We start from the raw sequence: 57,671 nt of genomic DNA, 5'->3' as shown, positions 1-57,671 counted from the left end.
GCACCCGGTCCTCCGCCGATGTCACCGCCGATGCCGCCCGGCACCGGGAGTGGTATGCGACCGACGGCTGTTTCCTCGACCGGGTGAGCGCCGCCGGGGACGCGCTGCCCGCCTACCGGAAGCTGGTGCGCTCGCTGCGCCGGCAGGGTGCGTCGCCCGTGGTCCTCAACCCGGGCGTGCACCCGGCTCCCGGCTACGCCGGCATCGCCGATCTCCTCGTCACGTTCGAGGGCCCTTGGACCACCTATGTGTCGGCGTTCAGCAGGCCCGACTGGACGACGCGCTGTCCGCCCGACCGCTTCTGCCACCTGGTGTACGACGTACCCGAGGCGCTGACCCCGCTGGCCGTGCGCACCGCCCACGAGCGTGGTGCCGCGGTGTCGGGCCCGGTGACCGGGAAGCCACCCAACCCGTGGGCCCGGCTCACGCCGGTGCTGTCCGGAGCAGGGCGGTGAGACGCGGAGCCCTGCCGTGGGCAGCCCTGCCAGCCGTGCTGGCGGTCGTGGTGAGCACCCTGCTGTCCGGCTGCTCCGATACGGGCAGCCGGGACCCGGCATCGGGCGGACCGAGCAAGGGCCGGTGGCAGCCTCGTCCGGGGCTGGCCTGGCAGTGGCAGCTCGACGGGAAGGTCGACGCCGAGGCGGCCGACGTGCCGGTCTATGACATCGACGGCTTCGAGAACGACGCCGAGGACGTCGCCCGGCTCCACCGCGCGGGCCGCAAGGTGATCTGCTACATCAACGTGGGCGCCTGGGAGGACTACCGGCCCGACAAGGATGCCTTCCCCCGCTCGGTGCTGGGCGGGCCGAACGGCTGGCGGGGTGAGCGCTGGCTCGACATCCGGCGGATCTCCCTGCTTCGGCCGATCATGGAACGGCGGTTCGACATGTGCCGGAAGAAGGGATTCGACGCGGTGGAGCCCGACCTCGTGGAGGGGTACGCCGACGACACGGGCTTCCCGCTCACCGCGCGGGACCAACTGCGATACAACCGCATGATCGCCGGCATCGCCCACGAACGCGGCCTGGCGGTGGGCCTGAAGAATGATCTCTCGCAGATCCCGCAGCTGGTGAGAGCCTTCGACTTCGCGGTCAACGAGCAGTGCGCGCAGTACGGCGAGTGCGCGAGGCTCACACCGTTCATCGAGGCGGGCAAGGCCGTCTTCCACGTGGAGTACACCGAGCCGACCGACCGCTTCTGCCCCGAGTCCCGCAGGCTGGGCCTCTCCTCCATGCGGAAGAAGTGGGAGCTGGGGACCTGGCGCAGTCCGTGCTGAGCAGCGAGGCCGGGCCCGGAGTGGTTCGGGCCACGTGGCCCCGCCTGGCCCGGCGCTCGCCGGGTCCCGCCACATCACCACCGGATCCGTCGGCAGCCCAGCACTGAGTATCGAGTCCAGCGCCTGGTGCCGCGTCCCAGACGGAACGCCTGCCACCGGACAGCGCGGAGGTGCGCCGTTACCAGTGGCTCGGCTTCCGGCGGCGGGAACCGGAAGCTCTTCACCGCCTGTTGGCGGAACTGAGGTCGCCGAGGGCGGTGGGAGAGCGCCGACCGCCGACGCCGATCGCGTCCAGCCGGTATGTGGCGCCCGCACGCGTGATCGGGTTCGTCGTCCTGTGCCGGAGCGGCGCCGCCGCCCTCGTCGGATTCGCACTGGTGGGGCTGGTGCTGCACCCGCTTGCGGGGCGGACCGTGGCGGTGGCCGCGGTCACGGTGCCGCGGGGGGCCGCTGTCGCGGTCGGGACAGCGGCGGGGATGGGGTTCGTGCCGGTGTCGGGTCCGTGCGGGGCGTTCATGGCTCTGGGGATCGAGTTCGCCACGACCTACGCGGTGAACCGATCATCGCGACGGCACATCACCGACCACTGGGCTGAAAGGGGCACACCCGCCCTCGTCGTTCCCAAGGTCTCCACTCGCCGGCCGGTCCGGCCAGTCCTCGGTGCCGGGCCTCGGCCGTGGGCGGAAGAGTCGGGCCGACCGGTGAGAAGTCCTCTCGCGGACCAATCCACCGCCCGTCCGGTGGCGAATAGCCTGTGCGCGGAGGCTTGGGAAGGAGCACCGCGCACTGCGGCGCCATCGACTATGGCCGCCGCACCCGTTCCTCGCGGTGACGGCCTGTGAGGAACAGCTGTCGTGGGGTGCCACTCCTGGGGTGCCCCACGACAGCCCGCCTCCCGGAACCCGTCGAGTTCCTCGCCGCATACGCGTGCGGGGCCCACTCACGAGGAGCGGGCCCCGCACGCGGTGCGTTCTAGCGGCCCTGGAGGTACTGGGCGTAGAAGTAGCCGCGCTCGGCCTCGAAGCCGGCCTTCTTCTCCTTGGCGTAGGTGATGCCGTACGGGCCGCCAAGGTTCAGGTAGTCCGCGCTCGCCTTGTGCCCTTCGACGTGCTGGTAGCCGCCGCCGGCCTTGCCGCCCTCCCAGTCGTTGGCGGCGGCGGGGGCGGCGGCGACGAAACCGGCGGCGGCGACAGTGGCCAGGGTGAACGCGATACGGCGGAGCATGAGTGGTCCTCTCGAAAGACGTAACGGCTGTCGGGCAACACGAACTCTTACGGATTTCCTGCCGCATGCCGAAGTGCCCCGCCTCGCCGGAGCGGTAATGCACCCTTCTGGAGCCTTGGTTGAAAGCTGACCGGTGGCCGGGGGACCGAGAGGGCTTACGGCCCCGGGCCAGGCGGCAGCCGAAGCACCGATAAGGTGAGATGTGTGAAGGAAGCGGAGACTGGGACACGGCAGCGGAATCAGGGTGTCGGTCACTCACCCAAGGCCGCGTGCGTGGTGCCTGGACGAGCAACGGCGCGGGCTGATGACCTGCTGGTGCTGATCGCCCACGGCAGCACGAAGGCCCTGGCCGAGCTGTACGACCTTGTCTCGCCGCTGCTTCTCGCCCTCCTGCGATCCAGACATTCCACCGCGGACCAGGCAAAGGACGCCCTGGTCGACGTCTTCGCCCAGATCTGGCGTACGGCCCCCACCTACAGCACGGGCCCCTACGCCCTGGACTGGATCATTGACCAGACGCAGAGAGATGCGCGTATCGGAGCCCCCGGGGGTCGGCGGCGTGACGGCGTGACCCGGGGACTGCTGTAAGACCTGGGCCTCGGCACAGCCACTGCCGCTCGTCGGCGCTCAGCACCACCATGACCATCACCGGAAGATCGGTGTCGTGCTGGATCACACCGGCGGTGAGAAACCGGCCGTCGAGGGTCCACTTCTTCAGCCTGATGAACTCGTCCCTGTCCGCCTCCGTCTGCTCGGCCTCGATGAGGTGGCCGGCGAGCCGGGACTCCTCGATCTCGGGGAGGAAGTCGGCCAGCACCTGCTCCCCCTGCTCGTAGACGGCATCCAGGTCGTCGAAGTAGCCCGATTCGTCTACGTCGCGGATCCAGACGAAGAACGAGACGCTGACCGCCCCACCATCGAACGTCCGGATCCAGCCCCCGACGCTGCCCTTGTCCCACGACGTCTCCACGCCGTCACGGGTCTTGCCCCCGGGCGTCCACCCATGAGCCAGGAACCGCGCCGCCGCGGCCTCGGCGGTCAGCGGGGCGATGCCCCTGAACTCCTCCAGCATCGCGATCACTTCAGCCATGAACCCGTTTCCCTCATGGCGAGCAGTTTGTCAGCTTGCGCGGTGAGCCACCCGTCGGGCCGGCCCGGCTACGCCTCGGCCTTCTTCATCAGCTCCACCAGGCTGGAGAAGCTGTCCGCGCTGCGTCCGGCGTCCATGCCGCGCCGGAAGAGGTCGGCGACCGCGGCCGGAAGGGTGGTGTCGACGCCCGCGTCGGCATTGGTGTGCAGAACGTGCTCGACGCTGGCCATCCCCATGGCCAGACGGTCCACGTCGCCGATGTGCTGGCCGGTGTCGACGCGCTCGGAGTAGAAGGAGAAGAACCCCGGCAGCGAGTTCGCGGTCTCCACGGCGTGCGGCAGGATGTCCTCCGCCGTCAGGCCGTTGGCGTCGGCGAGGGCCTGCCAGTAACTCAGCATGGAGGTCCAGAACATGACCATGCCGACCTGGTACAGGAGCGCGGCAAGCCCGGGGTCCTCTCCCCGGTGGTCGGTCCGCCCGGTGATGACTTCGAGCGCGAGCCGGTGCCGGTCGAAGACCTGGCGCGGGCCGCTGTAGAAGGTCGAGGACTCGGCCTGCCCGATCCCGGAGGGCGGTACGGTGACGCCGCCGGTCAACTGGACAGCGCCCCGTTCGGCTGCCCAGCGGGCCCCGGCGCGGGCCTTCTCCGGTGTGTCCGAGCTGAGGTTCACCAGGGTCCGATCGGCCAGCGTCTCCGCGGCGGGCTCAAGAGTGGCGTACATGGCGTCGTAGTCCGTGAGGCTGAGGATCACCAATTCGTTGGCGGCGAGGGCCTCCTTCACGTTCGGCGCGAGCACCGCCCCACGGGCTACCAGAGCGTCTGCGCGCGACGCCGTGCGGTTCCAGACGGTGACGTCGTATCCGCGGTCGAGGAAGGCGCCGACCATCGCCTGCCCCATGGGGCCGAGGCCGATGACGGTGACCGACTGCCTGGTGCTGGTGCTGGTGCTGGTGCTGGTGCTGGTGCTGGTCATGATGAGATCTCCGCTCCTTGCTAAAAGGATCGCTCTATTCGGTGCACGGCGAGAACGTACCATGCCCTAGAACGAGCGCTCTATTTAATAGCCGCTTCGGTGACCGCGTACAGACCGACCAGCGCAAGGAAATGAATCGCCGTCGCCGCTCAGGTCACCGCAGCACGGCGAACGTCACCGCCAGTCGGCCGTCCCGGCGACCTGACCTGCAAACGTTCGCGGAGGGGGCGGCGCGTGCTCCGCGTCCGCGCCCCGGTTCGCCGGTCGTCCTGCCCGCTCACTACGGGCAGAGCGGGCGGGGCTCGGGGCCCGGGGGCACGCTCTCGTGCCATCGGTCGGCGGTGAACGCGCCGCCCGCCCAGGCGCACAGTGACCGAACCGGGTCGGCCGCCGCTCCGACGTTCCACAGGCGTGCCGTGCCGTCCTCCGCCCAGCTGGCCAGCGTCGTACCGCCGGGGGTGAACGCGGCACCGATGACACGCGCGCCGTGTCCTTCCATCGGATCGCCGATCTGGCGCCCGCTGGCGATGTCCCAGAGCCGGACCGTGTGGTCGTTGCCCCCGGTGGCGAGGGTGCTGCCGTCCGGGCTGAACACCACGGACGTGACGCCGCCGCGGTGGCCCCGCAGTGGCGACCCGATCCGCTCCTGTGTGGCCGCGTCCCAGAGGCGCACGGTGTCGTCGCGGCTCGCGGTGGCGAGCGTCGTACCGTCCGGACTCCAGGCCACCCCCGCCAGCTGCGCGGTGTGATCGATCGGGGTCTCGCCGGTACGGCGGTGCGTGGCCATGTCCGAGAACGCCACCGTGCCGTCCTCCGTGGCGGTGGCGAGCGTGCGGCCGTCCGGGCTCACCGCGAGGCTGAAGGACCAGGCGCCGAGCGCTGAGCCGGCGGGAGGCCGTGCCGTCAGGTCCCATACGTGCACGGACTCCGGACCGCTGCTGACGAGGGTCCTGCCGTCCGGGCCGAACGTCAGCGCACCGACCTCGCCCGCGCCGACCAGCGGTTCGCCCACGGGGCGTCGGGTCGCGACATCCAGAAGTCGTAGCCCGTCGGACCCGATCGCGAGCACGGCGCCGTCGGGGCGGAACGCGAGGGTGGGGCTCAGCTCGTCGACGTCGCGCGCCAGCACACCGCCGACGCGGCGTCGTGCGGCGACGTCCCAGAGGCGCACGGTCCCCTCGGAGTCCACGACGGCCAGGGCCCGTCCGTCCGGGCTGAGTGCTGTCGCCTTCTGTGCCCCCGTGTCGATCGGCGCTCCGGTCTGCCGCAGTGTACGGATGTCCCAGAGGCGGACCGTGGTGTCGTCGCTCGAACTGGCGAGCACCGATCCGTCCGGGCTGAAGGCGACGGCGCGGGCCGTGGTGGTGTGGCCGATGAGCGGGCCGCCCACCCGGCCGCCCCGCCGGAGATCCCAGAGCCGCACACCACCGTCCTGGTACGCGGCGGCGAGTTTCGTACTGTCGGGGCTGAAGGTGATCGTCGTGATCCCCGTGGAGGGGGTAGGGATCTTCTCTCCGATCGGGGTCCTCGCCGCGGCGTCCCACAGCTGGAGGCCGCCGTCGATGTCGGCGGCGGCGAAGGTCTTGCCGTCGGGGCTGAAGGAGAGCGACGTGACGATGCTGCCCCGGTCCTTCAGCACCCCTCCGACCGGTGTGCGGGAGGCGATGTCCCAGAGCCGTACGCCGTCCTGGGCGGCCCAGGCGCCCTTGCTGCCGTCGGAGGCCAGGGCGAGGAACTGTCCCGGGCCGACGAGCGGCCGGCCGATCTGGCGGCGGGTCGCCAGGTCCCATACCCGTACGGTCCCCGAGAGGTCCTCGTCGGCGGTGACGAGTGTGCTGCCGTCGCGGCCGAAGACGACGGAATGGACCCTCCCGGCACCGCTGTTGAAGGGGGCGCCGATCTGCTTGCGGCGGGCCACGTCCCAGAGCCGGGCGGTGCCGTCGAAGCCCGAGGTCGCGAGGGTCCTGCCGTCCGGCGCGAAGGCGATCGAGGTGATGCTCCGGTGATGCCCGATGAGGGGACGCCCCACCGCCCGCTGTGTCCCGGTCCGCCAGAGTCTCACCACCCCGTCGCCACCACCGGAGGCGACGGTCCTGCCGTCGGGGCTGAACGCCACCGCCTCCACGGGCACCGAGTGGGAGAGCACTCCGGACGCCGGATTGGCCGAGGCGTCGAGAACGGCGAAACGGGTCTCCGGAGTGGGGCTGATCCGCCACGCGGCCAACGCCTTCACCCGGGCGGCGAACGGGTCCCGGTCGGCGAGCAACGAAGCCTGGGTGATGAGCTGTTGGACAACGGCATGGTCGCGCTCCCGCGTCGCCTCGGAACGTGAGAGGACCGCGACCACCGCCAGGGTGCTCGCGATCAGCAGCAGACAGCCCAGGGCGGCTGCGACGCCCCTGGCCGTCCGCAGGTTACGCCGGGTTTCGCGGAGTCCTTCCGAGCGGAGTGCGTCCTCGGAGAGGCCGCGCACCACGGAGGCGACGCCGAGGGCGACACCGTCGACGTCGGGAGAGAACCCCGCGTCCTCGTCCGGGAGCAGGTCCACGACCTTCCAGACGGGTTGCCGCGCGAACTTCCCTGCCAGCCGGGGCGGTAGCGCCGTCGACCGTTCCGGGTCCCAGTCGCCCCGCCGCTCGTCCCACACCAGCCGCCCGGCCGTGACGACGAGCAGGACGGTCTCCACCGACCTGTGCTCCAGCCACCACGCGATTTCCCGGTCGACCCACACCGAGGACCTCGCCTCCGGCGACGCCAGGACCACGAGCCAGTCGGAGCGGGCGAGACCGGCCTCGATCTTGCCCCACAGTTCCGGGCCGATCGACACACCCGTCCGGTCGAGGAAGACCCTGATACGCGGCGGCCGGTACCAGGGGCGGGACTGCTTCTCGATCACCTGCCGCAGGCCGGGCAGCCATCGCCGGTCGCGCTCACCGCTGTAGGACAGGAAGACGCCGTACCCCAGCTCGGTCCTGACCCGACCGCGGGCGGGCGCGAGGGACCGCAGCCGTGCGGACGCCGAACCCAGCCCGCGCCCGCGCGGCCACCAACGCGTCCGCATCAACCGGTCGGCAGGTAGTCGCGACCGTCCCACCGCAAGGTCACCTTGGCGGTGGCGCCTTCGGCGCAGGAGGGATCACACCCCTTGATGGACTGGACGATCGCATACGCGCCGTCCTTGCCGGGACCGGCGGTCCTCGCGTAGTAGTAGGCGAATCTGCCGCCGCTGTAATGGTCGTCCGCGCTCCGCCAGCCGATGTCGGCGAATCCGTCCGCGGTGGGGACGAGCACCAGGACCCCGTCGTAGCGCCCGGGGTTGTAGATCACGAAGGTGTTTCCGGTCGAGTCGGTCGCCGGAGCGGCGAAGCGCAACGGGTCCTCCATGCTCCAGTTGGCGTCCACCTCGACAGGGTCCAGCGCACGCCCGTTTCCGGTGACGGCCGCGACACAGCCGGTCGGCCGGCTGACGGACACGGGCCGCTGGACCAGGAACACGCGGACCGGCCCGAGGTCCGGATGCTGGATGTCCCGGTGGTCGAGCGGCTTTCCGGCGCACCCGGCCGCCGGCGGCGGGGTCGGCGGGAACGAGGCGGCCGGGCCCGCCGACGCGGTTGGCCTGCTCCCGGCCGATCCGCTTCGGTCCGGCCCGTCGGCATCGGAGCACCCGACGACGAGCACCGCCGCCAGGGCCGGCATCAGCAGGGAGGTGCGAGCGACGGCCGAGCCACGCCGGAGGAACGGTCGCCGGAGGAACGGCCGCCGTAAGAAAGGCAAGGAGCTGGGAGACATGTCGTTCCCTCTGCTTCGGGGTCGAGACCGATCAGGTGGAAGGACCTCGCATGCTATCGCGCGACCGACACGCGGTGGAGGGCCGTGGACCCGAGCGCAGGTGTGCACCCGTACCGCCTTCCGCATAGTCGCCAGTTCGTTCGATGTCGTGTCCACCGGCCGGGCGTTCCCGGCCCCGGCCTCCGCACCTCCGGCCGTCTCCGCGCCACCCGGCCTGCGGGCGTGGAGGTGTCAACCCAGCTACGGCGAGAGCCCTTTGGGCCCGTGGCGAAGCCGTTTGGCGATATGTTCGTTCCCACCGGTCACGTCGCCGGTACGTACAGCGCACAGGGGCACGAGGGGTCGGTGGGAGCGGATGAGCACAGCGCAGCCCGGAGGGGTACCGAACCAGAGGTGGAGGATCCTGAGGGGCACGACGCTCCGGCTGCTGAGCGCGGCGGTCATCGGGGCGGTCATCGGGCTCGCCGTCTTCAGCCTGACCCAGGTGACGAGCCGCAGCCTGTTCGCCATCACCGGCGGCATCGCCGGCGCGGCTGCCGTGGTCGCGGTCCAGTGGTACCAGCGCACCGCCCGCCTCACCGAGGTGAAGGTGACGGTCCCGCAGTTGAGCGAGCTCACTTTCGCCGTCAACAACGATTCCCGGCAGGTGGCCTGGCAGTTGTTCGTGGAGACCGTGACGAGGGTGTCCACCCAGCCGCTCGCCAGCGACCAGGGGGTGGTCCGGGAGGCGCTCAGCTCCATGTACGGGCTCTTCGCGACGACGCGCGAGACGCTGAAGGCCAGCCGCCCGTCCGCCGCCGTGCCGAGCGGGCAGACGGTGGAGTACCTCGCGATCACGATGCTCAACCAGGCGCTGCGCCCGTTCCTCTCCCACTGGCACCCGCTTCTGCAGGATTTCGAGAGGGCGCACCCGGACAGCCCGGAATCGGCGTGGTCGCGGAACGCGGCCTGCCGGGCCGCGTTGCGGGAGGTCCAGCGCGACATCTACGACTACGCGGTCGGCTTCGCCCGCCTCGCCGGTGTACGTGAGGCCGAGGCGCTGATCGGTGTCGTCCCCGCGCCCCGCTCACCCGAGGGCGGGACGGACGGCGACCACAGGCCCTCGACGGACGGCGCCGCGCGCACCCGGGGCTGAGCGGGCGTCGCGCCCCGGACGTCGCCGGACCGCGGGTCCGGCGCCCGCGGCACAGGTGGGGTGGGACATCTACGCGCGGCAGGGGGCGTCGACGGCCAGACCGCTCAGGTACCGGTCGTAGTCCGCCTTGCTCAGCGGGTCGTCCACGATGCGGCACAGCTTCGCGCGCCAGCCGGAGATGTCGAGGGACCGGCTCAGGAGAGTCCCCGCGGAGTCGAGGGTGAGGACCTCGCTGTCGGAGCCGGGCACGACCTGCAGGGAGGGTTCTTCCGCGGAGGACGGGGCGGGTGCTCCCAGCACCCACTCACCCCTGTGCTCGCCGCTTCCGGCGTCCCAGAACTCCAGGCCGCTCCGGGTATCGGTGCTGAAGGCGTGCGCCAGGGTGCGGGCGTCGCGGCTGAAGACCACTTCCGGGAGTCCCGGCTCCTCGACCACGGAGCTGAGGACGGCCCGGCCGGAACCGACGTCGAAGAGCGAGATGCGCCCGTCGGAGTCCACGGAGGCCAGCTTCTCGCCCCTGTGGCTGACGGCGACCCGCAGGTTCCGTGACGAGGGGGGCGTCCCGCCCGTCATCACCTCCTCGAAACGCTCCTCGCCCGACCACCGCCACACCTGGACAGCGCCCACGGCCGACTCGACGGCCGCCAGGGTCCTGCGGTCGCCGGACATGGCCAGGAGCTGGTACGGGCCTTCCTCGGGGAGGAGGGTCTGCTTCACGCTCCAGGTCCGGGTGTCGATCAGGTGGATGCCGCTGTCCCAGGCACTCACCACGTGGATGTCGTCCGCCAGGTAGAACAGACGCAGCCCCTGGTCGGGTCCGAACCGGTAGTCGAAGGACTTCTCCTCCCCCACCGGCTTCCCGGTGCGGGGGTCCCAGGTGGAGAACACGCCCTCGTCGACCACGGTGACCCGGCTGCCGTCGCTCGTGGCGGCGACGGCCGTGTCGTGCGCGCGCATCGGGCGGGGTATCCGGCCCAGTCTCCGGAGGCCGCTTTCGCGGTCGGAGACGGCCCAGAGCTCCGTACCCTCCGGCCCGGGCCGGTAGGCGATCCGTCCGTCCGCGGCGAGTTCACCCGCCTTCAGCCGGCCCTCGTTCGGCAGGGTCCGCTGAAAGCCCGCTCCGTCCGCGGCGAAGAGCGAGACGGCTCCGTCCCCGGACCCGGCGGCCACCCACCGGCCGTCGTTCGAGACCGCGACGCTCTTGACGGGCCACGCGAAGGAGCCCAGTGTGCGCGGTCGGCGCAGCGTGGAGTCGAAGAGGGCGACCTGCTTGCCCCGGGCGGCCACAACCGAACCGGAGGCGTCCGCCGGAAGCGCGGCGTGTCCTAGCGAACCCGTGGCCGTGGCGAGCCGCTTGCCCGCGCGGAGGTCCCAGAGCTCGGCCGCCGCCCGGTCCGTCGAGCCGAACAGGACCGTACCGGTAGCGCCTGCCGAGAGGGTGACGGAGCGGTCGGCGATCGGGATGTCCGGCAGTGGGCCGGCGTTCTTCCACTGCCGGGTCCTCGGATCCCATGTGCTGAGGCCGGCTCCGGAGGTGTCGAGCGCCCTCAGGAGACGGGAGTCCGCCGTGAAGGAGAGCCGGAGGTCCCCTCCGGCCCGCCGGTGGTCGACGCGTTCGCCGGTGTGCGCGTTCCAGACGGTGAGCCACAGGGTGTCCTCGTCTCCGGGCGTCCGGTAGGTGGCGGCGATCCACCGGGCGTCGCCGGACATCGCGTACGCGTGCAGGCGTCTGTGCGCCTGCGCCAGCTCCCTGCCCTCGCTCGCGGTGATCGTGCGGAGCAGTTTCGCCCGCCGGACGTCCCAGACCTCCATCCTGTTGTACGAGGTTTCCAGCATCAGGGTCCGGCCGTCCGCGCTCAGTTCCAGCGCGCCTCCGCCCAGGGGCCACTGGGTCCTGAGGTCCTTCATCTCGCGGCCCTCGCGGATGTCGTAGACATGCACCTCCCGGTCCCGTCCCGCATCTCCGCCCAGGTCGGAGAAGTAGGCGAGTGTGCTGCCGTCACCGCTGACGGCGACCTGGGTGGCGGCGTCGCCCCCCGAGCCGCTGTAGCTGGCGGCGGCGCCCAGTCCGCCCTGGAGATGGCGTGCGACGCCGCTGTTGGCGTCCATGGCCCGGGTCAGCGCCCGCGCCGACTCGCCCGTCGGCTCGACCTCGTCCGCGTACAGGGCGAACTGGGCGGCCCTGCGCGGATCGGTGTCGGCCAGCTCCATGGAGTGGGCCGCGAGCGCCTGTGACGCGGAGACGAGAGCACGGTCCAGGGCCTCGCCGCGCATCTTCCAGGCATAGCCGCCCACGGCGAGGGAGGTGGCGAGGAGGAGCGAGAGGACCGTGACGGCGCCTCGGAGCAGGCGGAGCGCGATACGGCGCTGCCGGATGTCCTCACTGTCCAGTTCGTCCTTGTCCCGGCCGTGCAGGGGTGCGGCAAGGGCCGCGACGGCGCTGCGGAACTCCGGCTGCCGCAGGGAGTACTTCTGGCTCGTGCGCACCTCCACCAGGTCCACCCAGAGCGGCTCGGCGCGGAACACCCCTTCGAGCATCCGCGGCAGCGCGGTCGTCCGGGACCAGTCGAAGTCGCCCGCCGAGGGGTCCCAGTGGACGGTCCCGGAGCCGACCGCGATGAGGATGCGCTCCGGCGAGCGGTTGTCCAGCCAGAACTGGATCTCCTTCTGGACCCAGCGCGAGGCCGCCGCCTCGGGTGAGGCGAGGTAGATGAAGTAGCGGGACCGCTCCAGCTCACCGAGGATGGACGACCACAGGTCGTGGTTGGCGGAGAGGCTCGTGGTGTCGCGGAAGACGCTGATCTGCTGACGTCGCGTCCATGGCCGCGCGAGTTCGTGCATGCCCCGCTGCAGGGCCTGCGCGAGCTCCCTGTCGCGCAGATGGCTGTACGAGATGAATCCGTCCCGGTCCATCGACGCTCCCCCGACGTGCCCACTGGCCAACTGACCCACTGAACCTACTGACCCACTGACCTACTGACCTACTGACCTACTGACCTACTGACCTACTGGCCCACTGAACCTACTCACCCACTGACACACTGACCCACGGTCCGGCAACTCGTAGGATCGCACGTGGTGTTCGACGCCCATCGGCGTTCACTCCGCCGAGGTTCACATGACACCCTCAGTGGCCCGAACAGTCAAAAACCCTTGTTACACGCTCACTTGTGAGCGAAGTCGGAATGCCTCTGTGCGATCGGTGCGCAGATTTTTCAAGGATTCACCCATCCGGAGGTGCGCACTACGGCATAGGATCATGCCGCGCGCCGCTGGGGCCTCTCCTGCCCCACGGGCACCGCTCCCCCCACCGCAAACCTCGTCCCCCCACACACCAGCACGCCCTCACCGACACCCCCACGATCCGTAAACAGGTACAGGTATCCGCGTGTCACCGATACTCGAGCCCGGTTCCGGCGACGGAGCCGCGCAGTGAAAATCAACCGTCGCCTCGTCCTCCTCGTCACGGCACCGCTCACCGTGGCCGTCGCCTTCTCGGTGCTGGCACTCGCACCCGCGACCAGCCAGGCACTCCAGGCCGACCGGCTGACCTCGATGGTCGAAGCAGCCGCCGGGGCAAGCGAGTTGGCCAACCGATTACAGAGCGAGCGGGCGGCGGCCACCGCCCTGGTCTCCGAGCAGACAGACGCCGAAGCCTTCCGGCTGCGCACGAACGCGACCGACGAGAGCGTCGCCGGATTCCTCGGCCGGACCAAGAGCCTCTCCTCCGTACCCGGCAGCGCACAGGGCGCCCTGGACCGCATCGAGCGCTTCATCGAGGAGATGCCCGGCCTGCGCGCCCAGGTGCGCTCGGGAAGCAGCACCGTCTCCGCCCTCGCCTTCGGCTATCGCATCGTGATCGCCGACCTCAACAGCTACCGCGACGGCATCGCGCAGGCGGACGGCGTGGACGCCGATATCGCGGACCGGATCCGCGCCGCCGCCGCCCTGTCCGAGGCCGCCGAACACACGGCCCAGCAGCAGGTCACCGTCATGAGGGCGCAGGCCGCGGGCGGCTTCACCACCGCCTCGCAGCGCACGTTCGACGCCGGCCGGATGGGCTACACCGAGTCGACCGGCGCCATGTTCGACCTCGGGCCCGGCGCATGGCGGGCCTGGCTGGAGCGCACCCTCTCCGGTACGAAGGCGCTGGAGGCCCGGCGCCTTGAGGACGAGATCGGACGGACGGGCGCCGGCAAGGACATCACGGTCACCCCGAAGGAGTGGCAGCAGGCCGCCGACGACCGTCAGGAGCTGCTGCGTTCGGTGGAGAAGCGGGTCGACGCGGCCGTCCTCGCCCAGGTCTCCGACGTACGCACCACCCTCATCTGGACGGCGGGCGCGGAGGTCGCGCTGGTGGTGCTGACCCTGGTCGGCGTCGTCGTCGTCGCGATCCGGCTGGGCCGCGCCATGGTCCGGCGGCTGCGCGATCTGCGCAACGCCGCGCATGAGGTCGCCCATTCCGGGCTGCCCGCCGTGATGAGCGAGCTGTCCCAGCCCGGCGCACTGCGCGGCGCGACGCCCGAGGAGGTGGCCCGGCGGACCGGCGACCCGGTCGGGACCACGGGCGAGGACGAGATCGGCGAGGTCGGTGAGGCGTTCAACGCCGTCCACCACGAGGCCGTCCGCCTCGCGGCCCAACAGGCATTCGTGCACGATCAGTTGGCGGAGACACTGGTCGGGGTCGCACGTCGGGGCGCACGGTTGACCGCGGTCATGGTGTCGGAGCTGGACACCGTGCAGCGCGATGAGGCCGACCCCGTGCGGATGAAGACCCTCTTCGCTCTCGACCACCTCGCCGTCCGCATGGAGCGCAACACCAACAACCTCCTGGTGCTGGGTGGTTACGGCAACGCCCGGGTGCGCTCGGCGGATGTGGGCTGCTCCACCGTCATCGTGGCCGCCGCCCAGCAGATCGAGCGGTTCGACCGTGTCTCCCTGGGCGTGATCGAGTCGGGGATCGGGATCACCGCCCGCGCCGTGCACGACGTGGCGCACATCCTGGCGGAGCTGCTCGACAACGCGACCCGGTACTCGCCCCCGGACAAGCAGGTCGGGGTCGCCGTCTGGCGGCTGTGGGACCGGGCCGTCGTGCAGATCGTCGACGAGGGCGTGGGCATCACGGCGGAGCGCCGCGCGGTCCACAACGCCGCGCTGCTCGAACCGCAGGCCGGCATCGGCGACGTACGGTCCATGGGGCTGCATGTGGTGGCACGGCTCGCCGCGCGCCACGGCATCGTCGTCGAACTGCGCGACTCCTCCGGCCCCGGCACCATCGCCGAGGTCACCCTGCCCGCGCAGGTGCTGGCCCTGGACCTGGAGGAGGACCAGCCTCCGACGCCGGGCACACTCGGCGGCGGCTCCGGCTACGAGGCGCCCCGGCCGGTCACACCGCCGGGGCCGAAGGGCCGCCGGCATCCGGCCGCGGCCGGCGCGCGCCCCGGCCACGACAGCACCCCGGTCGGGGTGGGCCCCGTCGGCGGCGAGCGGGAAGCCACGTCCGGCCACGAGGGGCCCCGCGGCGGCGGGCCAGGCAGCGGCACACCCGATCAGGAACACGGCAGCACGCCCGCGCCGCACCCCGTGCACGCCGAGCCGGTGTCACGTGTCGCCGGCGTCAGCTCCTCGGGGCTGCCCCTGCGGCAGCGCAGAACGCCTCAGCAGTGGCCCGCCCCGGGGAAGCGGGAGGGTGCCGAACAGCGCCGCCCCGGAGCCGGCGCTCCGCGGCCGTCGCCCCGCCGACGGGACTCCCGACAGGTCTCCGACGTGCTGGCGGCCTACGCCCAGGGGATCAACCGGAGCACGAACCACCGGGGGCGTTCCGCCCCGGACGACACCACCGAACGGACCGAGAAATGACCACCTCCTCCGACCTGAGCTGGATCCTGAGCGATTTCGCCGGGCGCCTCCCGGAAGTCACCCAGGCGATAGCCGTGTCCGTGGACGGACTCGCGCTGGCGTACACCGGTGTGGAACGCGACGACGCCGAGCGGCTGGCCGCCATCGCGTCCGGCGTCGTGAACCTGCTCTCCGCGGCGGCACAGTTGACCGACACCGATCCCGTCGAGCACAGCCTCACCGCAATGGAGGGCGGCTACATGTTCTCGATGGCCGTCTCCAGCGGCGCCTCGCTGCTGGTCACCACCACCAGGGACGCGGACATCGGCGAGGTCAGCTACATGATGTCCGAACTGATCAACCAGGTCGGCGACTCGCTGTCTCCCCAGGTCCGCGATCCGAGCCTCCCGCCCCTTCGCTGACCGCCGGTCCGGCCGTCTCCCACCCCGGGACCACTCGCCGGCCGGGACTCCCACGGGTGCGGCGGCCTCCCCGCCGCACCCGTTCCCACCGGCACCCCGACGCCCCTTCCCCCGACACTGTGATGAGAGCCCCCATGTTCTTCTCCGCCCCGTCCCGTCCCCACCGCCGCGGATTCCGGTCGGCCGGCGCTGCCGCCCTCGTCCTCGGCCTGACGGCCGTCACCGGTTGCAGCGGCGACAGCGGCGCCGGCGACGACACCGTGAAGGTCGGCCTGGTCGCCTCGCTGTCGGGCACCTACGAGCCGGTCGGCACGGAGCTGCGGGACGGTTTCAAGCTGTATCTGGAGACCCACGGCAACAAGCTGGGCGGCCGCAAGGTCGAGCTCATCGTCGCGGACGAGGGCGACGGCCCGCCGACCGCCGTGCCCGCGGCCACCAAGCTGGTCAAGAAGGACAAGGTCGACGTGCTCACGGGTCTCGTCGGCGGCGGCTCGGTCAACGCCGTGCTGCCGCTGATCCAGCAGGCCAGGATCCCCTTCCTGGGATCGAACGCCCGGCCCCCGGTCAAGGACATCGAGTACGTCTGGACGACGAGCTTCCTGTCCGACGAGCCGGGCCGGGCCATCGCCCCGTACATCAAGGAGAAGGTCGACGGACCGGTCTACGCGATCGGCCCCGACTACCAGGGCGGCCACGACGAACTGCGCGGCTTCACCGACGAGTTCAAGCGGGTCAAGGGGAAGCTCGCCAACCCGGACGGCAAGACCACCTGGACGCCGTTCCCGAAGACGACCAACTTCATGCCGTACTTCGCGGAGATCGCCAAGACGGACGCCGAGGCGGTGTACTGCTTCTACGCGGGTAAGGCCGCGATCGACTTCGCCAAGCAGTACGCCCAGTCGGACATCGCCGATCTGCCGCTGTACACGGCCTTCGTCACCGAGGGCAGCGTGCTCCAGGCGCAGGGCGCGGCGGCGAAGGACATCTACTCCGTCCTGAACTACGCGGCCGACCTGGACAACGAGGCCAACCGCACGTTCGCCGCCGACTGGACCGCGGAGCACGACACGCAGCCCACCACCTACGCGATGGCGTCGTACGACGCGGCCGCCGTGCTGGACAAGGCGATCGCCGACGCGGCGAAGGACGGCGACGTGACGTCGGAGACCATCAACAAGGCCATCGCGGGTCTGGGCCAGATCGACAGTCCGCGCGGCGCCTGGGAGTTCGGCGACAAGGCCCACTCGCCGGTGCAGACGTGGTACCTGCGCCAGGTGCGGCCGGACGGCGCCCAGTTGGCCAACGTCATGGTCCAGGACCTGGCGACGCTCGGCAGCTGACGTGGATCTCCTCGATGCCCACCTCGTGCCGGCGGTGGACGGCGTGGCCTTCGGGCTGCTGCTGTTCGTGGTCGCCGCCGGCCTGAGCCTCGCCTTCGGCACGGCGGGTGTGCTGAATCTGTCGCACGGCACGCTCTACGCGATCGGCGCCTACACGGGGGCCGAGCTGAGCGACGGGACCTGGGGCGGTCTCGCCCTCGGTCTGGCGGCCGGAACCGCGGCGGCGTGCGTCGCCGGGGCGGGGCTGTCCGCCGCGACGGCTCCGCTCGCCCGGCGCGGGCATCTCGCGCAGGCCCTGCTGACGTTCGGGCTCGCCCTGATCGGCGGTGACCTGCTCATCCAGGTGTTCGGGGCGGACGAACTCCCCGTACGCGTCCCCGAAGCGCTCGACACCTCGGTGACGCTGCTGGGGCACCGCTACCCCGCCTACCGCCTCTGCTTCATCGTGATGGCCGTGCTGCTCGCGGCGTGCGGGACCTGGGTGCTGACCCGGACCCGGATGGGCGCCGCGGTACGGGCCGCCGCCGACGATCCGCAGATGCTGGCGGCCACCGGTCGCAACCCCAGGGCGGTGCACACCGGCGTCCTCGCGGCGGCGGGTGCGCTGGCCGGGGCGGCGGGCGTGCTGGGGGCGCCGATCATCGGTCCCGGCCCCGGTACGTCCGAGAACGTGCTGATGCTCTCCCTCGTGGTGGTCGTGCTGGGTGGGCTGCGCTCCCTGTGGGCGACCTTCTTCGCGGCGATCGCGGTGGGCGAGGTGCAGACGCTGGGCGTCTCGCTGGCGCCCGACCTGGCGCCGTATCTGCTCTTCGCCGCGATGGCGGCGGTGCTGGTGCTGCGCTCCCGCTTCGCGGAACCGGCGGCGGCGCACGGCCCCGAGGGTGCCGCCCAGGACCCGGTCGCCCGGCTGCGAAGCCGCCTCGTCGCCGTGCTGCGGCGACGACCGCTGCCCGCCTGGACCAGCCGGCTGCCGGGTGGGCCCGCGTGGCGGCAGGCGGCCCCGCTGCTCGTGCTGCTCCTGGTGCTGATCTCCCTGCCGGCCCTGCTCGACACGTACAGCATCTCGCTGGCCGGTTCCGCCCTGGCCCTGGGGCTGCTCGCGGTCAGCGTCACCGTCCTCACCGGGTACGCCGGGCTGCCCACCCTCGGGCAGACCGCGCCGTTCGCCGTGGGCGCGTACGCCACCGCGAACCTCGCGGAGGCGGGGTGGACCGTGGGCCCCGTGCAGCTCGTCCTCTCGGCGCTCGCCGCCGCCGTCTTCGCCCTGGTGGTGGGTCCGGCGGTGATCCGGGCGCGTGGCACCACCGTCCTGATGATCACGCTCGCCATCGGGGAACTGACCGGCGCGGTCGTCAACCAGCTCAAGTCCGTCACCGGCGGCGCGGACGGCCTCGTCGGCTTCCCGGCCACGCGGGCGCTGTGGGGCGGGGAGGAGATGCTGGAGGAGAGCCAGCTGTACACCTACGCGCTCGTCGTCGCCGTCGTCGCCGTCTCCGTCACCCTGCTCGTCCTGCGCTCCCCGGCGGGGAAACTGCTGACCGGCACCCGGGGCGCCGAGGCGCGGATGCGCGCCTCCGGGCACCCGGTGGGGCGCTACCTGCTGGTGGCCCACATCTGCGCGGGCGCGCTGGCCGGGGTGGGCGGTTCGCTGATGGTGACCGTCCAGCAGTACCTCTCCCCCGCCGACGTCGGGTTCGAGATCGCCGCGTTCGCCCTGCTGGCGGTGGTCATCGGCGGTACGACGTCGGTGATCGGCGCCCTGCTGGGCGCCGGGCTCATCGTCGCCACCCGGGACTGGGTCGCCGGTTCCTGGCCCGGTCACGGGCCGCTGCTGCTCGGCGTGCTCTTCGTCGCCACCGTGTACCTGCTGCCGCGCGGCCTGGCGGGGCTGCGCGGCGGACCCGGCGGCGGGAGCGGGGAGAACGGGCCGCCCTCCGATACGACAGGTGCTCCCGGAACACCAGGGGCGCCCGGGGCGCTCGGGGCACCCGGGGTCTCCGCCGCTTCCGCCGCCTCCGCCGCCTCCGCCGCCTCCGCCGCCGAGGATCAACCTCCGTCCGCGCCCGCCCCGACCTCCGCCGGGAAGGCCTCCCCATGACACCGTCACCCGCACCGACCACCACGCTCCCTCCCGTCCTCGCCCTCGACCGGCTCACCCGCAGGTACGGCACACTCACCGCCGTCGACGACGTGAGCCTGTGTCTGCCGGCAGGGGCCCGGCACGCCGTCATCGGCCCCAACGGGGCGGGCAAGACCACCCTGCTCAACCTCATCGCGGGCACCGACCGGCCCGACCACGGCACGATCGCCCTGGACGGCGCCGACATCACCCGGACCTCCACGGTGAAGCGGAGCCGTATCGGGATCGCCCGCAGCTTCCAACAGCCATCGGTCATAGCGGAGTTGTCGGTGCTGGACAACATCGTCCTGGCGGGCTGGCCGCACCATCCGCAGCGTCGCGGCGCCTGGCGCAGACCGTCCCGCCACCGGCAGCACAAGGAGTCCGCGGGCCGTCATCTGGAGACGGTCGGCCTCGCGGACCTCGCCCACCGGCCGGCCTCGACGCTCTCGCACGGGCAGCGCCGCCTGCTCGACCTCGCCGCCGCGCTGGCGGGCGGCCCCCGGCTGCTGCTCCTGGACGAGCCGGCGGCCGGGCTGACCGACGGCGACATCGCCCGGCTGCTCGGCGTCATCGGCGCCCTGCCGTCCAGCGTCGCGGTCGTCCTGGTCGAGCACCATGTCGAGGTGGTCGCCGAACTCGCGACCTCCGTAACCGTGTTGGCCGCGGGGAAGGTGCTGGTCGACGGACCGACCCAGGAGGTGCTGGCGCATCCGGAGGTCCGGGAGGCGTACCACGGCACCGGCCCGTCGGCGGGCCCGGACGCCGCCCGGGCCGAGGCGATCCCGACCGTCTGCCCGTCCCCCACCGACGCGAGAGGATGACCGCCCCCCGATGCTCGAACTCACCGGACTGACCGCGGGCTACCACGGCGGCACCGTCCTCCACGGCCTCGACCTGTCGGTGCCCGCCGGTACGGTCCACGCCGTGGTCGGCCACAACGGCGCGGGCAAGACGACGCTCGTCCACACCGTCGCCGGGCTGATGCGGCCGAGCGCCGGATCCGTACGCGTGGACGGCCGCGACGTGACCGGGCAGCCGGCCCACCGGATCGCCCGGGCGGGGATCGGTCTCGTACCGCAGGGCCGCCGGGTGTTCGCCGGGCTCACGGTCGACGAGCACCTGCGGCTGTCCTACCGTCCGCCGCGCCGGGGCGACACCACCCGCCCCAGTGTGTGGACCCCCGCCCGGGTCCTGGAGCTGCTGCCCCGGCTGGGCGAGCGCCGGGGCAACCGGGGTACGGATCTGTCCGGCGGCGAACAGCAGATGCTGGCGCTGGCCCGCGCGCTGCTCGGCTCACCGCGGGTGCTGCTGCTCGACGAGCCGACGGAGGGCCTCGCACCCGTACTGGTGCGGCAGATCGACACGTTGGTGACCACGCTGGCGGCCGAGGGCATCGCCGTCCTCCTGGTCTCCCCCAGCCCCGCCCAGGCCGCCGCGTCCGCCCGCACGCTCACGGTCCTCACCTCGGGGCGGACGACGCTGCGCCAGTCCGGGGAGGACGCCCGCGCCGACGCGACGGCGCTGCACGCGGCGCTGGAACTGACGGCGACGGGAGCCTAGGAAGCAAGCAGCAAGAACAATCGCGGTACGAGCGCGGGGCCGGCGGAGACGGCAGCGGGGACGACACTCCGCGCGGCCCGCCCCGATGTCCCCACCCGCCGCCTCTACCCGGCCTTCATGCTGTGCCCGCCGAAGCCGCTGCGCCGGTCGGATCCGCTGTTCTGCGCCTGCCACCACGCGTCGAACCCCGCCTGATCCATGGCGGTCCAGTCGGGGGTGTCCTCGACCTGCGCGGCACCCATCCGGCGGGCGAGGGCGACCATGGCGGCCCCGACGGCTCCGCGCCGTTCGTCGTAGCCCTCCAGGACCTCCTTCCAGCTCCCCCCGGCCGCCCAGGCGGCCTCCAGCGCCGTGGCGTCCTGGAGCGCCTTCACGCTGCCGCCGCCGATGTGCGGCCGGGCGACGCTGGCGGCGTCGCCGACGAGCACCAGGCGGCCCGCGGTGTAGTGCGGCACCTCCAGGTCGTAGATGGGCTGGATGAAGGTGGTCTCGGCGGGGGTGCGGAGCACGCGGGCCGCCCAGTACGGCGGGAAGTTGTCGGCGACCAGGGCGCGCAGGTGCGCGGTGAGTTCGGAGTTGAGGCGGCCGGGCGGCAGGGAGGTGGGGGTCCGCAGGTCCGGGTGGAGGCCGTCGGTCTGCGGGGGTGCGGTGTAGAGCACCCAGTTGAGCCGGTGCCCGCCGACGCCGTCCGGGATGCGGTAGATCATGCAATGGCCGCCGGGGAAGACGATGTTGTGCGCGTCGTCGCCGTCCGACGGAAGGTCCGCGACGTCCGGCGACGTGCCGCGCCAGCCGATGTATCCGGCGTACGTGGCGTCCGCGCCGGGGAACATCGCCTCGCGCACGACGGAGCGGTATCCGTCGGCGCCGATCACGAGGTCGAAGTGCTCCTCGTACCCGTCCGCAAGCCGCAACGTCGCCCCGTCGGCGTCCGGTTCGACGGCGGTGACGACGGCCCCGGACCGGTAGGACACCGCATCGGGCACCCGGCGCCGCAGTTCGCTCCACAACGAGCCCCAGCTGTACGCCCGGAAGGGGAACGGCTGCTCGCCGACGACCCGGCCGTGAACGGCCTCCCCGTCGCGCACGCTCCACACCCGCCGGGTCAGCGGCGCCCAGGGCATCTCCGGGTCCACGTACCCGGCTTCCCGCAGCTCGTCGTACCGGTCGCTGTGGAGGGCGATTCCGACGCCTCTGTCACGGAGCCGGTCGTCGGCGCGCTCCAGTACGGTGACCCGCTCGGCCCCTCCGCGCGACGCGGCCAGCGCCGCGGCACACCCCGCTATGCTGCCGCCGACGACGGCGACGCTGCCTCCCCGCATGACTGGCACTCCACTCACTCGACGTTCCGGCCTTCCGGCCCTGCCCACCCGACGCGATGCCCGTTCAGCGCTTCCGGAAGGCCGCGTCCAGGTTGGGGACCTCGACGGAGGCGTGCAGGGTGATGCCGTCGGCCGGCTCGACCCGGGCGGCGATCAGATCGAGCACGGCGTCCGCGAGGCGGATCTTGGTCGCGTCGGTGCGGCCGTGGAGCAGGCGTATCTCGACGTGCAGGACGGCATGACCTTCGGTCCGGTCACCGATGACGAAGTCGTCGACCCGGCGGAAGCGGGTCTTGCAGGCCTCCGGGCGGGCGGCGACGGTGTCGACGACGAGCGGGTGCAGGGCGAGCGCGAAAGCCTGGCGGTCGAAGGTCGCGGCGAGCGTGCCGGAGTAGTCGACGGTGATCTGCGGCATGGGGGCAACTCCTCGGAGAACAGCGTGGGCTGGGGATGTCGGCCCGTACGGGGGAACGGTAGCCGAACGGGCGTCCAGGTCAGGGCTCGCCCGTCGTCCGTGCGAAGGACTCGTCCGCCGTCCCGGTCGGCGACTGCTCCGGTCGGCCCCGCCCGCACTGCGCGCCCGGACGGTCCGCCCTACCGTCTGTGCTGACGTCGTCACCCAGGGAGCCGGTCGTCGCGGAAGTCCGCACCTGGCGGGGCGCCTGTCCCACCCCGTACAGGAGGAGCCATGCCGGAGCTGTTCATCGATGGTCAGTGGACCGCCGCCGCCGAGGGGCGGACGCGGGAGATCCGCTGCCCGGCCGACGGCACGCTGGTGGCAGAGGTCGACGAGGGCGGGGCCCAGGACGCCGCCGCGGCCGTCGCCGCGGCCCGGCGGGCCTTCGACCACGGGACCTGGCCGGGGACGCCGGCCGCCGAGCGGGGGCGGCTGCTGCTGCGGGTGGCGGAGCTGCTGGAGCGGGACAAGGACGTCTTCGCGCGGGCCGAGTCGCTGGACACGGGAAAGCGGCTGGTCGAGAGCGCCTACGACATGGACGACATCGCGAACTGCTTCCGGTACTTCGGCAACCTCGCCGCCGCCGGGGGCGCCGACCGGGTCGTCGACACCGGGAGCGCCGACACGGACAGCCGTGTCGTCCACGAGCCCGTCGGGGTCTGCACGCTCATCACGCCGTGGAACTATCCGCTGCTCCAGACCGCCTGGAAGGTCGCTCCCGCGCTCGCGGCCGGCAACACCTTTGTGCTCAAGCCGAGCGAGCTGACCCCGCACACCGCCGTCCTGCTCATGCGGCTCCTGACCGAGGCCGGGCTGCCGGACGGGGTCGCCAATCTGGTGCTGGGTGCCGGTGCCGACGTGGGCGCGCCGTTGACCGAGGACCCGCGGGTGGACATGGTGTCGTTCACCGGGGGGCTCGCCACCGGGCGGCGCGTCATGGCGGCGGCCGCGCCCACCGTGAAGAAGGTCGCCCTGGAGCTGGGCGGCAAGAACCCCAACATCGTCTTCGCCGACGCCGACTTCGACACCGCCGTCGACTACGCGCTGATGGCGGTGTTCCTGCACGCGGGGCAGGTCTGCTCGGCCGGGGCGCGGCTCCTCGTACAGGACGAGCTGCACGACCGGTTCACCGACGAGCTGGTGGCGCGGGCCCGCCGGATCCGGCTCGGCGGGCCGTTCGACGAGGACGCGCGCAGCGGGCCGCTGATCTCCGCCGCGCACCGCGACAAGGTCGAGGCGTACGTGGCCGAGGGCATCGCGGAGGGCGCGGTGCTGCGCTGCGGCGGGGCGCGGCCCGAGGATCCGGCGCTGGCGGGCGGCTTCTACTACCCGCCCACCGTGCTGGACGAGTGCGCGACCTCGATGTCCGTGGTCCAGGACGAGTCGTTCGGCCCGGTGCTCACCGTCGAGCGGTTCCGGGACGAGGACGACGCGGTCCGGCTGGCCAACGACACCGTGTACGGGCTGGCGGGCGCCGTGTGGACGCGGGACGGCGGGCGCGCCCACCGGGTGGCCTCACGGCTGCGGGCGGGCACCGTGTGGATCAACGACTTCCACCCCTACGTACCGCAGGCGGAGTGGGGCGGCATGAAGCAGTCCGGCTTCGGACGCGAGCTGGGTCCGGCCGGGCTGGCCGAGTACCAGGAGGCCAAGCACATCTGGCGCAATGTCGCCGCGGTTCCCCAGCGGTGGTTCGAGTGAGTCCGGACAGCGGTCCGGGACGGGACCGAGCGGCCGAGGCCCGCGGCAAGGCCGACGACGAGGCGCTCGGCGAGCTGGGCTACCGGCCCGAACTCCGCCGTACGCTCGGCAACTTCCACACCTTCGCCGCCGGGATCAGCTACATCTCGATCCTGACCGGCACCTTCCAGCTCTTCTACTTCGGCGTCAGTTTCGGCGGTCCCGCCTACTGGTGGTCCTGGCCGATGGTCTTCTGCGGGCAGCTGATGGTGGCCCTGTGCTTCTGCGAGCTGGCGGCCCGCTACCCGGTGGCCGGTTCGATCTACAACTGGGCCAAGAAGATGGGCGGCCCGCACGTCGGCTGGCTCGGCGGCTGGATGATGATGACGGCCACCATGGTCACCCTGTCGGCCGTGGCGCTGGCCTACCAGATCACGCTGCCGCAGATCGACGACTGGTTCCAGTTCGTGGGCGACGGGAGCGGCAGGAACGACCAGGCGGCCAACGCGGTGCTGCTGGGCAGCGTGCTGATCCTGTTCTCCACGCTGGTCAACGCGTTCGGGGTCAAGCTCATGGCCCGGATCAACTCCGCGGGCGTCTTCATCGAACTGATCGCCGCCGTCCTGCTCATCGTCTTCCTGGCGGCCCACATCACCCGTGGCCCCAGCACCGCCCTGACGGAGACGTACGGTCTGGGCAGCGGTCAGTCGCTGGGCTACTTCGGCGCGTTCCTCACCGCCTCGCTGGCCTCGGCCTATGTGATGTACGGCTTCGACACGGCGTCCTCGCTCGGCGAGGAGTCGCACGACCCGGGCCGCAACGCGCCCCACGCCATTCTGCGGGCGCTGATCGCGTCGTTCCTGATCGGCGCGTTCATCCTGCTGTTCGCGCTGCTCGCGGTGCCGGACCTCAAGGCCGAGGAGCTGTCGACGGGCGGGTTGCAGTACGTGGTGCTGGCGACGCTCGGCGACACCGTCGGGGAGGTCTTCCTCTGGGCGGTGGTCGTCGCGATCACGGTCTGCGTGCTGGCGGTGCAGGCCGCCGGGATCCGGCTGATGTTCGCCATGGCGCGGGACAACAACCTGCCCGCCGGGTCGAAACTGGCCAGGGTCAGCCCGCGCTTCGGGACGCCCGTGGTGCCCGCCGTGCTGATCGGGGTGGTCGGCGTCGTCATCCTGGTGGTGAACATCAACCAGCCGCAGATCTTCTCGGTGATCACCAGCATCGCGATCATCATGATCTACGTGGCCTATCTGCTGGTCACCGTGCCCATGCTGCTGCGCCGGCTGCGCGGCGGCTGGGAGCCGCGCGAGGGCGCGTTCTCGCTGGGCCGCTGGGGGCTGCCGGTCAACGTCGCCGCCGTGCTCTGGGGCACGGCCATGTCGCTCAACCTGGCCTGGCCGCGCGCCGAGGTGTACAACGCGACCGGCCCGCAGCACTGGTACCTGCGCTGGGGCGCGTTCCTGTTCATCGGCGTCGTCGCGCTGGGCGGCTTCGCCTACTACTGGTTCGTCCAGCGGCACCGTACCGGCGTGCTCGCCGAGCACCGGTCCGGGACACCGGACCCCGACGCCCCCGCCGCTCCCCCGTCCCCGCCGGCCGTCTGAACCCTGGAGTCGTGATGCCCGACGCAAGCCCCCGTTCCGTGTTCGACTACGTCGTGGTCGGCGGCGGTACGGCCGGAGCGGTCATCGCCGCCCGGCTCACCGAGGATCCCGCCGTCACCGTCTGCGTCCTGGAAGCGGGCCCCTCCGACGTCGGGGACGAGAGCGTCCTGCGGCTGGACCGGTGGATGGCCCTGCTGGAGTCCGGTTACGACTGGGACTACCCGGTGGAGCCGCAGGAGCGGGGCAACAGCTTCATGCGGCACGCCCGCGCCAAGGTGCTCGGCGGCTGTTCCTCGCACAACTCGTGCATCGCCTTCTGGGCCCCGGCCGAGGACCTCGACGCGTGGGGAGCCCTGGGCTGTACGGGGTGGAGCTCGGCGGACTGCTTCCCGCTGTACCGGCGGCTGGAGACCAACGACGCGCCCGGCGACCACCACGGCCGCTCGGGTCCGGTCACCATCCGGACCGTGCCGCCGCTCGACCCCTGCGGCGGCGCCCTGCTGTCGGCCTGCGCGGCGGCCGGCATCCCCACCGTCCCGTTCAACACGGGCTCCACGGTGATCCGGGGCGCGCACTGGTTCCAGATCAACGCCCGCGAGGACGGCACCCGCTCCTCCGCCTCGGTCTCGTACCTGCACCCCGTGCTGGGGAAGCGGCCCAACCTGGAGGTGCGGACGGGGCTCCAGGCGAAGCGGCTGCTGTTCGAGGGCGAGCGGTGCTCCGGGGTGGAGTACCTGGAGCCCGACACCGTCCACAGCGGGAGCGTGGGCGCCCGGCGCGAGGTGATCGTCTCCTGCGGGGCGATCGACTCCCCGAAGCTGCTGATGCTGTCCGGCATCGGTCCGGCCGGGCATCTGCGGGACACCGGGGTGGACGTGCGGGTGGACTCCCCCGGCGTCGGCTCGCACCTCCAGGACCACCCGGAGGGCGTGATCATGTGGGAGGCGAAGCGGCCCATGGTCACCGCCTCCACCCAGTGGTGGGAGATCGGCATCTTCGCGGACACCGAGCCGGGCCTCGACCGGCCGGACCTGATGTTCCACTACGGTTCGGTGCCGTTCGACCTGAACACCTACCGGCGCGGCTATCCGACCTCGGACAACGCGTTCTGTCTGACCCCGAACGTCACCCGCGCCCGGTCCCGGGGCACGGTGCGGCTGCGGACCCGGGACTTCCGGGACAAGCCCCGGGTCGATCCGCGCTACTTCACCGACGAGCACGACGTACGGGTGATGACGTACGGGCTGCGGCTGGCGCGGGAGATCGTGGCGCAGCCCCCGATGGCCGACTGGGCGGGCGCGGAGCTGGCTCCGGGGCCGGGCGCGACCACGGACGCGGAGCTGTTCGACTACATCCGCGAGACGCACAACACCGTGTACCACCCGGCCGGAACCGTCCGCATGGGCCCGGCGGACGACCCGGACTCGCCGCTCGACCCGATGCTGCGGGTCAAGGGGGTGACGGGGCTGCGGGTGGCCGACGCGTCCGTCATGCCGGTCCTGCCGACGGTCAACCCGTGCATCACCACGATGATGATCGGCGAGAAGTGCGCCGATCTGATCAAGGAAGGCTGAGCCGGAGTTCCCGTTCCAGCATCGAACGCTATTCGCACACCTGCTCGAATAGCGTTACGCTCTCCCCATGGCCGTACACCTGCAAAGCTCGCTTTTCGACCAGGATGCCGAGGTCGAAGCCGGTCCCCTGAGCGGACTGCGGCGCACCGATCTGGGGCACGGGGCCTGGATCGACGTGCTGCCGCAGTGGCTCCGGGGCGCGGACGCCCTGTTCGAGACGCTGGTCCGCGACGTCGACTGGCGGGCCGAGCAGCGCGTCATGTACGAGCGCGTGGTGGCGGTCCCCCGGCTGCTGGCCTTCTTCGGCCGCCACGATCCCCTGCCGCATCCGGCCCTGGAGGCCGCCCGCACCCGGCTCGGCGAGCACTACGCCGCCGAGCTGGGCGAACCGTTCACCACGGCGGGGCTGTGCTTCTACCGGGACGGGCGGGACGGGGTCGCCTGGCACGGCGACACCATCGGCCGGGGAAGCACCGAGGACACGATGGTCGCGATCCTCTCGCTGGGAGCCCCCCGGCACCTCGCGCTGCGGCCGCGCCGACCGGGCCCCGCCGCCGTCCGCAGGCCGCTCGGGCACGGCGACCTGATCGTCATGGGCGGCAGTTGCCAGCGCACCTGGGAGCACGCGGTGCCCAAGACCGCGCGGGCCGTCGGACCGCGCATCAGCGTGCAGTTCCGGCCCGACGGGGTGCGCTGAGCCCGGCGCCCGGCGGGCGCGGCCCGGATCACGCGGTTGTGCGGGGCCCGGGCAGGGCGGATTCTGAGAATGATGAACCGGGCCGGTGTCGCGCCGTGAGCGCGGCGAGCACGGCGGAGAGCGCCGACTTCCGTGGCCCCCTGGACGTCACCAGGGCGGCCACGGTGGTCCTGGACGCCGAGAACACCGTCATCGGCTGGAGCCCGGCGGCGGCCGAGCTTCTCGGCTACGACCCCTCCGACGCCCTGGGGCGGCCTCTGACCGCGTTCCTCTCGGTGCGGCCGGCCGGCGGCGTCCTCCCGGCGGAAGCGGCCGGGACACCCGGTCCCGGCCCCGGGCCACCGTCGCTCTTCGGCAACGAGATCCATGTGGCACGCACCCGCGACGGCCGTGAGCTGCTGGTGGCGACGGCGACGTGTCCGCTGCCCGGCGGAGCCGGGGTGCGCGGCCCCGGCGTGCCGGACCGGATCCTGGTGGCGGCCGAGGTGGAGGCGCTGCTGCACTGGGAGTCACGGCTCGCCCTGCTCCAGGGTCTGGCCACCCAGTCGCCCGTCGGTCTGGCCATCTACGACACCGACCTGCGGCTGAGCTGGAGCAACACCGCCTACGAGCGGGAGATGGGGCAGCCGCTGGCCGCGTTCCGGGGCAAGCGGGCCGAGGAGTTGTACGGGGCGGGCTCCTTCGTGACGCCCGGCTATCCGCACACCCTCGCCGGCGTGATGCGTCAGGTGCTCGACACCGGTGAGCCGGTCCTCGACCTGCACTTCCGGGGGCAGCCGCCCAGCGACCCGGGAAGGGACCACCTGTGGTCCTGCGCGTACTACCGGCTGGAGGACTCCGACGGGCACGCGCTCGGTGTCTGCGAGGACGCGTTCGACATCACCGACCGCTACCGGGTCCAGGAGCGGCTGGCCCTCCTCGTCGAGGCCGGCCGCCGCATCGGCACCGTCCTGGACGTGGCCACCACCGCCGAGGAGATCGCCGCGGTGGCCGTGCCGGACTTCGCCGTCACCGTACGGGTGGACGTCACCCGGGCGGCGGTGACCGGGGAGACCGCGGCGGTGGGCAGCCCGGCGGACATGTCCCTGCTGCGGGTGGCGGAACGGTCGGCGCGGGGGTCCGCCACGCCGGATCCCGGTGTCCCGGGGGCCGGGCAGCCGGAGGCGGGGCGTCCGGAGGCCGGGCAGCCGGAGGCCGGGCAGCCGGAGGCCGGGCAGAGCCCCGGCGAGGCGCCGCAGCCGCATCCGTCTCCGTCCCCGCCGTACCCGCCCCCGTCCCTGCCAGCGCCGCCGTCCCCGTCTCCGTATCCGCCGGTCGCGTACCCGCCCGGATCGCCGCAGCACCGCAGCCTGTCCTCGGGCGGGCTCGTGCTCGACGAGAGCACCCTGGTCGTCCCGTTGCGGGCCGGGGGCGGCATCCTGGGGCTCGTCACCTTCGACCGGGGCGCGGGCCTCGGCACCTCGGGCCGGCCACTCGGCCCCGACCGGGCGACCACGTTCGACAACGGCGAGGTCGCCCTGGCCGACGAGCTGGCGGCCCGGGCCGCCGTCTGCGTCGACAACGCGCGCCGCTACACACGCGAGCGCACCGCCTCCCTCGCCCTCCAGCGGCAGCTGCTGCCCCATCGCCTGCCGCCGCTGTCCGCCGTCGAGACCGCCTACCGCTACCTGCCGGCCGACGACGTGACCGGCGTCGGCGGGGACTGGTTCGACGTGATCCCGCTGTCCGGGACCCGGGTCGGCCTCGTGGTGGGGGACGTGGTCGGGCACGGGCTCAGGGCGGCCGCCACGATGGGCCGGCTCCGCACCTCCGTACGGGCCTTCGCACAGCTCGACATGGCCCCCGACGAACTGCTGACCCGGCTGGACGATCTGGTGGGCCAGCCGGCGGAGGAACGGACGGACCCGTACGGCGGGCCGGTCGAGACCTACGACGTGACCACCGGGGCGACCTGCCTGTACGCCGTCTACGATCCGGTCTCCCGGCGTTGCGTCATGGCCCGGGCCGGGCACCTGCCGCCGGCGATCGTCGGTCCGGGAGGCCAGGTGTCGTTCCCGGACCTGCCCGCAGGTCCGCCGCTCGGTCTCGGCGGGCTGCCGTTCGAGTCGATGGAGATCGACCTGCCCGTGGACAGCCTGCTGGCGCTCTTCACCGACGGCCTGGTCGAGGACCGGGACCACGACATCGGACGCGGCCTCGACACACTGGGCCGGGTGCTCGGCGACCGTTCGGCGTCGCTGGAGGAGCTGTGCGACCGGGCGGTCTCCGAGCTGGTGCCCGACGGCACGAGCACCGACGACACCGCCCTCCTCCTGGTCCGCACCCGCGAACTCGACGCGGAACGGGTGGCCGACTGGGAGCTGACCGCCGAACCGCTGTCGGTGGGCCGCGCCCGCGAGCTGGCCACCGGACAGCTGGAGGCCTGGGGCCTGGAGGAGCTGGTGTTCGCGACCCAGCTGGTCGTCAGCGAGCTGGTCACCAACGCGGTCCGGTACGCGGGCGGTCCGCTGGGGCTGCGCCTCATCCGGGACCGCACCCTGGTGTGCGAGGTCGCGGACACCGGTCACACCTCCCCGCACCTGCGGCACAGCGAGGCGGACGACGAGGGCGGCCGCGGACTCTTCATCGTGGCGCAGCTCGTCCAGCGGTGGGGCACGCGGTACACCCCGACCGGGAAGACCATCTGGACCGAGCAGACCCTCCCGCCGGCCGGAACCGGCTGACCGGACCGCCCGCGAGGCGCTGTCCTCAGGCGCTGCCCGCAGCACCGCCCGTGGACAGCATCGCCCGTGAACAGCACCTGGGAGCAGCGCCCTTGGGCAGCATCTGAGCGCAGCGCCTTTGTTGACAACCCAACAGACTTGGACTTAGGTATGCCTTACCTAAGTCGACTGGGTGTCCGTGGTTCTGGTTACCGATGCCGAGAAAGGTGCTCATCTCATGAGTGCTGTTCCCTCCACCCGTACCGTCGCCCGTGCGGGCCTCGCCGCGTTCGCCGCCGGCGCGCTGGCCCTGACCTTCGCCTCCCCGGCCGCCGCCGCGACCGGCACCCGTACGGTCACCGACGGGGGCGCCACCTACAACCTGTCGCTCTCCGGACCCGACACCGCGGCCGCCGCGGGCGCCAACATCACCGTCACCGGCAGCGGTTACAACACCGGACAGGGTGTGTACGTGAGCCTGTGCGTGGTGAACGGGGCCCAGGGCGCCAACAAGCCCTCGCCGTGTCTCGGCGGCCAGGACCAGTCCGGCACCACCGGCGCCTCGCACTGGGTGTCCGGCCTGGGCGGCGGCCTCCCCAACACCTCGCCCTTCGGCGCGGGCGGCACCTTCAGCGTCCGGATACACGTCAAGGCCGACCTCGGCGGCGGCAACGTCTGCGGCGACACCGTCGAGTGCGCCATCGTGACCCGCGCCGACCACACCGACACCAACGACCGCAAGTACGACGTCCACGCCCCGGTCACCTTCGTGTAGCGCTGACCGACAGCACCGCACAGCCCAGCCATTCGCCCGGTCCCGGCCGCTCGCGCCGGGGCCGGGCTCCCACGCGTCGTGACGAGGAATGACATGACATCCACTCCGGGCACCGCTCCCGGCACCCTGCCGGACGGCCGACGCGGACTCGGCCGCCGGGCGGGTACGGCCGCCGTCGCCGCCCTGCTGCTCGCGGCGATCCCCACGGGCGCGGCGGTCAGCGCCGACGCCGGCACCCCGAGGACCGCCACCGGCCCCGAGGGGCAGAAGCTCACCGTCTCGGCCACCACCGGACTCGACCCGGCCGGTGAGGAGGTCCGGGTCACCGGCGAGGGGTACGGCCTGGGATCCGGCATCTACGTCGCCCTGTGCAAGGACAACGGCGACAACCGGGTGCCCTCCCCCTGCCTCGGCGGCGCCGACATGAGCGGCGGCTCGAAGACCTCGCAGTGGATCGTGCCCCCGGGCGACCCGTACGAGGGCGATCTCGCCCGCGCCTTCGGGCCCGGCGGAACCTTCGACGTGGAGCTCCGGATCACGGCGAAGGGCGACGGCCTCGACTGCGCCGAGGTGACCTGCTCCCTCGTCACCCGGGCCGACCACCGCTCCGCCGGCGACCGGTCGCAGGACGTCCGCATACCCGTCGCCTTCGCGGGCCAGGAGCCGGGCGAACCGGGCGGCGAGGGCGTCGACGTGCCCGCGGGGACCGTCTCCTACAGGGCCGCCGCCGACTTCACCTCGGCCGGCAAGCCGCTGGACCTGCTGCTGCACCCCGACTCCAAGAAGCTGTACGTCGGCGCGGACAACCTCCCCGACACCGCGGACGTCGACGAGCGCGGGCTGCATGTGCTGAACCCCGGGGACGGCAGGGCCGAGAGCTGGATCAGCCAGGCCCCCGGACCCGGCGGGGAGCCGCGCACCTCGGCGGCCGCGCGTATCTCCGGACCGCTGCCGGGCGACGGCGTCGTCTACAACTACCCGCTGCGGGGCGTCGGCAGCGCCAGGTCCGGGGACAAGAAGGCCTCCGGCGTCTGGCTCACCGGGTTCACCATCACCGACATCGCCCCCGGTACGACCCCGGGCACCGTGCTGGTCGCCCAGGGCGCGAAGCTCTCCGAGATCGAGCGGGCCACCGGCACGGCGACCCGGAGCCTCACCCTCCCGGGCGGCACGCAGTTCGCCTCGGACCCCGCCCGGGGCGCGCTCTGGTTCAGCGACATCGCGGCCGGGAAGCTGCACCGGGTGGACCTCACGTCGTTCGCGGTCACGGCCTCCTTCGACCTGCCCGGCGCGGGCACGGCCGGGTTCACCGAGACGGACCCGGCCACCGGCGCGGTGTGGGTCGGCGTCGACCGGTCCGTGGTGGTCCTCGACGCGGCGGGCAAGCCGCTCAAGACGCTCGTCGGCAAGGACCTGGCCCGCGACGCCGCCTTCGACCCGGCGACGGGCCGGGCCTATGTGGTCTGGCAGGACGGCGGGGACCTCTCCGATCCGGCCAACGACAACAACGGCACGCTGACCGTGTACGACACCGAGGACTTCGCCGTGGCCGCGAAGGAGCTGTCGCTGCCCGGCAACCACGCGCAGTCCGGCGCGGCCTCGCTCGCCGTCGAGCCGGGCGGGGCCACCGTCTTCGTGACGAGCCCCGCCGAGGGAAAGATCACCAGGCTGGTCCGGCAGGTCTCGCCGCTGGTGACCCGCGCGCCCGCCGACCTGGCGGCCGAGGACGGCGAGGACGTCACCCTCACCGCGGCGGCGGAGGGCTCCCCGGAGCCCACGGTCCGCTGGCAGGTCAGCCCGGACGGCTCGCAGACCTGGAAGGACGTCGAGGGCGCGACCGGGCCCGCGCTCACGTTCACCGCGAGGACGGCGCAGGACGGCTACCGCTACCGCGCCGAGTTCCGCAACGCCGCCGGCACCACCCGCACCTCCGCCGTGACCCTCACCGTCACCGCGCCGACGACCGGTGGCGGGGAGACGGGCGGCGACAGCGACGGCGGTGACGCCTCGACCGGAGGCGGCAGCACCGAAGGTGACGGGTCGACGGGCGGTGACAGCGGTACGCGGTCGGGCGGCGGCTCCACCACCGGGGGCTCCGGCTCCACCGGTACGGCCGGCGGCTCCGGCGCGTCCGGCGGCACCGGCTCCACGGTCGGCGGCGGGGCAGGTGGCGGCAGCGGCCCCGCCACCACGGCCGGAGGCGGCAGCCTGGCCGCGACCGGCGCCACGGTGATGTCGGCGACTCTCGCGGCAGCGGCACTCGTCGGCGCCGGGCTGCTGATCCACCGGCGGGCCAGGCGGCGCGCGGACGGCACGTCCTGACCCGCGGGGCGGCCCCGAAAGCCCCGTTCCGAAGGGCCCGTTGAAGGTCTTCGACGGGACACGGTGAGGGCCGGTCCGACGGAGAAATTGATTGGACTAGACCAAGCGCTCGTGTGCACACTCTCAGCCCGACCTCGCCCGCCAGGGCGCGTCCCGCTCCAGGAGAGGCACACATGCCCGTCATCGAGGTGGCAGACCTCGTCAAGGAGTTCAGCCGGCCCAGACGGCAGGAGGGCGCCTTCGCGGGCGTCCGCACCCTGCTGACGCGTGAGAAGACGGTCAAGCGTGCGGTCGACGGCATCGACTTCACGGTCCAGCGGGGCGAGATGGTCGGCTATCTCGGCCCCAACGGTGCGGGGAAGTCCACCACCATCAAGATGCTCACCGGCATCCTCGTACCCACGTCCGGCACGGTCACCGTCGCCGGCGCCACGCCCTGGCGGGACCGGTCCCGCAACGCCCGCCGGATAGGCGTGGTCTTCGGCCAGCGCAGCCAGCTCTGGTGGGACCTGCCACTGCGCGACTCGCTCTGGCTGATCGGCCGTCTCTACGACGTGCCGCAGGCCCGGTTCCGCGAGAAACAGCGGCAGTTCAGCGAGGTGCTCGACCTCGGCCCGTTCCTCGACACCCCCGTCCGCCAGCTCTCCCTGGGCCAGCGGATGCGCGGCGACCTCGCCGCCGCGATGCTCTACGAACCCGACATCCTCTACCTGGACGAGCCGACCGTCGGACTCGACGTCATCGCCAAGGAGCGGATACGCACCTTCGTCGGGGAACTGAACCGCGAGTCGGGCACCACGGTCGTCCTCACCACCCACGACCTCGACGACGTCGAGGAACTCTGCGACCGGATCATCCTCATCGACCACGGCAAGGTCGCCTACGACGGCGCGGTGGACGAGCTGAAGAGCCGCTACGCCCCGCACCGCGAACTCGTGGTGCAGACCGACCGGCTGGAGAGCGTCGAGGGCGCGGAGGTCGTCCGCCGCGAGGGCGGCAAGGTGTGGCTGCGCTTCGACCCCGTCCGCACACCGCCCGCCGAGCTGGTGGCCGCGGTGCTGGCGCAGCACCGGGTGACCGACCTGTCGATCGTGGAACCCGAGCTGGAGAGCGTCATCCACCGGATCTACGCGGACCGCGGATGACCGCCCCGACGGCCCGCGCCGCCGTGAAGCAGCCGTCCCGGACGCCGCTGCGGGCCCATCTCGCCTGCGCCCGCATCGAGTTCCGCGCCGCCCTCACCTACCGCACGGCCTATCTGTCGTCCTTCGCGATGATGCTCCTCCAGATCTGGCTGCTGACGGTGGTCTGGAAGGCGTTCTACGACGGCCGTGAGGAGGTGGACGGACTCAGCCTCACCACCATGACGGCGTACGCGACCCTGACAACGCTCCAGTACCAGCTCGTCAGCCCGTGGCGCTCCTCCCCCATCGACCAGCGGGTGCGGGAGGGCAAGGTCGCGGTGGACCTGCTGCGGCCCATCGGCTTCCCCGGTCAGATGCTCGCCGGCCAGCTCGGGTGGGCTTCGGCCGCGGTCCCGGTGCTGCTGGTCGCGCTGCCGTTCGCGTTGCTGATCGGCGCGGGCCAGGCACCCGCCTCGGCGGCCGCGGGGTTCGCCTACCCGGTGGCGCTGATCGGCGCGCTGCTCGTGAACCAGCTGCTCGGGCTGCTGCTCGGCATGGTCTCCTTCTGGACCCTGGAGGTGAGCGGCGCCCTCATGGCCTACCGCTTCGTCGCACAGTTCTTCTCCGGGGCCCTGATCCCGTTGTGGTTCATGCCCGGCCCGGTCAGGGCCGCCGCGGAATGGCTGCCTTTCCAGGCCACCGCTTACACCCCGGCGGCCGTCTACCTGGGCCAGGCCGAGGGCGCCGGCATCGCGGCCGCCCTCGGGGTCCAGCTCGCGTGGATCGTCGTGCTCGGCGCGCTGGCCGCGTTCGTCTGGTCGCGCGCCCGGCGCCGCGTCATGTCGCAGGGGGGATGAGGGATGATGCGAGGTCCGCGGGTCTATCTCCTGCTGGCAGGTGCGGCGTTCCGCGCCGAGTTCCAGTACCGGGGGAACCTGTTCATCAACATCATCGGCGGCCTGTTCTACCAGGGCGTCGGCCTGGCCTTCATCTGGGCGGTCCTGGATCGCTTCGGGCAGGTCGGCGGCTGGGGCCTGGGGGAGATCGCCTTCCTCTACGGCATGAGGCTCACCGCCCACGGCCTGTGGCTGCTCCCCGGCCACCAGCTGATCCACGTCGACGAGGTCGTCATCGAGGGCGAGTACGACCGCTACCTCGTCCGTCCGGTGTCGCCGCTGGTCCAGCTCCTCACCCGCAGGGTGCGGCTGAGCTCGCTCGGTGACCTGGCGGGCGGTGCGGTTCTCCTGTCCATCGCCTCGGCCTCCGCGCCGGTCGACTGGTCCCCCCTGGCCGTCTGCTTCCTCCTGCTCGCCGTGGTGGGCGGCGCCCTGGTGGAAGGCGCACTGCAACTGGCCGCCTCCGCACTGGTCTTCAGGATGAAGAGGGTCTCCCCCATCAAGTTCGCCATCGACATGATCTTCAGCGACTTCGGCAACTACCCGCTGAAGATCTTCGGCCCGGTGGCCGGCTTCGGGCTGACCTTCGTCTTCCCGCTGGCCTTCGTCGCCTATCTGCCGGCGACCGTGCTGATGGACCGGGAGGAGGAACTCGCCGTACCGGAATGGCTCGCCTGGGGCACGCCGGGCATCGGCGTCGCGCTCATGTACATCGCGTACCGCTTCTGGGAGCGGCAGTCCCGCCACTACGAGAGCAGCGGGCACTGAGCAGACCGCTCCCGGCGGCGCCCGTCACAAGCGCTTACCCAACCGCCGCTCCATCAACATCCGTACGCACAAGGCGACATCAGTCGGTACGGGCCGATCGGAGAGGTCTGGACCGAGCCGCCTGAACTTCACGGGAACTCCAGCGAAATGGCACGTGTGTGGATATCGTGCACCGAGCGGGGGCGCGTCCGGCAGTCCACGGGATCGACGGATGCGTCGTGTTTGTGGGGGTGCGACTGTGACTGGGGGGTTCATGGGGCATGTCGAAATACCTGATACCGACCTATCCGGACCGGTAGGGCTCCGGGGCGCGCCGCGCCCCCGCACCGCCGCGTCCAGGAACCGCACGGCGGCGCTGGAACAGCTGTGGAGGGCCCCGACAGCACAGCGCGACCCGGCCGGCCGGCCGCCGGCCCGGCGGAAGCGGACGCCCGGCCCGGCCTTGGCCGCGCTGACCGAACTGCTCGGGCTGGCCGGTCCGGCCTGGCTGCTGCTGCGCGCGGGCGACCAGCCGCGCCCGGTGACGGCCGCCGCGGTGGCGGGGCTGGTCTGGGTCGGACTGCGTGGGGCCCGGGGGCGGTACGCGGACCGGCCGGGGGCCGGGTCCGGCGCGCTCGGCCCGGTCGGGGACTGGCTCGTGCTCATCGGCCTGCTGGCCGTCCTGCACACGGCGGCGGGCAGCCCGATGGACCCGGCCACGGCCGTCGTGGCCGTGGCACCGGGGCTGCTGGTCGCCACGGCGGCGGCGGGCCTGCGCCGGTGGCCGCGTTCCGGGCGCCGGGTCCGCAGGGTCCTGCTGGTCGGCGAGGCGTCGGGCGTCGGGCGGGCGGCCGAGCTGCTCAACTCCCGTACGGACCACGACTACCGCCTGGTCGCCGCCATACCGGTGGGCACCGCCCGGCTGGAGCTGGACGGTGTGCAGGTGCCGGGGCGCCTCGGGTCCTGCCCGGCCGACGACGAGGTGACCACGGTGCTCGGCGGGGTCTACGCCCACGCGGCGGACCTGGTGCTGGTGGCTCCCGGGCCGCTGCTGACCGGCGACCGGCTGCGCCGGCTCGGCTGGGGGCTGCACGACGGCGGCGTCGCGCTGTCCGTCGTCTCGGAGCTGTCCGGGGTGACGGCCGAGCGGGTGCGCCCCGTCACCGCGGCCGGGCTCACCCTGCTGCACATAGCGCCGCCGCTGCGCGGAGGCCCGCAGGCGGTGCTGAAGAACGTGCTGGACCGGACGGGGGCCCTGTTCGGGCTGCTGACCCTGGCCCCGATGCTCCTGGCTGTGGCCGTGAGCATCCGACTGTCCTCGCGGGGGCCGGTCTTCCACCGGCAGATCCGGCAGGGACAGCACGACCGGCCCTTCACCATGTGGAAGTTCCGCACGATGGTGGCGGACGCGGAGAGCCTCAAGGCGCAGCTCCTCGAGGCCAACGAGGTCGACGGCCCGCTGTTCAAGATGCGCAGCGACCCTCGGGTGACGCCGGTCGGGCGGCTGTTGCGGCGCACCTCGATCGATGAGCTTCCGCAACTGCTCAATGTACTGCTGGGGCACATGTCGCTGGTGGGCCCGCGCCCGCCGCTGCCGGAGGAGACGTCGCGGTACGACGAGCGGGAGCACCGCCGGCTCACCGTGAAACCGGGGCTGACCGGCCTGTGGCAGGTGAGCGGCCGCTCCGATCTGACCTGGCCGGAGACCGTCTCGCTGGACCTCTGGTACGTCGACAACTGGTCGGTCTCCGCCGACCTGGGACTTCTCGCCCGTACTGTGCGCGCCGTCGCCGACGGCCGCGGGGCCTACTGAGGGCGGCGGGCGTGCGGATACGAGGAGCGCGGCCGGTGCGCCGCCGCGAGGGACCGCTCCGCGGCGGCGAACGGTCAACGTCCGGGCGGGAGTTGCCCGAGCCACCACGCGTAGGTACGGGCGATGCCGTCACGCAGCGGGATTTGCGGCGTGAAGCCGAGGGAGGAGAGGCGCGTGACGTCGAGCAGCTTGCGGGGCGTCCCGTCGGGCTTCGTGGTGTCCCAGCCGACACGCCCCTGATAGCCCGTCACCTCTGCGACGGTCTCCGCGAGTTCGCGGATGGACAGGTCGTCGCCGCAGCCGATGTTGACGGGTTCGTCACCGTCGTAGGCCTCCAGCAGGCGCACACAGGCGGCGGCGAGGTCGTCGACATGGAGGAACTCGCGGCGCGGGGAACCGGAGCCCCACAGGGTCACCTCGGGCGCCCCGTCCCGCCGCGCCTCGTGGAAGCGGCGGATCAGGGCGGGCAGCACGTGCGAGGTCTCCAGGTCGAAGTTGTCGCCGGGCCCGTAGAGATTGGTGGGCATGGCGCTGATGTAGGAGGCGCCGTACTGCCGTCGGTAGGACTGGGTCTGGACGATTCCGGCGATCTTGGCGAGGGCGTAGGCCTCGTTGGTGGGCTCCAGCCGGCCGGTGAGCAGCGAGTCCTCGCGGATCGGCTGGGGCGCGAGCCGGGGGTAGATGCACGAGGAGCCGAGGAAGAGCAGCCGCTCGGTCCCGGCCGCGTGCGCGCCGGCGATCACGCTGAGCTGGATGCGCAGGTTGTCCTCCAGGAACTGCACCGGGTAGGTGCTGTTGGCCATGATCCCGCCGACCTTGGCGGCGGCCAGCACCACGGCGTCCGGACGGACCTCCTTCAGATACGTCCCGGTCCGCGCGGCGTCGCGCAGGTCGAGGAGGTCGCGGCCGCGGGTGAGCACCTCGTGGCCGTCGTCGGCGAGGCGGCGGGCCACCGCCGAGCCGACCAGGCCGCGGTGTCCCGCGACGAATACGCGGGAGCCGGGCCGCAGTAGGGGGCGGGCGGATTCCTGGGAGGGGGCGGGGAGTTCGGTCGTCATGGCTCGGATTGTGCCAGCAGAGAGGGACTGCGGTGACACTTCACCGCAGAACGTCCCAATTCAGATATGTCGGTGAAGGTCGCCGCCGAGGCGATCAGCAGAGAAGGGGGAATCGTGGCGAAGACCGCGCTCATCACCGGAGTGACCGGCCAGGACGGTTCGTATCTGGCCGAGTTGCTGCTCGACAAGGGGTACACGGTGCACGGGCTCATACGCCGTTCCTCCAGCTTCAACACCGAGCGGATCGACCACATCTACCAGGGACCCGAGGAGCCGGAGCGCTCCTTCGTCCTGCATCACGCGGACCTGTCCGACGGTGTGGCGCTGGTGAACCTGCTGCGCGACATCCAGCCCGACGAGGTCTACAACCTGGGTGCGCAGTCGCATGTACGGGTGTCCTTCGACGCCCCGCTGTACACCGGGGACGTCACGGGCCTGGGCACCATCCGGCTCCTGGAGGCGGTCCGGGCCAGCGGCATCGAGACCCGGATCTACCAGGCCTCGTCCTCCGAGATGTTCGGCGCCAGTCCGCCCCCGCAGAACGAGAACACCGCGTTCCACCCGCGCAGCCCGTACAGCGTGGCGAAGGTCTACGCGTACTGGGCCACGGTCAACTACCGCGAGGCGTACGACATGTTCGCGGTGAACGGGATCCTCTTCAACCACGAGTCGCCGCGCCGGGGCGAGACCTTCGTAACCCGGAAGATCACCCGTGGCGTGGCCCGGATCAAGGCCGGGCTCCAGGACCGACTGCACCTGGGCAACCTCGACGCGGTCCGGGACTGGGGGTACGCGCCGGAGTACGTGGAAGCCATGTGGCGGATGCTCCAGTGCGACACGCCCGACGACTACGTGGTCGCCACCGGGGAGGGCGTCAGCGTCCGGCAGTTCGTGGAGTTCGCCTTCGAGCACGCGGGGCTGGACTGGCGCGAGCACGTGCGTTACGACCCGAAGTACGAACGCCCCAGCGAGGTCGACGCGTTGATCGGGGACGCGTCCAAGGCCGAGGAACTGCTGGGCTGGAAGCCCGAGGTGAGGTCGCGCGAGCTGGCCCGCATCATGGTCGACGCCGACATCCGCCGACTGGACGACCAGCTGAGCGGCGCCGCCGTCCGGGTGGACAGGTGAACGGGCCGGGCGGCACGTTCCCGCGCGTCCGCCCGGCGGCCCGCTCCGGCCCGATGGCCTCCTGCGCCGACCGCGGCTGCGTGGTGCCGTTCACCGGCGCCCGCGCCGCGTCGTCGGCCACCCCCTACTCCCGGCCGGCGCCAGCCGCGCCCGTGCTCGGGACGATCACCGGCGCGACCGCCGTCTCCACCGGCTCCTCGGTGGAGCTCACCGCGCCGGCACCGGGCGGAGCCCTCGGCTCCGCCTACTCACTCACCCGACCGGCAGCGCGACGGACTGTCCGCGCGTCCGGTCGGGCGAGGCAGGATCCGCGGCCTCCAGGCCGCAGCTCGAATCTCACCTTCGGAGCTGAATGATGAACGGAAGTACGGGGCGGGGAACCGGAGGACGCGGCCGTGTACGGGCCGCTTCCGCCGCTCTCGGCCTACTGGCCGGAGCCCTGACCGCGACCGCGGCCGGGAGCTCTCCGGCGGCGGCGCTGACACCACCGGTCGCCATCACCGCTGACGACCTCACCACCTGGCAGACCAACGGCATCGTCTGGTCGATGGCCGCCGGCGACGGCGTCGTCTACGCGGGCGGCACCTTCTCGACCCTGCGGCCCCCCACCGCCGCTCCGGGGACGGACGAACAGCAGGCGGTGAACTTCGCCGCGTTCGACGCGGCGACCGGGGCGCCCACCGACTGCTCGCTGTCCTTCACCATCTCGTCGGGGACCGCGACCGTCCGGGCGCTGGCGCTGTCCCCGGACGGCGAAACGCTGTACGCGGGCGGCCAGTTCGGGGCGGTGAACGGTGTCGGGGTGAGCAATATCGCGGCGATCGACACCGAGACCTGCAAGGTCAGCAACACCTTCAAGATCGGTGTCTCGGCGACCGTGCGGGGGCTCGCCGTCACCGACGACACGGTCTATCTGGCAGGCGACTTCACCACGGTCGGCGGGCAGACCAGGAGCCACTTCGCCGCCGTCACGACGGGAGCCTCGCTGCTGCCCTTCACCGCCAACGCCGACGAGGTGGCGCGGGCCGTCGAGCTCACCCCGGACGGGCGGCACGTGCTGCTCGGCGGTGACTTCTTCCGGATCAACGGCACGAACACCCACGCACTGGCGGTGGTCGACGCCACCACCGGACAGCTCGCCAAGTCCTACCCGGGGTTCATCCACGAGAACTCCACGGTCCAGGACATCACCACCGACGCCACCGGCTTCTACACCGGCAACGAGGGCACCGGCGGCGGGGTGTTCGACGGGCGGATCGCCCTGGATCTGGACGACTTCAACCAGCGCTGGCGGGACACCTGCCTCGGCGCGACCCAGGCGGTGCTGGTGCACTCGGGCGTGCTGTACAGCGGCAGCCACGCCCACGACTGCTCCAGCATGGGAGCCTTCCCCGACCAGCCGCGCAAGCATCTGCTGGCCCAGTCGGTCGACGACCCGAAGCTGCTCCCGTGGTTCCCGGACACCAACGACGGCATCGGAGAGCCGGTCGGGCCCCGGGTGATGACCCAGGCGAGCAGCGGGGGCCGCCACTACCTCTGGGTGGGCGGCGAGTTCACCACCACCAACGGCAAGCCGCAGCAGGGTCTCACGCGGTTCGCGGACGGCCCGGACACGGGCGCGCCCTGGGTGCCCAACGTCAGCCTGTCCACGCTGACGCCCGGGCGGATCGACGTGAACTGGCAGACCAGCTTCGACACCGACGACGGGGAGCTGACGTACCGGATCTACAAGGACGGCTCGAACACCCCGGTCCACACGACGACCGGCTACTCGGTCTTCTGGGACCGGCCCCAGCTGACCTGGACGGACACCGACGTCGCACCGGGCGAGACCCACTCGTACCGGATCACCGCGAGCGACGGAACCAACACCAGCGCCAAGTCCGCGGCCCAGTCCGCGACCGTGGAGAGCACGACGGAGGCGTATCCGGCCCGGGTCAGGTCCGACGGGGCGACCCTCTACTGGCGCTACGACGAGGGCACGTCCACGTTCGCCCACGACAGCAGCGGCAACCTGAACAGCGGGTTCCTGCGCAACGGCCCCACCTACCGGCAGACCCCGGCGGCGGTCGCCGGTCCCTCGACGGCGATCGGCTTCAACGGCACCGACGACTACGCCTACAGCAACCGGCAGCACGCCGCGCCCGGCCGGTTCTCGGTGGAGACCTGGATCAGGACCACCACCACCCGGGGCGGGAAGATCATCGGCTTCGGGAACATGACGCAGCAGAACAGCACCCGCCAGGACAAGAACGTCTACATGCGCAACGACGGCAGGCTCGTGTTCGGCGTCCAGAGCAGTGGAGCGCGGACCGTCACCACCCCGGCCGCCTACAACGACGGCCAGTGGCACCATGTCGTCGCCACCCAGGGCCACCTGGGGCAGGGCATGGCGCTCTACGTCGACGGGCAGCTGCGCGCGTCGAACATCCTGGTCTCCGTCAACGACGGCAACCCCGGCTACTGGCGGGTCGGCGGGGACAACCTGTCCGGCTGGCCGAGCCGCCCGACGAGCAACTTCTTCGCCGGGCAGATCGACGAGACCGCCGTCTACCCGACCACGCTGTCCTCTTCGCAGGTCAGCGCGCACTACGCCCTGAGGAATGGCTGATCCGATGAGGAACCCGTTCCTGGCCGGCGCCGTCGTCGTCATGACGGCGGCGGCGCTGGCCGCCTGCGGCTCGTCCGCGGACGGGAACGGTCCGGAGGCCGCGGGCGCCCAGCGCCCCGCGGCCTCCGCGCCCGCCGTCCCCGGCCCGTCCGCCGGCACGCCCACCTCACCCGCCACGCCCTCCGCCAGGGAGCCCGAGGACCCGGCGGCCGTCGGGCCTTCCGCTCCCGCCACGGGCCCGAAGAAGCCGTCCAGCGAGGTCACCCCGGCCACCGGGACGTTCACGAAGAAGCAGAAGGAGTATCTGGAGGACCGGGTGCCGACGGGCATGGACCCGGCCGCCGTGCTCCAGACCGGCCAGGAGACCTGCGACAAGCTCCGCTATCTGGTCAAGGCCGACCGGGACACCGCCGTCGGGGCCATCGCGACGGACGAGATCCCGGACGCGGCGGACGCGGTCGCCGGGCTCTGCCCCCGGCACCAGGACCTGGTGGACGAGGCCGCGTACGCCTACCCGGACGGCACCCACACCGGGAAGGGCCTCCGGCCTGGCGTCTACCGCTCCGCCTCCCCCACCACGGGCTGCTCCTGGCAGATCACCGGGGCCGGAGGCAAGGAGCTGTCCTCCGGCGCCTCCGACACCGGCACGTCCCGGAAGATCACGATCCCGAAGTCCGCCCGCACGTTCACCTCCACAGGCTGCTACGCCTGGCTGCCCGAAGGAGCCGAGGGATGACCGCTGGAAAGCCGAAGCTGCCCATAGCCGTGGCGATCCCCACCAAGAACGAGGGCCTCAACATCGCGGAGGCGGTGAAGTCGGTGCTCGGCCACTTCGAGGCGGTCGTGGTGGTGGACTCCCACAGCACCGACGACACCGTCAAGATCGCCGAGGAGTGCGGGGCCGAGGTGGTCACGTACACCTGGGACGGGGGTCACCCGCGCAAGAAGCAGTGGTGCCTGGAGAACGTCCGCACCGACCTGGACTGGATTCTGCTCCTGGACGGCGACGAGCGGCTCAGCCCCGGGCTGCTGGCCGAGCTGCGGGAGACCTTCCGGGACCCGGCGGCCCCGAAGCCCGCCGCGTACGACATACCGCTCGGCTACTGGTTCTCGGGGAAGCGGCTGCGCCACGGATACACCATCCGCAAGCGTTCGTTGACCGACCGGACCCGCTCCCACTACCCGGAGGTCGGGGACCTCGACGCCCCGGGCATCGGCGAGGTGGAGGGCCACTACCAGCCGGTCGCGGCGACGGTGGGGACCCTCACCCACCCCATCGAGCACCAGGACCTCGATCCGGTGACCGCCTGGTTCGAGCGGCACAACCGCTACTCGGACTGGGAGGCGTGGCTGGAGCAGCACCCCCAGGTGAAGGAGCAGGTGCGCCAGGTCAAGTCCCGCCAGGGGCAGTTGTTCCACAAGGCGCCGTTCAAGCCGGTGGTGTCGTTCGCGTACATGTACCTCTACCGGCGGGGCTTCCTGGACGGCCGGGCGGGCTTCGACTTCGCGCTGGCGATGAGCTTCTACCGCTGGCAGATCGCCCTCAAATCGCGGGAGAAGCCGTTGCGTTGATCAGCGTCCCGGTCATCGTCCCCGCTTCCGGCGGACCACGTCCTCGTAGGTCCGCCGGAGGGTGGCGGTGACGGCCTCGATGGTGAACTGCTCGTTCACCAGCTCCCAGGCGGCCTTGCCCGCCTGCTCCGCCGCCTCCGGCTCCAGCAGCTCCAGGATCGCGTCGGCGACCTTGCGGGCGTTGGCCGCGTCCTCGCCGACCCGGCTGTCGATGACCCGGCCCGCCCCCGCCCCGGAGACGTCGGGGGCCTGCCCGCAGGTGCGGGTGATGACGACCGGGGTGCCGACCGACATCGACTCCAGCACCGAGACCGGGAACGGCTCCTCGATCGCCGGCAGCACATACACATCGGCCTCGCGGTCGGCGGCCAGGACCTGATCGTGCTCCAGCGGGCCCACGTGGTCGAGGGAGTCGGCCACACCCAGCTTCCGGGCGAGTGCGAGGGTGCCGGCCAGCGCGCCGGTGTCCGGCCCGGCCAGCACGAACCGGGCGTCCGGGTGGCGGGCGAGGACGTGCGGCATCGCGGCGACGAAGTCCTCGGGCCGCTTGCGCTCCTGGATCCGGGCGAGGAAGAGCACGGTGGGCGGGCGGCCGGGTTCACGGGCGGGCTTGCGCTCCTGCGGGCGGACCCCGTTGACCAGCCGTACGGTGCGGGTGAGCGGCACCGGTGCGGCGACGGCGTTCACATCGACCCGCTCCATCTCCGTGAGGTGCAGGACGGCGTCCGCCGCACGGAGCACCTTGCGGACCCCGAGCAGGTCGGTGAGCTGGGCGACCTTCTTCTCGGTGGGGTCGATCATGCCGTGGGTCTGGACGACCAGGGGCGTCCGGGTCGCGAGCGCGAGGAGCGCCGCGGGCAGGGTCACCAGGTCCCGCATGAGATGGACGTGGACGAGGTCGGCGCCGCGCATCATGCGGCGCGCGGTGTTCAGCAGCGCCGCGGAGGTGATGCCGCTGACCTCGAACATCGGGAGAAGGTGCCGCGCCTGGAAGAGGTGGACCGGAACTCCCTCGACCTGGCGGGGAAGTTCACCGCCGGGGAAGCCGTCGCCGAGGGCCATGACGCGGGCGTCGTCCCCGGCGGCCCGCTGGACCCTGGACAGGTTGAACGCCACCCGGGTCGGACCGCCGAAGGCGTGGTCCGGAGTGTGGAGCGTGACAACGTGCAGGATTTTCACCGGAGTTCCCCTCGACCATGGCCACTTGTTCACAGAGTAGCCATCGGCCTTCCTCAAGTGGGGCGATTCGTTAGAGTGTTCAGCGGTTCACTGATCCCTGGGGGGCGCATGACGTCGGTGCACACGTCGGCGCAGGAGCAGGCCGACCGTGTGGCTGCGTGGCAGGGCGCTCCGGGCGGCCCTCCGGAGCCTCCCGAGCGGCCGATCGCCTGGTCGATGCTGTCGCGGGCCCTGTCCGTGCCGCTCATCCTGGGGCTGGTCTGCTTCCTGCCCGCGGTGATCGCGGCCCAGCCCGGCAGCGGGGTCCGGGACACGGCGTACTGGCTCCAGCTGGTGCTGACCTGCTATGCGGGGGCCAGGCTGGCGACGATGATCCTCTCGACCCGGCGGCGGCTGCTCCAGGGCGTCTTCTGGATGTTCGTGTACATCGCGATGGGCGTGGCGCCGTTCGCCCAGGTGGTGATCGGGCAGACGCCGACGCCGATGGTGGGGCCGCGTCAGGACCTGGTGACCGCGATCTCGATGATCCTGGTGGGGTGTGCCGCCTATGACCTGGGGGCGCTGCTGGCCTCGCGGCGCCCGCTGCGCCGCCGGGCGCCCTCCGCGCGGGGCTCTGGCCAGGGGCCCGCGCGGGCGCATCCGGTGCGGCTGCGGCTTCTCGTGGTGCTGGCCTTCGCGGCGAGCGCGTTCTACGTGCTGAAGCTGGGCGGGCCCGCGGTCTTCTTCTCCAGCCGGCAGGAGATCAACGAGACCGTCGCGGCGAGCGGGGTGGTGACGGAGGGGTCCAATGTGGGCTCGGCGTTCATCAAGGGCTTCGGCCAGGTCCCCGCGCTGCTCGCGCTGCTGTTCTACACCCGCCGGCTGGCGACCTCCCGCCGTGCCCGGCGCACCCCGTCGACGGTGCTGGTGTGGGTGGCGCTGGCGATGCTGAACCTCGTGGTGAACAACCCGGTCTCCAACGCCCGTTACTGGTTCCTCACGGTGCTGATGGCGTTCGTGTTCACCGCGTTCCCGAGCAGTGCCGCGTTCTACCGCACAGTGCTGGCGACGGGGGTGGTGGGGGCGCTGGTGGTGTTCCCGTACGCGGACAAGTTCCGGTACGAGGAGGGGGGAGAGCGGCCCGTGCAGTCGGCCTCGGTCTTCGATCCGCTGGTGACCAAGGACTACGACCAGATGGTGATGTTCGCCAACACCATCTCGTGGGTCGACACCCGGGGGCACACCTACGGCCGCCAGCTGACGGGCTCCGCGCTGTTCTTCGTGCCGCGGGCGGTGTGGAGCGGGAAGCCGGAGGACACCGGGGTCCGGGTCGGGCAGTGGATGGGGCTGCGGATGACCAACCTCTCGGCCCCGCTGTGGACCGAGTTCTGGGTCGATCTCGGTCCGGCAGGGATGATCGGCGGGATGGCGCTGATCGGCTACGCGTCGGCCCGGACCGACCGCAGGTACGCCCTCGCGGTCACCCGGGCCGGTCCCGGTTCGGGCAGTGTGCTGGCCATCGCGGCCCCGCTGATCGCCGGATACACCTTCATCCTGCTGCGCGGCCCGCTGCTCCAGGCGGTGGGGAAGCTGGCCATCGCGGCCCTGTGCCTGGTGCTGATCACCACGTTCAGGGAGCAGCGGGCAGCGCGTCGGCGCTGACGGGCCCCTCGGGCGCGGGCCCCCGGCGGCGCAGCCGGGCCACCCTCGTCCAGGTCGCGACGGCCTTGCAGAGCGAACCCAGGGCGAGCCCCCAGGCGGCTCCCGGGACGCCCCCCACGGCGTAACCGCCCGCGAGGAACGCCACCGTGGTGAGCGAGAAGACGACCTGGACGCTGAGCGTGGTGCGCGGGTCGAGCATCCGCAGGGCGAGCAGCCCGCAGGTGCCGGCGGCCATCGCCGCGTACTGGCTGCCCGTGGCGGGGAGCAGGGCGGCGGCCGCGGGCCAGGTGTCGCCGAGCAGTTCGCGTCCGGCGCGGTCGGGCAGCAGGGCGAGCACCGTGGCCCAGAGCGCAGCGGTCGCCGCGAGGACGGCGGCGAGGGCGGCGGTGGCGCGGATCCGGCGGCGTTCGTCGCCGATGCGGCCGAGCAGCGGGGGGCCGAAGGAGGTGGCCGAGGTGTAGAGCACGTTGAGCGGTCCGAAGAGGGTGGTGGCCCCGCGCAGCGCGCCGACGAGGAGCGGGTTGCCGACCGCGCCCAGGCCGAGCACGGACAGCTGGCCGGTCGCGTTGCCGACGCCGAACTCGACGGTGAAGCGCTGCCCGAGATATCCGCGCCGCAGCATCGGGCGCAGCCGCACCGGGGCCCCCGCCGTGGCCCGGTGGAGGAGGGCGGCGGACAGGAGCAGGGCGGGCAGGGCGGAGAGGCCCCAGACGGCGATCAGGCGCGCCGGGGACGCCCCGTGGTCCTGCGCGGCGAGCGCCCCCAGCACGCAGCCGAGCCGCACCAGGTCGGCGGTCAGCGCGAGATGGGGCCGCTGGAGGGTGGAGAAGGCGTACCGCGCGGCGTCCTGCCCCAGCACCACGGGGAGCACGAGACCGAGCGTCATCAGCGCGCGGGCGGTGTCGCCGGGGACGAGGACGCAGACGGCCGCGAGCGGTGCGCCGAGGGTCGCCGAGGCGAGGACGGTGAAGGCGACGGCGGACCGGCAGGCGCCCCGGGTCTCCTCCCCCGCGCCGCGCCTCAGGACCAGCGGCTGCCCGGTGTACGCGCCCGCGACGCCGAGGAGCACCGTGAAGACCAGGTAGACCGCGGAGAAGCGGGCGAAGTCGGTGAGGGTGGAGAGCCGGGCGGCGGCGAGGAGCACCAGGATATTGGTGAGCGCCGCCACGCCCTGGTCCGCGACCGAACAGAGGACGGCGGTGCGGGCTCTCACCGGCGCGCGGCCGGCAGGGTGAAGGTGCGCAGGCCGAGGGTCTCGGTGGGGTCGCCGGTGTTCCCGGTGGTGTCCGGCCCGGCGGTGAGGGTGGGCCCGCCGCCACCGCCCCGGCGGCGGGTCGGCTTCGGCTGCCGTCGCTCGCGGCGCCGCCGTCCCCGGCCCGGGTGGAGGAGCGCGCCGAGCACGGAGCCGCCGGAGGCTCCGATGATCTCGCGGATGCGTTCCAGGTCGCTGCGGTGCACCTCGCGCGGATCGCAGACGATCATGACGCCTTCCACCCGGTCGACCAGGGCGACCGCGTCCGCGTAGGAGAGGACGGGCGGGGCGAGGACGATGACGACGTTGCCGGCCCCCTCGGCCTCGGCGACGATGCGGCCGACGGGCGGGGAGGTCAGCGCGCGCGGGACGTTGTCGACGACGGTCCCGGGGATCAGGGCGAAGGCGCCGGATCCGGGCACGTCCACATTGGTGCGGCCGCCGGCGGGCCAGCCACCGCCGCCCTCCTCGGCGGCCCAGCGCGGCGGACGCACCTCGTGGGCGGCGGAGCCCAGGTCGCGGGCGAGCGAGGGGGTGCGCAGGTCCGCCTCGACGAGCAGGACGTCGCGGCCCATCTCGGCGAAGGCTGCGGCCAGGTTGGCGGCAGCGGCGGCGGCCTCCGTGCTGTCGCCGCGCGGGGCGGTGACCAGCAGGCGGCGGCTCTCGGCGAACGACGGGTCGTAGGCGAGCCGGAAGGCGACGGCGCGGTACTCCTCGGCCAGCCGGGAGGTGCCGCGGCCGATGGCGAGCAGGCTGCCCGCGGCGGCGCGTTCCCGGGGCAGGGTGCCGAGCAGGGGTGCGCCGAGCGAGCGGACGAGCTCGCGGGTGGAGCGTACGGCGGGGTCGAAGACGAGGCGCACCCAGGAGAGCAGCAGTCCCAGCGCGAGGCCGACGACGCCGCCGAGCCCGAGGAGCAGGGGCAGGCCGGGTCCGGTGGGCGACGTGGGGGCGACGGGCTTCTTGTTGAGGTAGCCGGGGGTGGTGTCCAGGGCCTTCAGCTCGGAGATCTTCCGGCTCAGCTCGGAGATGGAGACGATGATGTTGGCGCGGGCGCTGCTGACGTCGTCCTCCGCGCCCGCCCCGATCTGGTTCTCCAGCAGGTCGCGCTTCTCCTCCAGCGGTCCGAGCTGGGCCCGGTAGCCGTCGGACATGTTCTGGATGCTCTCCTCGGTGCGCGCCTTGCGGTGGGCCAGATAGGCCCCGGCGAGGGCTTCGGCGCGGGCGCGGGCCTGCTCGGGGGTGGCGGCCGTGTAGGAGAAGCGGAGGGTGAGGGTGTTGGGCGGGTTGGTGACCTGGAGTCCGGTGAGCAGCTTGCGGGAGGTGACGTCGTCGCCCGCCTTGAGCAGGGTCCCGGCGGCCAGGGTGCCCACCGTGTCGCTGACGGCGGTCTGGCGCTCGGACCCGATGTTGATGCCCTTGTCTGCGGTGGATCCGGCGGCGAAGGGGTCGGAGATCGCGGAGCGGACGAGCACCTCGCCGGTGGCGGTGTAGACGTCGTCGCCGCCGAGAGCGAGAAAGCCGCCGCCGAGCAGGCCGACGGCGACTCCGGTGGCCAGCAGGGAGCGGTAACGCAGGAGTTGGCGGAACTGGTCGCGCAGGAGCGCCGGCTCGTCCTGGTCGTCCGGGGCGCGGTGGTGCGACGTCATCGGCGGATACTCCCTCGTGCGTCCGGCAGGACCTCGGCGAGCAGGTCGTCGAAGCGGGCGAGGCCCGCCTCCCGGCTCAGATGGCGGGCGACGTAGCGCGGCCCCTCGGCCCCGAGGGCGTCGGCGGCGGCCGGGTCGGCGGTCGTCTTCCGCACCGCTTCGAGCAGGGCGGCCGGGTCCTCGGGGGCGACGAGGATTCCGGCCGCCGAGCGGCGGACCTCGTCGGCGGTGCCGCCCTCGTCGGCGACGGAGGCGATCACGGGGCGTCCGGAGGTGAAGTAGGAGGTGAGCTTGGAGGGGACGCTCATGTCGAGGACCGAGGCGCGCTGGGTGACCGCGAGGACGTCGGCGGCGGCGAGGACGTCGGTGAACTCCTCGGCCGCCGCGGGCTCCAGGAAGTCCACGTTGTCCAGATCTTCGGCGCGGGCGCGCAGGGCGTCGCGCTGGTTGCCGTCGCCCATCAGGACGACGCGGACGTCCGGGGCGATGCGGGCGGTGTCCACCAGGACGTCCAGCCCCTGCTTGAGGCCCATGTTGCCGGAGTGCAGGACGACCGGGGTGCCCTCGGGCCAGCCGAGCCGGGCGCGGGTCGCGGCGCGGTCGGCGGTGGGGCCCTGCACATGGGTCCAGTTGGGCACGACGCGGATGCGGCCGGGGTCGACCCCGAGTGCGGTGACGCCGGGGACGAAGCTCTCGTGGATGACGCCGACGAGGGCGGCCCCGCGCAGCGCGTACCGCTCGGCGGCCGCGGCGACGGCGGCGGCCCTGCCCCCGCCCCGGATGCCGCTCTGCGCGGCGGCGGCGCCCATCAGGTCCTGGACGACGGGCAGATGGGGGACGCGGTGGCGTCGGGCGAGGCGGGCTCCGATGACGCCGCCCGCGAGGCTGGGCATCTGGGATATCACGGCGTCGGGGCGTCCGGGCGGTGGCGCGTACAGTCCGGTCGCGAGGACGCTCGCCTCGAACGCGGCACGCTTCAAAGCGCTCTGACGGGACGGCACATAGTGCCCGCGCCGGTGCACGCCGACGCCGCCGCGTATCTCCACGGCCCGCCGGACACCCCGGTATCCCTCTTCCACCCGCCAGGAGGGGTAGTGCGGCATACCGGTGAGCGCCCGGACCCGGGCGCCGGACGCGGCCCAGTGCTCGGCCAGTTGGGTGGCGTACGGGCCTATCCCCGTCAGCTCCGGTGCATAGTTGGTCGAAACCACCAGAAGTCGGCGGCCTCGGATCGGACTGGGCCTTGACTCTTCGGACATTCGGATGATCGCCTTCCCCCCACGACAGCCGCTGCCTCCACCGGGGAACAGCCCCTGCCGAGCTTATCCGTTCACGGCTTGCACAAGTGTTCTTCACAGTAAGGTCGTTGGAACATCACCGGATCACGTTGACCGTGGGGGGAGAGATACGGATGGTGCAGCACAGGGTGGGTTACGCACCCGGGGTGTACGACCTGTTCCACGTCGGGCACCTCAACATCCTGCGGCACGCCCGCAGTCAGTGCGACTACCTGGTCGCCGGGGTCGTGTCGGACGAGATGGCGGCCCTCGCCAAGGGCCACACGCCGATGATCCCGCTCCGCGAACGACTGGAGATCGTCCGCAGCGTGCGCTTCGTGGACGCGGCGTTCGTGGAGACCGTGCCGGACAAGGTCGAGACCTGGCAGCAGGTCCGGTTCGACGTGATCTTCAAGGGGGACGACTGGCGGGGCACGGAGAAGGGGAAGAAGCTGGAACGCGACTTCGCCGAAGTGGGCGTGGAGGTCGTCTACTTCCCGTACACCGTGCACACGTCCAGCACCCAGCTGCGCCGGGCGCTGGACGTGCTCGTCAACCGGCCCGGAGCGCTTTCAGCTCCCTGAACCACTTGGCGAGGAAGGCCGCCAGGAACACCGCTTGCACCGCCGCGAGCACGGCGTACCCGGCGCGGAAGGCCCCGGGTGCGCCGAGCAGCAGGAAGACCAGGCAGAACATCCCGTAGTCGGCGGGCAGCAGCGCCACGGCCCGCACCCGCGAGACGGGAGCCTGCGCGTCCGGGGCCGCCCAGGACGGGCCACGGGCGCTCACCGCCGCCTTGCCCAGCTGTTCGCGCAGCAGCCCCGCGCAGAAGGTCACCACCGCCGCCAGCTGGAATCCGAGCGGCAGCAAAAGCCACGCGTCCGACGGCAGTTCGCCGAAGCGGTAGAAGGAGATCAGGACCGCGGCGTGGACGAGCAGCAGCTTCCCGCAGTCCACGACATGGTCGAGCCACTCCCCGTCCGGCCCTCCGCGGCCGGTGAGCCGGGCGAGCTGCCCGTCGGCGGAGTCGAAGGCGAAGCCGACCGCGAGGGCCGCCCAGACCAGGACGCCGAGCGACCAGGACGGCTCGACGAGCGCGACCGACGCCACCGCGCCATAGGTGAACAGCGCGCTGGTCAAAGTGACCTGATTGGGCGTCATGCCCGCCCGGTACGCCCCGGCCGCGAGCACCCGCCCGGCGGGCCGGTTCACGTACCTCGAATAGAGCGAGACGCCCTTGGCGCTCTTCTGTGCGCCGCGCAGTTCGCGCAGCACTGTGCCCGTGCTTCCCATACGCCCCCCAGCGTCCGGCATTGCCCGCATCATGGCATGCGGACACCGGCCCGTGGGCGCTTTGGCGGGGACCGGGCGGGTGAGATGATCAGACGCGTTCCAGCGGGTGGTGCGGGCCCGCGGGGAGTTCGGCGGCGACCGTGTCGCCCGGGCGGACCACCCCGCCCCGGCGGACCACGCTCATGACACCCGCCTTGCGGACGACCGCGCCCGTCGCGTCCCGGCCGACGACCTGCTTCAGCAGCCCCTCCTGGAAGCCCTCGATCTGGAGGCAGGGATTGCGCAGGCCGGTGACCTCGACGACCGCGTCGTCGCCGATCCTCAGAAGCGTGCCGGTGGGGAGGGCCAGGAGGTCGATGCCCCGGGTGGTGAGGTTCTCGCCCAGCTCTCCGGGAGCCACGGTGAATCCGGCGTCGGCCAGCTCCGTGAACAGCTCCTCGTGGATCAGGTGGACCTGCCGCAGATTGGGCTGGGTGGGGTCCTGCGCGACCCGGGACCGGTGCTTGACCCTCTCGCCCGCGTGTGCGTCGCCCTCGACGCCGAGGCCGGCGAGCAGCGTCACGCTGTCCCGGCTCTCCTTGCTGAACGTGTGCCCGTCACTGCTGCTGACCGTCGTGACCGTTCCGTACGTCATGGTTCCCTGCCCCCCCGCTCGACATGCGCGCTGCGCGATCCCCTCCGACCCTACGCCCGGCGGCGGAGCGGCACGCGGAGCCCCCAGGTACGCGGTCCGCCGCGCGTTCACCTGCTGTCGGTGAGCTGCTCGTCGAGTTCGTCGAAGAGCAGCTCACCGTGGTCGATCTGGCCGGTGCGGTACGCGGAACGGGCCACCAGGTGCGAGGCCACCGGGCCGGTGAGCATCTGGAAGAAGGCGATGAGGCCGAGGGTCGCGAGGTCCATGCCGCTGCGCAGCCGCAGCGCGACCCCGGCCAGCACCAGGATCATGCCGAGGGTCTGCGGCTTGGTCGCGGCGTGGCTGCGGGAGAGGACGTCGGGCAGCCGGATCATGCCGATCACGCCGAGCAGACAGATCGCGGCGCCGATGAAGAGCAGCGCGGCGCCGGTCGTGTCGATGATCGCGAGCCAGAGACTCACCGGGGGTCCTCCTGGGCCTCGTCGGGATGCGGGGGGCGGGGCCGGTCGCGTACGGCGATGAAGCGGGCGATGCCCACCGAGCCGGTGAACCCGAGGAACGCCAGCACCAGCATGATCGGGAAGTAGAACGGGTCCCGGGCGAACGCCGACTTGGCGGCGAGTCCGGCGATGATCAGGGCGGCGCAGACGTCCAGCGAGATGGCCCGGTCCAGCATGGAGGGGCCCCGCCAGATCCGGGCCAGCAGGAGGGCGCCGGCGAGCAGGATCAGGACGACGGCGGCGGTCAGCAGGACGCGGTCGACCTGTTCGGGCGCGGTCATGGTGCGGGCCTCCCTGCGGCGAGCTGGGGCGGTGGCGGGGGGTCGGCGACCCGGGCGATCTCGTCGGGGGTGCCGAAGGCCCGTACGGTCAGTTCCTCGATCCGCCACACCTGGCGCCTGGCGGCTTCGAGCTCCTCGGGGCGGTCGGCGTCCAGGACGTGCAGGAAGACGGTGGCGGTGGCCCGGCGCACCTCGATGATGGAGCCGCCGGGGACGTTGGAGACGGCGACGGCGGTGGCCGCGAGCATCAGGTCGCTGCGGCAGCGCAGGGGCACCCCGATCACGGCGGCCCGGTGCGGCAGGCCGTGGAAGATCTGCCGGGTGACCTTCACCCCGGAGGTGTACATGTCGTAGAGGAGATAGCCGACCAGGCGCAGGATGCCCCAGGGGTGGAGCCGCAGTCCGAGGTCGACCCGGGGCAGCGGGAAGGCGAGGCAGACGGCGACCGAGACGACCAGGCCGGTGATGACGTTGGCCCAGGTGAGGGTGGACCAGAGCAGCACCCAGATGAGGGTGAGCCAGGCGATCAGCGGCAGGTCCAGAACGCGTCGGCGGCGGGTGCCGAACTCGGCGCTCAGCGGCGGCAGATCGGCGTTGCGGAACGAGAGGCCGAGGATGCGTTTCACCGGCGCAGCACCTCCTGGACGTAAGGGGTCCGCTGGAGGAGCTCGGCGGCCGTGCGGTCGGTGAAGGCGGTGAGGGGGTCGGCGAACACCGTGAAGGCGAGGCCGATCCCGATGGTCGCGGCGGTGGCCGCGACCATCGGGCGGGGCAGCCGGCTGGTGGTGATGACGGCCCGTTCGTGCAGGGTCGCGGCGACGGCCCGGCCCGCCGGGCGGTGGACGGGCTCGACTCCCTCGTCGCCGGTGCCGGGGATGCTGTCGGGGCCCGCGTCCGCGTCGTCGTCGCTGTCGTCGCCGGACTCCAGGACCGTTCCGGCGGCGGCCTGGCCGGGCGGGGCGGCGCGCCAGAACGCCAGGTTCCAGACCTTGGCGACCACGTACAGCGTCAGCAGGCTGGTGGCCGCCGAGCCCGCGACCAGCAGCCAGGCCCAGCCGCCGCCGTCGGCGACACCGGCGCGCATCAGCCCGAGCTTGCCGATGAAGCCGGACAGCGGGGGGATCCCGGCGAGGTTCATCGCGGGGACGAAGAACAGCACGGCGAGCATCGGCGCGGCCCTGGCCAGCCCGCCGAGCCGGGTCAGCTCCGTGGTGCCGCCCCGGCGTTCGATGAGCCCGGCGACGAGGAACAGGGTCGTCTGGACGGTGATGTGGTGGGCGACGTACACGATGGCCCCGCCGTACGCCTCGCGGGTGGCGAGGCCGATCCCGAAGACCATGTAGCCGATGTGGCTGATCAGGGTGAAGGAGAGCAGCCGCTTCAGGTCGGTCTGGGCGACCGCGCCGAGGATGCCGATGACCATCGAGGCCAGCGCGACGGCCATCAGGAGGTCGCCGAGGCGGTTGCCCGGGAAGAGCAGGGTCTCGGTGCGCAGCATGCAGTAGACGCCGACCTTGGTGAGGAGTCCGGCGAAGACGGCGGTCACGGGGGCCGGGGCGGTGGGGTAGGAGTCGGGGAGCCAGGCGGCGAGCGGGAAGACGGCGGCCTTGATCGCGAAGACGGTCAGCAGCAGCGCCTGGATGAGGGTCTGTACGCCGATGGGGAGGTCGGCCAGCCGTCCCGCGAGCTGGCCGAAGTTGGCGGTGCCGGTGGCCGCGTACGTCATGGCGATGGCGGTGAGGAAGAGCATCGAGGAGAACAGCGAGATGATCACGTAGGTGGAGCCCGCCCGCATCCGGGGTCCGGTGCCGCCGAGGGTGAGCAGGACGAAGCTGGCGACCAGCATGATCTCGAAGCCGACGTAGAGGTTGACGAGGTCGCCGGCGAGGAAGGTGCACGAGACCCCGGCGACGAGGATCAGATAGGCGGGGTGGAAGACGGCGAGCGGGGTCTCCTTGTCCCGGTCGGTCATGCCCTGGCCCAGGGAGTAGACGAGCACGCAGAGCGTGACGGCCGAGGAGACCGTGAGCATCAGCCCGGACAGCCGGTCGGCGACCAGGGTGATGCCCAGCGGCGGGGCGAAGTCGCCGAGGTGGACGGAGAGCGGGCCCTGCCGGTCGGCGGCGATCATGAGGATCACCGAGAGCGCGAGCACGGCGGAGAGCACGGCGACGCTGATGAAGCGCTGGAAGCGCCCCAGACGGGTGCCGAAGGCGAGGCTGAGGCCGGTGGCGCACAGGGGCAGCAGCACGGGCAGCGGGACGAGCGCGTTCATCCGTCGGCTCCTCGGTCGCGGGGGTAGCGGTCGTCCGCCTTGGCGTCGCCGTCGCGGGCGTAGTCCTCCGGGTCCGCGCCCAGCACGTCGTTCCAGAGGTTGCCGGAGGCGTCGCGGCCCCGGGCCTGGCGGGCGCGGTCGGCGCGGAGCCGGTCGCGGAGCCGGCGTCGCTCCTCGCGGTAGCGTTCGCGCTCCTCGGCGGTGGGTTCGGCACCCGACCGGAACTGCTCGCGCAACTGGGCTCGTTCGCCGAGCACTTCGGCGCGCAGCACGACGCGGCGGTCCTCCAGGTCGTCGTGGACCTCGTCGGTGCCGGTGATCTGGTGGCTGCGGTAGGCCATCGCCAGCAGGAAGGCGGTGGTGGCCAGGGTGATGACGATGGCGGTCAGCGCGATGGCCTGGGGCAGCGGGTCGGTGACCCGGCTCAGGGACACCCCGTAGAGCAGGGGCGCGGCGCCGGCCCGGCCGGTGGAGGAGAGGACCAGCAGGTTGATGCCGTTGCCGAGGATGACGGCGCCGAGCAGGATGCGGGTGAGCGGGCGGGTGAGCATGAGGATGCCGCCGACGGCGCAGAGCACGACGGCGGTGGCGAGGAGAGCGGCGCTGACGATCATCGGGGGGTCCCTCCCGCCTCGGGGCCGCCTTCGGGGGTGAGGACGCCCGCCGCCCGTTCGATCTGCCGGTCGATCTTGGCGCCGAGGGCCCGCACGATGTCCAGGACGACGCCGAGGACCAGCAGGTAGACGCCGAAGTCGAAGAGGACCGAGGTGCTCAGGTGGTACCTGCCGAAGACCGGCAGGTGTCCGTAGTACGTGAAGGCGTGCAGGACGGTGCCGTC

The 57,671-nt window shown here is 72.3% G+C and carries 47 protein-coding genes (2 of these 47 cut by a window edge); 26 read left to right on the top strand and 21 right to left on the bottom strand.

Going from position 1 to position 57,671, the window contains the following annotated elements:
* On the top strand, positions 1-455 hold the 3' portion of the coding sequence (locus OG245_RS30100) for a spherulation-specific family 4 protein (protein ID WP_371626505.1). 208 nt of this gene lie to the left of the window's left edge; 455 of the gene's 663 nt are visible here — the last part of the coding sequence; the start codon falls outside the window, past its left edge; the stop codon is at positions 453-455.
* Positions 452-1,276 carry an endo alpha-1,4 polygalactosaminidase gene (locus OG245_RS30095; protein ID WP_371626504.1) on the top strand — a complete coding sequence of 275 codons (825 nt, stop codon included), beginning with the start codon at positions 452-454 and terminating at the stop codon, positions 1,274-1,276. Before OG245_RS30100 ends, OG245_RS30095 begins: the two co-directional genes overlap by 4 nt.
* Before the next feature lie 972 nt (positions 1,277-2,248).
* Here the strand turns inward: OG245_RS30095 and OG245_RS30090 are convergent.
* The 5 genes from OG245_RS30090 to OG245_RS30070 all read right to left on the bottom strand — a co-directional run bounded on the left by OG245_RS30090 (position 2,249) and on the right by OG245_RS30070 (position 8,260).
* Entirely contained in the window at positions 2,249-2,500 is a 252-nt protein-coding gene (locus OG245_RS30090) for a hypothetical protein (RefSeq protein ID WP_371626503.1), read from the bottom strand.
* 505 nt (positions 2,501-3,005) lie between these two features.
* Positions 3,006-3,590 carry a hypothetical protein gene (locus OG245_RS30085; protein ID WP_371626502.1) on the bottom strand — a complete coding sequence of 195 codons (585 nt, stop codon included), beginning with the start codon at positions 3,588-3,590 and terminating at the stop codon, positions 3,006-3,008.
* A gap of 68 nt (positions 3,591-3,658) precedes the next feature.
* Positions 3,659-4,564 (bottom strand): NAD(P)-dependent oxidoreductase, encoded by a 906-nt coding sequence (locus OG245_RS30080; protein WP_371626501.1) that lies wholly within the window; start codon positions 4,562-4,564, stop codon positions 3,659-3,661.
* 280 nt (positions 4,565-4,844) lie between these two features.
* Positions 4,845-7,658: a TIR domain-containing protein gene (locus OG245_RS30075; protein ID WP_371626500.1), complete on the bottom strand. Its 2,814-nt coding sequence runs from the start codon at positions 7,656-7,658 to the stop codon at positions 4,845-4,847.
* Entirely contained in the window at positions 7,625-8,260 is a 636-nt protein-coding gene (locus tag OG245_RS30070; protein ID WP_371626499.1) for a hypothetical protein, read from the bottom strand. Before OG245_RS30070 ends, OG245_RS30075 begins: the two co-directional genes overlap by 34 nt.
* Before the next feature lie 448 nt (positions 8,261-8,708).
* On the opposite strand from OG245_RS30070, the gene OG245_RS30065 reads away from it, so the two are divergent.
* Positions 8,709-9,488 (top strand): hypothetical protein, encoded by a 780-nt coding sequence (locus OG245_RS30065; protein WP_371626498.1) that lies wholly within the window; start codon positions 8,709-8,711, stop codon positions 9,486-9,488.
* Between the two features lie 69 nt (positions 9,489-9,557).
* Here the strand turns inward: OG245_RS30065 and OG245_RS30060 are convergent, their stop codons facing one another.
* Positions 9,558-12,401: a toll/interleukin-1 receptor domain-containing protein gene (locus OG245_RS30060; RefSeq protein ID WP_371626497.1), complete on the bottom strand. Its 2,844-nt coding sequence runs from the start codon at positions 12,399-12,401 to the stop codon at positions 9,558-9,560.
* 519 nt (positions 12,402-12,920) lie between these two features.
* On the opposite strand from OG245_RS30060, the gene OG245_RS30055 reads away from it, so the two are divergent.
* From OG245_RS30055 to OG245_RS30030, 6 genes are all read left to right on the top strand, one after another.
* Positions 12,921-15,347, top strand: a complete 2,427-nt coding sequence (locus OG245_RS30055) for a nitrate- and nitrite sensing domain-containing protein (RefSeq protein ID WP_371626496.1) — start codon at positions 12,921-12,923, stop codon at positions 15,345-15,347.
* Positions 15,344-15,748 (top strand): roadblock/LC7 domain-containing protein, encoded by a 405-nt coding sequence (locus OG245_RS30050; protein WP_371626495.1) that lies wholly within the window; start codon positions 15,344-15,346, stop codon positions 15,746-15,748. Before OG245_RS30055 ends, OG245_RS30050 begins: the two co-directional genes overlap by 4 nt.
* A 134-nt stretch (positions 15,749-15,882) precedes the next feature.
* On the top strand, positions 15,883-17,088 hold the full coding sequence (locus OG245_RS30045; protein WP_371626494.1) for an ABC transporter substrate-binding protein: 1,206 nt from the start codon (positions 15,883-15,885) through the stop codon (positions 17,086-17,088).
* Between the two features lies 1 nt (position 17,089).
* Positions 17,090-19,186, top strand: a complete 2,097-nt coding sequence (locus OG245_RS30040) for a branched-chain amino acid ABC transporter permease (RefSeq protein ID WP_371626493.1) — start codon at positions 17,090-17,092, stop codon at positions 19,184-19,186.
* Entirely contained in the window at positions 19,183-20,031 is an 849-nt protein-coding gene (locus tag OG245_RS30035; protein ID WP_371626492.1) for an ABC transporter ATP-binding protein, read from the top strand. Before OG245_RS30040 ends, OG245_RS30035 begins: the two co-directional genes overlap by 4 nt.
* 10 nt (positions 20,032-20,041) lie before the next feature.
* A complete protein-coding gene (locus tag OG245_RS30030) occupies positions 20,042-20,770 on the top strand; it encodes an ABC transporter ATP-binding protein (RefSeq protein WP_371626491.1) in 729 nt (242 codons plus the stop codon).
* Positions 20,771-20,874: 104 nt separating this feature from the next.
* Here OG245_RS30030 and OG245_RS30025 read toward each other — a convergent pair whose 3' ends face one another.
* Both OG245_RS30025 and OG245_RS30020 read right to left on the bottom strand, forming a co-directional pair.
* Complete coding sequence (locus tag OG245_RS30025) at positions 20,875-22,092, bottom strand: FAD-dependent monooxygenase (protein WP_371626490.1); 1,218 nt, start codon at positions 22,090-22,092, stop codon at positions 20,875-20,877.
* Between the two features lie 64 nt (positions 22,093-22,156).
* Positions 22,157-22,507 (bottom strand): 5-carboxymethyl-2-hydroxymuconate Delta-isomerase, encoded by a 351-nt coding sequence (locus OG245_RS30020; RefSeq protein ID WP_371626489.1) that lies wholly within the window; start codon positions 22,505-22,507, stop codon positions 22,157-22,159.
* 273 nt (positions 22,508-22,780) lie between these two features.
* Here OG245_RS30020 and OG245_RS30015 point away from each other — a divergent pair, with 273 nt between their 5' ends.
* From OG245_RS30015 to OG245_RS29965, 11 genes are all read left to right on the top strand, one after another.
* Entirely contained in the window at positions 22,781-24,250 is a 1,470-nt protein-coding gene (locus OG245_RS30015) for an aldehyde dehydrogenase family protein (RefSeq protein ID WP_371626488.1), read from the top strand.
* Positions 24,247-25,836, top strand: coding sequence for an APC family permease (locus OG245_RS30010; RefSeq protein ID WP_371626487.1), 1,590 nt, complete (start codon positions 24,247-24,249; stop codon positions 25,834-25,836). The genes OG245_RS30015 and OG245_RS30010 overlap by 4 nt, the downstream gene beginning before the upstream one ends.
* Positions 25,837-25,850: 14 nt before the next feature.
* Positions 25,851-27,410 carry a GMC family oxidoreductase gene (locus OG245_RS30005; protein ID WP_371626486.1) on the top strand — a complete coding sequence of 520 codons (1,560 nt, stop codon included), beginning with the start codon at positions 25,851-25,853 and terminating at the stop codon, positions 27,408-27,410.
* Between the two features lie 67 nt (positions 27,411-27,477).
* Positions 27,478-28,107 (top strand): alpha-ketoglutarate-dependent dioxygenase AlkB, encoded by a 630-nt coding sequence (locus tag OG245_RS30000; protein ID WP_371626485.1) that lies wholly within the window; start codon positions 27,478-27,480, stop codon positions 28,105-28,107.
* A gap of 95 nt (positions 28,108-28,202) precedes the next feature.
* Entirely contained in the window at positions 28,203-30,830 is a 2,628-nt protein-coding gene (locus OG245_RS29995) for a SpoIIE family protein phosphatase (protein ID WP_371626484.1), read from the top strand.
* Between the two features lie 217 nt (positions 30,831-31,047).
* Positions 31,048-31,584, top strand: coding sequence for a hypothetical protein (locus tag OG245_RS29990; RefSeq protein ID WP_371626483.1), 537 nt, complete (start codon positions 31,048-31,050; stop codon positions 31,582-31,584).
* Positions 31,585-31,677: 93 nt separating this feature from the next.
* Positions 31,678-33,906 (top strand): hypothetical protein, encoded by a 2,229-nt coding sequence (locus OG245_RS29985; RefSeq protein ID WP_371626482.1) that lies wholly within the window; start codon positions 31,678-31,680, stop codon positions 33,904-33,906.
* 173 nt (positions 33,907-34,079) lie between these two features.
* Positions 34,080-35,051, top strand: coding sequence for an ATP-binding cassette domain-containing protein (locus OG245_RS29980; RefSeq protein WP_371626481.1), 972 nt, complete (start codon positions 34,080-34,082; stop codon positions 35,049-35,051).
* Positions 35,048-35,887: an ABC transporter permease gene (locus OG245_RS29975; protein WP_371626480.1), complete on the top strand. Its 840-nt coding sequence runs from the start codon at positions 35,048-35,050 to the stop codon at positions 35,885-35,887. The genes OG245_RS29980 and OG245_RS29975 overlap by 4 nt, the downstream gene beginning before the upstream one ends.
* 6 nt (positions 35,888-35,893) lie before the next feature.
* Complete coding sequence (locus OG245_RS29970) at positions 35,894-36,694, top strand: ABC transporter permease (protein ID WP_371628027.1); 801 nt, start codon at positions 35,894-35,896, stop codon at positions 36,692-36,694.
* 253 nt (positions 36,695-36,947) lie between these two features.
* Complete coding sequence (locus OG245_RS29965; RefSeq protein ID WP_371626479.1) at positions 36,948-38,486, top strand: sugar transferase; 1,539 nt, start codon at positions 36,948-36,950, stop codon at positions 38,484-38,486.
* A gap of 74 nt (positions 38,487-38,560) precedes the next feature.
* On the opposite strand, the gene OG245_RS29960 is transcribed toward OG245_RS29965, so the two are convergent.
* Positions 38,561-39,544: a GDP-L-fucose synthase family protein gene (locus tag OG245_RS29960; RefSeq protein ID WP_371626478.1), complete on the bottom strand. Its 984-nt coding sequence runs from the start codon at positions 39,542-39,544 to the stop codon at positions 38,561-38,563.
* Positions 39,545-39,658: 114 nt separating this feature from the next.
* On the opposite strand from OG245_RS29960, the gene gmd reads away from it, so the two are divergent.
* The 4 genes from gmd (at position 39,659) to OG245_RS29940 (ending at position 44,855) form a co-directional block, all read left to right on the top strand.
* Positions 39,659-40,672 (top strand): GDP-mannose 4,6-dehydratase, encoded by a 1,014-nt coding sequence (gene gmd / locus OG245_RS29955; protein ID WP_371628026.1) that lies wholly within the window; start codon positions 39,659-39,661, stop codon positions 40,670-40,672.
* Positions 40,673-41,024: 352 nt separating this feature from the next.
* Positions 41,025-43,283, top strand: coding sequence for a LamG-like jellyroll fold domain-containing protein (locus OG245_RS29950; RefSeq protein WP_371626477.1), 2,259 nt, complete (start codon positions 41,025-41,027; stop codon positions 43,281-43,283).
* Positions 43,284-43,287: 4 nt separating this feature from the next.
* A complete protein-coding gene (locus OG245_RS29945; protein ID WP_371626476.1) occupies positions 43,288-44,019 on the top strand; it encodes a hypothetical protein in 732 nt (243 codons plus the stop codon).
* On the top strand, positions 44,016-44,855 hold the full coding sequence (locus tag OG245_RS29940) for a glycosyltransferase family 2 protein (RefSeq protein ID WP_371626475.1): 840 nt from the start codon (positions 44,016-44,018) through the stop codon (positions 44,853-44,855). The genes OG245_RS29945 and OG245_RS29940 overlap by 4 nt, the downstream gene beginning before the upstream one ends.
* A 12-nt stretch (positions 44,856-44,867) precedes the next feature.
* Here OG245_RS29940 and OG245_RS29935 read toward each other — a convergent pair whose 3' ends face one another.
* Positions 44,868-46,034, bottom strand: coding sequence for a glycosyltransferase (locus OG245_RS29935; RefSeq protein ID WP_371626474.1), 1,167 nt, complete (start codon positions 46,032-46,034; stop codon positions 44,868-44,870).
* A 108-nt stretch (positions 46,035-46,142) separates the two neighbouring features.
* On the opposite strand from OG245_RS29935, the gene OG245_RS29930 reads away from it, so the two are divergent.
* Positions 46,143-47,675 (top strand): hypothetical protein, encoded by a 1,533-nt coding sequence (locus OG245_RS29930; protein WP_371626473.1) that lies wholly within the window; start codon positions 46,143-46,145, stop codon positions 47,673-47,675.
* Here OG245_RS29930 and OG245_RS29925 read toward each other — a convergent pair.
* Genes OG245_RS29925 through OG245_RS29915 form a run of 3 tightly spaced genes read right to left on the bottom strand, consistent with a single transcriptional unit; the run spans position 47,644 to position 51,832 of the window.
* Complete coding sequence (locus tag OG245_RS29925; protein WP_371626472.1) at positions 47,644-48,888, bottom strand: hypothetical protein; 1,245 nt, start codon at positions 48,886-48,888, stop codon at positions 47,644-47,646. The genes OG245_RS29930 and OG245_RS29925 overlap by 32 nt on opposite strands.
* Positions 48,885-50,573 (bottom strand): lipopolysaccharide biosynthesis protein, encoded by a 1,689-nt coding sequence (locus tag OG245_RS29920; RefSeq protein WP_371626471.1) that lies wholly within the window; start codon positions 50,571-50,573, stop codon positions 48,885-48,887. The genes OG245_RS29925 and OG245_RS29920 overlap by 4 nt, the downstream gene beginning before the upstream one ends.
* A complete protein-coding gene (locus tag OG245_RS29915; RefSeq protein WP_371626470.1) occupies positions 50,570-51,832 on the bottom strand; it encodes a glycosyltransferase in 1,263 nt (420 codons plus the stop codon). Before OG245_RS29915 ends, OG245_RS29920 begins: the two co-directional genes overlap by 4 nt.
* A gap of 152 nt (positions 51,833-51,984) precedes the next feature.
* Here OG245_RS29915 and OG245_RS29910 point away from each other — a divergent pair, with 152 nt between their 5' ends.
* Positions 51,985-52,434, top strand: coding sequence for an adenylyltransferase/cytidyltransferase family protein (locus OG245_RS29910; RefSeq protein ID WP_371626469.1), 450 nt, complete (start codon positions 51,985-51,987; stop codon positions 52,432-52,434).
* Here the strand turns inward: OG245_RS29910 and OG245_RS29905 are convergent.
* The 8 genes from OG245_RS29905 to OG245_RS29870 all read right to left on the bottom strand — a co-directional run.
* Positions 52,403-53,143, bottom strand: a complete 741-nt coding sequence (locus tag OG245_RS29905) for a CDP-alcohol phosphatidyltransferase family protein (RefSeq protein ID WP_371626468.1) — start codon at positions 53,141-53,143, stop codon at positions 52,403-52,405. The two genes, OG245_RS29910 and OG245_RS29905, sit on opposite strands and share 32 nt — an antisense overlap.
* 88 nt (positions 53,144-53,231) lie before the next feature.
* A complete protein-coding gene (locus OG245_RS29900; protein WP_371626467.1) occupies positions 53,232-53,777 on the bottom strand; it encodes an MOSC domain-containing protein in 546 nt (181 codons plus the stop codon).
* 107 nt (positions 53,778-53,884) lie between these two features.
* Positions 53,885-54,238 carry a monovalent cation/H(+) antiporter subunit G gene (gene mnhG / locus OG245_RS29895; protein WP_371626466.1) on the bottom strand — a complete coding sequence of 118 codons (354 nt, stop codon included), beginning with the start codon at positions 54,236-54,238 and terminating at the stop codon, positions 53,885-53,887.
* Positions 54,235-54,558, bottom strand: a complete 324-nt coding sequence (locus OG245_RS29890; protein WP_371626465.1) for a monovalent cation/H+ antiporter complex subunit F — start codon at positions 54,556-54,558, stop codon at positions 54,235-54,237. The genes mnhG and OG245_RS29890 overlap by 4 nt, the downstream gene beginning before the upstream one ends.
* Positions 54,555-55,184 carry a Na+/H+ antiporter subunit E gene (locus OG245_RS29885; protein WP_371626464.1) on the bottom strand — a complete coding sequence of 210 codons (630 nt, stop codon included), beginning with the start codon at positions 55,182-55,184 and terminating at the stop codon, positions 54,555-54,557. The genes OG245_RS29890 and OG245_RS29885 overlap by 4 nt, the downstream gene beginning before the upstream one ends.
* Positions 55,181-56,833 (bottom strand): Na+/H+ antiporter subunit D, encoded by a 1,653-nt coding sequence (locus OG245_RS29880; RefSeq protein ID WP_371626463.1) that lies wholly within the window; start codon positions 56,831-56,833, stop codon positions 55,181-55,183. Before OG245_RS29880 ends, OG245_RS29885 begins: the two co-directional genes overlap by 4 nt.
* Positions 56,830-57,447, bottom strand: coding sequence for a Na(+)/H(+) antiporter subunit C (locus tag OG245_RS29875; RefSeq protein ID WP_371626462.1), 618 nt, complete (start codon positions 57,445-57,447; stop codon positions 56,830-56,832). Before OG245_RS29875 ends, OG245_RS29880 begins: the two co-directional genes overlap by 4 nt.
* Positions 57,444-57,671, bottom strand: the final stretch of a protein-coding gene (locus OG245_RS29870; RefSeq protein ID WP_371626461.1) for a Na+/H+ antiporter subunit A. 2,676 nt of this gene lie beyond the right edge of the window; only the last 228 of its 2,904 coding nucleotides appear in the window; its start codon lies beyond the right edge, outside the window; its stop codon occupies positions 57,444-57,446. The genes OG245_RS29875 and OG245_RS29870 overlap by 4 nt, the downstream gene beginning before the upstream one ends.

The organism is Streptomyces sp. NBC_01116 (assembly GCF_041435495.1).
GTDB lineage: Bacteria > Actinomycetota > Actinomycetes > Streptomycetales > Streptomycetaceae > Streptomyces.
This window is presented reverse-complemented; position numbering and strand designations above follow the sequence as displayed.

Coding starts and splice junctions, on each gene's coding strand:
- OG245_RS30090 (WP_371626503.1), bottom strand. CDS start 2,500: ATGCTCCGCCGTATCGCGTTCACCCTGGCCACTGTCGCCGCCGCCGGT.
- OG245_RS30085 (WP_371626502.1), bottom strand. CDS start 3,590: ATGGCTGAAGTGATCGCGATGCTGGAGGAGTTCAGGGGCATCGCCCCG.
- OG245_RS30080 (WP_371626501.1), bottom strand. CDS start 4,564: ATGACCAGCACCAGCACCAGCACCAGCACCAGCACCAGCACCAGGCAG.
- OG245_RS30070 (WP_371626499.1), bottom strand. CDS start 8,260: ATGCCGGCCCTGGCGGCGGTGCTCGTCGTCGGGTGCTCCGATGCCGAC.
- OG245_RS30065 (WP_371626498.1), top strand. CDS start 8,709: ATGAGCACAGCGCAGCCCGGAGGGGTACCGAACCAGAGGTGGAGGATC.
- OG245_RS30060 (WP_371626497.1), bottom strand. CDS start 12,401: ATGGACCGGGACGGATTCATCTCGTACAGCCATCTGCGCGACAGGGAG.
- OG245_RS30050 (WP_371626495.1), top strand. CDS start 15,344: ATGACCACCTCCTCCGACCTGAGCTGGATCCTGAGCGATTTCGCCGGG.
- OG245_RS30045 (WP_371626494.1), top strand. CDS start 15,883: ATGTTCTTCTCCGCCCCGTCCCGTCCCCACCGCCGCGGATTCCGGTCG.
- OG245_RS30035 (WP_371626492.1), top strand. CDS start 19,183: ATGACACCGTCACCCGCACCGACCACCACGCTCCCTCCCGTCCTCGCC.
- OG245_RS30030 (WP_371626491.1), top strand. CDS start 20,042: ATGCTCGAACTCACCGGACTGACCGCGGGCTACCACGGCGGCACCGTC.
- OG245_RS30025 (WP_371626490.1), bottom strand. CDS start 22,092: ATGCGGGGAGGCAGCGTCGCCGTCGTCGGCGGCAGCATAGCGGGGTGT.
- OG245_RS30020 (WP_371626489.1), bottom strand. CDS start 22,507: ATGCCGCAGATCACCGTCGACTACTCCGGCACGCTCGCCGCGACCTTC.
- OG245_RS30015 (WP_371626488.1), top strand. CDS start 22,781: ATGCCGGAGCTGTTCATCGATGGTCAGTGGACCGCCGCCGCCGAGGGG.
- OG245_RS30005 (WP_371626486.1), top strand. CDS start 25,851: ATGCCCGACGCAAGCCCCCGTTCCGTGTTCGACTACGTCGTGGTCGGC.
- OG245_RS30000 (WP_371626485.1), top strand. CDS start 27,478: ATGGCCGTACACCTGCAAAGCTCGCTTTTCGACCAGGATGCCGAGGTC.
- OG245_RS29990 (WP_371626483.1), top strand. CDS start 31,048: ATGAGTGCTGTTCCCTCCACCCGTACCGTCGCCCGTGCGGGCCTCGCC.
- OG245_RS29985 (WP_371626482.1), top strand. CDS start 31,678: ATGACATCCACTCCGGGCACCGCTCCCGGCACCCTGCCGGACGGCCGA.
- OG245_RS29980 (WP_371626481.1), top strand. CDS start 34,080: ATGCCCGTCATCGAGGTGGCAGACCTCGTCAAGGAGTTCAGCCGGCCC.
- OG245_RS29975 (WP_371626480.1), top strand. CDS start 35,048: ATGACCGCCCCGACGGCCCGCGCCGCCGTGAAGCAGCCGTCCCGGACG.
- OG245_RS29970 (WP_371628027.1), top strand. CDS start 35,894: ATGCGAGGTCCGCGGGTCTATCTCCTGCTGGCAGGTGCGGCGTTCCGC.
- OG245_RS29965 (WP_371626479.1), top strand. CDS start 36,948: ATGGGGCATGTCGAAATACCTGATACCGACCTATCCGGACCGGTAGGG.
- OG245_RS29960 (WP_371626478.1), bottom strand. CDS start 39,544: ATGACGACCGAACTCCCCGCCCCCTCCCAGGAATCCGCCCGCCCCCTA.
- OG245_RS29950 (WP_371626477.1), top strand. CDS start 41,025: ATGATGAACGGAAGTACGGGGCGGGGAACCGGAGGACGCGGCCGTGTA.
- OG245_RS29945 (WP_371626476.1), top strand. CDS start 43,288: ATGAGGAACCCGTTCCTGGCCGGCGCCGTCGTCGTCATGACGGCGGCG.
- OG245_RS29940 (WP_371626475.1), top strand. CDS start 44,016: ATGACCGCTGGAAAGCCGAAGCTGCCCATAGCCGTGGCGATCCCCACC.
- OG245_RS29930 (WP_371626473.1), top strand. CDS start 46,143: ATGACGTCGGTGCACACGTCGGCGCAGGAGCAGGCCGACCGTGTGGCT.
- OG245_RS29920 (WP_371626471.1), bottom strand. CDS start 50,573: ATGACGTCGCACCACCGCGCCCCGGACGACCAGGACGAGCCGGCGCTC.
- OG245_RS29915 (WP_371626470.1), bottom strand. CDS start 51,832: ATGTCCGAAGAGTCAAGGCCCAGTCCGATCCGAGGCCGCCGACTTCTG.
- OG245_RS29910 (WP_371626469.1), top strand. CDS start 51,985: ATGGTGCAGCACAGGGTGGGTTACGCACCCGGGGTGTACGACCTGTTC.
- OG245_RS29905 (WP_371626468.1), bottom strand. CDS start 53,143: ATGGGAAGCACGGGCACAGTGCTGCGCGAACTGCGCGGCGCACAGAAG.
- OG245_RS29900 (WP_371626467.1), bottom strand. CDS start 53,777: ATGACGTACGGAACGGTCACGACGGTCAGCAGCAGTGACGGGCACACG.
- OG245_RS29890 (WP_371626465.1), bottom strand. CDS start 54,558: ATGACCGCGCCCGAACAGGTCGACCGCGTCCTGCTGACCGCCGCCGTC.
- OG245_RS29880 (WP_371626463.1), bottom strand. CDS start 56,833: ATGAACGCGCTCGTCCCGCTGCCCGTGCTGCTGCCCCTGTGCGCCACC.
- OG245_RS29875 (WP_371626462.1), bottom strand. CDS start 57,447: ATGATCGTCAGCGCCGCTCTCCTCGCCACCGCCGTCGTGCTCTGCGCC.